The following is a 57,373-nucleotide window of genomic DNA, read 5'->3' as shown; positions in this document are numbered from 1 at the left end:
CGTTGTACAGCTTTCCCGTCCGTATCCAACTCGCCGCGGCGAAGTACGCGTTCAGCAGCCGCTCGCTTCCAGCCCCCGGTCCGCCGCCGGCCAGCTCTCGCTCCGCCCGCACCGCGAACTCTTCGACCAGCTCCAGAAGCCCTTCCGGAACCTGCTTCGAGACAAGCGTTTCGCCGCCGGTCTGCTTTCTCAACGAAACAAACCATTTGTTAACGGCTTTCGCCGCCGCGTGAAGCGAGGGGCTGACCCCCTTGAACTCCCGTTCCAGCTCCAGAAACTCCCGTTTCTCCAGCGCCGCCGAGTAAATCTCCCGCGCGCGGTCGACCAGATTGTGCGCCTCGTCCACGAGCAGAACGGACCGTTTTTTCTGCTCTCCCGTCAGCCTCTTCAAAGAAACGCGCGGATCGAAAATATAGTTGTAGTCGCAGATGACCGCATCCGCTCCGTACGCTGCATCAAGCGACATTTCAAACGGACATACGACGTGCTTGCGCGCATATTGCTCGATCGTCTCCCGGCGGATCAGCGTTTCGCCGCCGAGCAGGTCGAGGATCGCCTCGTTGATTCGGTCGTAATAACCGTTCGCGTAAGGACAACGCTCGGGGCGGCAGTCCACTTCGTCCTGGAAGCAAATCTTCTCCTTCGCCGTAATCGTCACGGAGCGCATCCCGAGCCCCCTCTCCGCCATGAGCGCCAGCGTATCCTCCGCAGCCGTTCGAGTAATCGTCCTGGCGGTGAGATAGAACAACTGCTCCAGCTTGCCTGCTCCGATCGCCTTGATCGCGGGGAACAACGTCGAGACCGTCTTCCCGATGCCGGTCGGAGCCCGGGCGAACAGCTTCCGTCCTTCGCCGATCGTTTTGTAGACGGCCCCGGCCAGCTTCCTCTGTCCTTCGCGGTAAGCTGCGAACGGGAATTCCAGTCCTGCTATGCTCTCGTCCCTGAGCCGCCTATTATCGGCCAGCATGCGCGCGTACGGGGCATACGCCTCCAGCACGTCCCTAACGTATGCCTCCAACTCGGCCTTCGTCGTTTCCCGTTCGAACCTCCGGATTTCTTCCGTGTTCGTCTGGACATAGGTCAATCGGACGCGCACCCGATCGGCGCCATTTTCCGCCGCATACATATACGCGTAAAAATGCGCCTGCGCCCAATGAACCTCCGGCGTCTCGCTTTCCGTCATCGAGGCGAAGTCTCTGGCCGTCGATTTGATCTCTTCGATCGTCGCCTCTCCGTTTTCGCCGATCAGCAAGCCGTCGCATCGTCCGTCCACCGCGAACAAGAGATCCCCGCAAGCGATCTCCGCGCTCAAGTACACCTCCTTGCGATCGCGCTCCCCGTACTTCGCCTGCAGCTTCTGATGCGCCCTCGTTCCCTCGGCCATCGCGCTTGCCGCCCGGAAGCCGGAATCGAGACTGCCGCTTCGAAACACATGCTCCACAAGCCCCCTGACGGTCAGGGATATCGTATCGGTCATGCTGCGCTCCCCCACTACAGAACATTTGTTCTATTGTACCACAGATGGGAGACTATACGCGTTGATCTTGGACTCATTTGGGGATTACCCGCCGATTCACAGGTTGACACGTCATTTTCTCGTCCTGCTGCTGCCGATTGATGCACAGCATCAAGGCGGCCGAAGGCCTCAGGAAAACCAATTACTCGAAGCTGGACGACGACGCGGGGGCGGCCAACGCCTTCGGCATTCGCAAAGGAATCGACAAGCGACGGCTGGAGAAGGAGGAAGAGGACGGCTCCGACACGGATTAAAGCCGCGCTTCGCCCGGACGCAGGCGCATCTCGATGTTCAAAAAAGGAAAAAGCGGCAGGCAAGCTTCCGGCTTGCGCTGCCGCCCCCCCCTGCTAGAAATCAAAGTTGTCCGGGTCGGGTCCGATTCTGTAATTTTGATTCAGGTTATCGATCGCCGTCATATCCTCGTCGGTCAACTCGAAGTCGAAGATGTCCGCATTCTCGCGTATGCGCGCTTCCTTGACCGATTTGGGAATCGTAACGATGCCGCTTTGCACGTCCCACCGCAAAATTATCTGAGACGGCGTCTTCCCGTACTTGGCCGCCAGCCGCAAGAGGGTTTGATCGTCCAGCAGCTGACCCTTCATGAGCGGGCTCCAAGCCTCCACCCGTATGCCGTGCTCGCTGCAGAACTGCCTCAGCTCCCGCTGCGACAGCCGGGGATGCAGCTCCACCTGATTCACGGCGGGCACGACTGCGCTCCCCTCCATCAAATGCCGCAAGTGATGAATTTGAAAGTTGCTGACGCCGATGGCGCGAATCCGCCCCTCCTCGTACAGCTTCTCCATCGCCCGCCAGCTCTCCCGATATTTCCCCGCTACCGGCCAATGGATCAAATAGAGATCGATATAATCCATCCGCAGCTTGCGGCAGCTGGCCTCGAACGCCCGCATTGCGCTATCGTAGCCTTGATCCGGATTCGCCAGCTTGGTCGTTATGAACAGCTCCTCCCGGGCGACGCCGCTTAGCCGAACGGCCTCCCCGACCCCTTGCTCATTGTCGTACGCAGCCGCCGTATCGATGCTTCGGTAACCGGCCTTGATCGCGGTCAGAACCGCTTTCTTGACCTCCTCCCCTTCATTCGCCTGAAATACCCCAAGCCCAAACCAGGGCATCCGTACGCCATTGTTCAGCACGACGGCGTCGCTTAGTCCCCGAATCTCCGCCGCGCGACCGCCCTTCTCCCAGTTCATCGCCGTACCCTCCTTTATTCCGGTCAAGCCTTCAGCTCTTCGAGCAAAGCGTCGATCCGCCGTTCCTCTTCCGGCAGAAGAGGTTCAACGGGCACGGACGCTTTGGAGCCGCCCAGATTCATTTTCTGCATCGTATATTTCATCCCGGTCAGCCAGGAGCTGCCGATGCCGCATATTCTCTTGATGTCGTTGATTCTCTGCTGCAGCGCTTTCGTGCGAGCGACGTCCCCTCGCCGGCCGGCCTCGTAGATTTCCACGAAAACTTCAGGAAACAAATTCGCCAGCCCCGCAATGCTTCCGTGCGTTCCGAACAAGAGACTCGTTCCGCACAGCTCCTCGCCGCCGCAAAATATCCGCAAAGCCGTTCCCTCAAGCAAGGTCAGCGTCTTGAAATGCTGGTCCCAGCTGCCGCAAGTATCCTTGTATCCGATCACGCGATCGATCTTGGCCAGCTCCAGCACCGTTTCCGGCAGGATGTTCACCTGGGTCAGGGCGGGAATGTTATACACCATAATCCGGGCGGCCGTCTGCCGGCTGATCGTCTCGAAATGCCGGACCACTTCGGCTTGGCACGAAGTATTCATGTAGAAGTGCGGCGTGACCACCACATACTCCGCCCCGTGCTGCTCCACCTTCTTAATGCCCTCGATTACGCGCGGGGTGGAGACGTCGATCACGCCGCAATAGACGGGGACCTTGCCTCCGGCTTCCTGCAGGCATAGCGCATTCGCCCGCTCCCACACCGCTCTGCTTACATTGGTGCCTTCCCCGGCGGACCCCATCGGGAACAAGCCGTGGACCCCGCCGTCCAGACAATGGCGGATCAGCTTCACGAAGCTGGCTTCGTCCAAGCTTTCATCCTCGTTCAGCGGGGTGAATAAAGGCGGAACGATTCCTCTTAAATCCCGATCGGCGAATGTCATGGCTGCAGCTCCTTCTCCAGTATCGTCCGAAGCTTCTCGTACTCCGTATCCGACAGCGTGCCGAGCGGTTCCCGGCAGCGTCTGGAGCCGTATCCGGCCATTTCCGCTCCGGCCTTCATTCTGCGAATATCTCCGGCAAACCATTGCGCGTATTGATGCAGCTCCTTCTGGCACTTCAGCGCCGCGGCGATATCGCCGGCGTTCACCGCCCGCCGCAGCGCGACGAACACCTCCGGCACGACATTGATCATTCCGGATATAATGCCGTCCGCGCCATGGGACAGCGCGTAAAGCGCCGTCGTATCCGAGCCGGTGAAGAACGACGTATTCGGCATCGTCGAATACGTCAGAGTGCGCAGCATATCGTCCTGGCTGTTCTTCAGTCCGACGATGTTGTCATGCTCCCGGATCAGGCGCTGCACAAGCTCCGGCTTCAGATCGTTGCCCGTATGCGGCATATTGTACAGATAGAGCGGCGTATCCTCGGCCCGCTTCGCTATAGCTCCGAAAAAGTCTGCCAACGACTCGTCGTCATGCTTCCAGAACCAGGGAGATACGGCGACCAGAGCGTCTGCGCCGAACGAGCGCGCATGATCCGCAAGCCTTAAACTATCGCGAAGATTCGCGGCCGTTACATGTACCAGGAAGGGAGCCCTGCCCGCCGTCGCCTTCATGAGCCTCTCCGTTATGCGCTCCCGTTCCTCCACGTCCAGCGCGATGAACTCTCCCGCCGATCCGCCGACGAAGATCGCATCCACCCCGGCGCGAATCAGCGCCTCCAGGTGGGCTTCCATAGCCTCCAGGTCGACCTCGCCCTGCGCGTTGAATTGGGTGAAGATCGGAACGACGATTCCACTCAGCTGTCTATTCATTTTCGCTGACCTCTTTTCCTAATCCGCTTACTTAATGTCCGCATCCCAATGCTTCACGATGTCCTGGTAAGCCTGTTCGGGAGTAATCCGATCGAAGACAACCTCTGCGCCCACCTTGTTGAAATCGACAATAAAATTGCCGAACCCTTTAGGCCCGACCGCGAACGGGTTGGCGTCAGTCTTGGTCGCATCGATAAGTCCTTGCTGGGCTTTGGCCGCATCGTCCAGCTTCGGCTGCAAATAATCCATAATCTGAGACGAGACGGGAATGCCTCGGGTAACGCCGAGAATGTCCGCAGCTTCCTTGTCGTTGATAAAGAAATCGATAAACTTCTTGGCCTGCTCGATATGCTCCGACTCTGCGCTGATCGCCCAATACATAGCCGGTTTAATATATCCTCCGGCTTGCTCGCTCCGAGGCGCCTTCACCAGGCCGAACACGCCGGGCTGCACACTGTCCCATGCCGGGTAATCCGAAGCGTAGCTCTGCTTGATCAATACCGTTCCGTTCAGCAGCAGATCGAGCTGCGGATCGTACTTTTTCTCCGATACGGAAATCTCGGCCGGAGGCACGACGCCCTCCTCCCTCAGCTGGGCGAACAGGGCGCACCACTCCAACCAGGTTTGCTCGTCGAAGTTAAGCTTGCCGTCCGGAGTAGAGAGCGGGCCTTTGCCCTTGCTGAGCTGGAACATTTCGTACACTTCGCCGTCGACGGTGAAATCGCGCAGCGCGTATTTCCCTTTCTCCAGCTTCGGTTGAATATCGCGAGCCAACTGGAACAGCTCGTCCCATGTCCAATTGTCGCCCGGTCCGCTGATGCCCATCTTCTCGATCGCCGTCTTGTTGTAGACGATGCCAAACGGGTTGCTGCCGATCGGAATCGCGAACAGCTTGTCCTGGTATTTGCCGGCGCTGAGCAGATTGGGATCCACATCGCTCACGTTGACTCCCTCGGACAGATCGGCCAACTGGTTGCGGCCGGCATACTCGTTGAAATATTGGGCGTCCATCTGGATAATATCCGGCGCGTTCCTGGCCGCAGACTGGGTCGCAAGCTTGTCCCAATAGCTGTCGAAGCCGGAGAAGTCCGGCTCGAACGTAATGCCCGGATGGTTCTTGGAATACAAATCGAGCACCTGCTTCGTCGCGTCGTGCCTCGCCTGCGAGCCCCACCATACGATGCGAAGCTTGGCCGCTTCGGCGGATTCCGCTCCCCCGGCCGAAGGCGAAGAGGCGGACGGAGCTTCCTTATTCGTACCGCAGGCGGCCAATACGAACAGCAAACAAATGGCAACCGACATGGACACGCTTCTCGATAATTTTTTCAACTTCTTGTCCCCCTTGTGAAAAGTATGGGCTTGCAGACTTAACTATAAAGCGTTTACACGCCGGCCTAAATACGAAGGATACACAAAAACTTTCGAGAATTAATAAACAATGCGGCGCTAAATTATTTCAACAGATCCGTCGGATTGAGGCCTGTATGCTTTTTGAACAGCGTGCTGAAATAAGGCACGTTTTTGAAGCCTACCTTCTCCGCAATTTCATAGATCAGCAGCTTTCCTTCCAGAATCATCGCCCTGGCCTTGGCGATCCGGACCTTGGTCAAATAATGGTTAAAGGAATCGCCGGTCGCTTTTTTAAAAATCTGGCCGAGATAGTATCTGGAAATATACAATTCGTTGGACAACGACTGGATCGTAATATTCTCGGCGTAATGCTCATGGATATACCGGATCATAAAATCGACGGCCTGCTTATGCTTCAGATTCTCGTCCCCCTGCTGGCTCTTGCAGATCTGCTCCGCCTTCTGCGCCAGCCAGTCCATTAACTGGTCCGACGTCGTCACCGAAATAAGCTGCTGCTTCAGATCCAGCTCCGGGAACAGCTCGTCGAGGAAGATCCCGACGTCATGCAGAGAATAAGCGAGAATCGCCCATATCTCCGTGCCCAGCATCATGACGTCCGACGGCGTGAGAGCGATGTCGCCGAGCTTGGCCCGATAAGCGTGAATGGCGGTCCGCACCTGCTCCAGCTGCGAACGCTGCAGCCCTTCGCAGATTTGCTGGCAAAACTTGATATGCCCGATCGATTTCCGCGCGCCTGCCGCAGCCGTCGGACGGCTCGCAACGGCCGGATATTCCACCATTCGACTGTCGTTGGACGGCAGCGAATAATCCGCAGCGATCGCGAAGAACGCCTCTTCCGCCGAGTCGGCAATCTCCTGCCAGTCCTGCCTTAAAGAGCCTGCGCCTATTCGAACGCTATACTCGGGAAAATCCGCCGCGCTGCGTATCATTCGCTCTCCCGTCTCGCGGACGGCCCTCATCGCCTCTTCCGCGGAAACCTCCCGGTCGAAATGAACGATAACGGCTTTGTGATGACTGTGCAGCTCGACAAATTCGCAATCGAGCCGACTTTCGAACCATGCGGCGTTCAAAGCCTGAACGAGCTGAACCGCTTCCGCTTCGCTGTCGCCGGCAGCCGTCAGCGGCCTGCGGTCGGACCGGAACAGCTGCAGCCCCAGCACGATATGCATCTGCTTCTCCCACTTCGCGCGCAGCGCGTCCGCTTCCTTTAACAGAGCCAGCTCGGGGGTCGTCGTCCCCGTCAGCACGGACTTAATCCACTCCTTCATGACGAAGGGCTCGTACAAGACGAGCTGATCCTCGAGCCGCTTCTTCTCCGCCATCCTGAGCCGGTCCTCTTCCAGCCGCGAGATCACTTTGCCGAGAACGCCTCTAATCGTCTGCAGGGTGACGGGCTTGGACAAATAATCGTCCACGTTAAGCCGCAGCGCCTGCCTCGCATGCTGGAAGTCCGAGTATCCGCTTAGAATTACGATTTTCCCTTCGTATCGCTCGGAGCGAAGCCGTTCGATCATTTCAATCCCGTTCATCACCGGCATATAAATATCCGTCAGCACGATATGCGGCTGCGCTCTGCGGATCAATTCCAGACCCTGCTCGCCGTCCGTGCTTTCTCCGACCCACTCCGCTCCCAGTTCTCTCCACGGGATCGAGTTCTTCATGCCTTGTAGAACCCGCGGATCGTCGTCAATAATGACTACCTTCCACATCTTGACCTCCTTCTGAAACCGGCTTCTCCTTGATGACGGGAACCCTGATCGAGATCATGGTTCCCGTATTCGGATTGCTGCGGATTCCGATGTCATAGGCAGGGCCATAATAGGCGATCAGCCGTTCCCTTACGTTGCGTATGCCGTATCCTCCCGTATTTCTCGCCTTCTGTTGCTGCCAATTGTCGGGAATGCCCACTCCGTTGTCGCTAATTTCAAAGTGCACATCTCCTTGAGACAACGCCGCAGAGATGACGATCAGTCCCGTCTCCCGTCCGTGAAATCCGTGAATAATCGCATTCTCGACGAACGGCTGAAGCGTCAGCTTCGGCAGATATAGGGCTTTAATAGCAGCCTCCGGCACATCGATCGCATAGCCGAGCTTCTCCCCCCAGCGAATCTGCTGAATTTGCAAATAACATTCCAGATGCGTGAGCTCCCTTTCGACCGTGATCATGCTTTCTCCGTTGGACAGACCGATCCGGAACATTCGTCCCATCAGCTCCAGCACCCGGCTCATCTTCTCCTCTCCTGCCTCGATCGCCATCCAGTTCAGCTGATCTAACGTGTTATACAGGAAATGGGGATTAATCATCGCCTGCAGAGCCTGGATTTCCGCTTCCTTCTGCTTTCGGTATTGCTGCTCAAGAGAAGCGTACAGCTCCGTTGTCCGGTCCACCAGAACGGAATAGCCCTTGAACAGGGCGCCGAACTCGTTATGATAATCTTCGACAATCGGCTTGTCCTTGTGCCCGAGGGAGAAGCTGTTCATGCTCTTCAGCAGGAGAATGATCGGCTTGGTAAACTGCTTGGACAGAATCAGCGTCATGATCAGCGCTATGACGATTGCGGCAATTCCGATGGAAAACATGACGGCAGCCGTTCTGACGCTGCCCTTGGTCATTTCCGACCAAGGCGTGACTTCCATCAGAATCCACTCGGAGCTGAACAGCTTGGACCAGACGACAAGGGAATCGTGATAGCGAAGAGTGCCTTTGTCATTTAGATTCGCGTTGTCGTGACGAATCAGGTCTTGAGCGGTTTCCCGGTATTGCTCGGCGGAAATATCGCCCGTGGAGGCGACGGCCCGCAGCCCCAGATCGAGCAGCACCCGGTTGGCGTCGGGCTCCTCCCCCTGGATCAGCTTGATGATGTCGGAAGCCTTGATGTCCAGCACGACCAACGCTTTATATTCGTAGCCGGGCGTATAGATTTTCCTGGCGAAGCTGATGACGGGCAAATCGCCTTTGTTCGTAGAGATGAGATGCTGGCCGATCCACGAAAAATCGGAGTTGTCCACCGTCTCGGACCACGGCTCCTCATGAAGCTCCTGAAGCTTCACAAACTTGACCGGTCCCTGGTAATCCGACACGGGCGGGTCTTCGATATAGACGCGGATCGATTGAATGATGGGCATGCTGAAGGCGATATTCGACAAGTCGAAGGTAATCCGCGAAGCGATCGCGAACCGGGTATACGAATCCGCTCCTTCGGCTTCGCTCAAGTATTCCTGCAGATTGCTGTTGCGCGATATCGCCAAGGAGATATTCTCGATCTCCGTCATCTGAATATTCAGCTGCTTGTCGAGCTGGATCAGATTGTTCTGTTGATAAAAAGAAGTGCTTTTCACGATTTCCCGTACGGAAAATTGGTAACTGACGCCGATGACGACGATCAGCACGACCGTAATCAGTCCGGCGAAGCTGCCGAAAAATACGTGGCCGATCTGAAAGTTCTTGAACGGATGGAGAAATCGGATAGGCCATTCCCTCCCACCAAGCGGGTCGCTCGTTGTATTGGAGCATTTTAGCCTTTAAGACCGCTTGTTGCAACACCTTCTACAATATGACGCTGCGCGAGGAAAAAAATAAGCACGGAAGGCAGGACGGATACGAGAGACATCGCGAACAGCTGTCCCCACGGCGCGGTCGAGCTCGTATCGATCATCATTCTGAGCGCCAGTCCGACGGTATACTTATCTACGGCGTTGATGTAGATCAGGTGGCCGAGGAAATCGTCCCAGTTCCACAGGAAGCAGTAGATCGCCACCGTAACCAGAGGCGGCTTCAACAGCGGCATAATGATGCGAAAATAAATTCCGAACCAGGAGCAGCCGTCCATCTTGGCCGCTTCGTCCAGCTCCGAAGGAATCCCGCGGATGAATTGGACGAGCAGGAAGATGAAGAAGGAGCCGCCTATTCCGCCCGCCAGACTGTGCGGCACGATAAACGGAAGATACGTATTGACCCAGCCGAACGAGTTGAACATCGCGTATTGGGGAACCAGAGTAATCTGATTGGGCAGCATCACCGTCAACAGCACGATCGAGAACCAGAACGAGCGAAGCGGAAAGTCCAGCCTGGAGAATCCGAAAGCGACCAGACTGCAGGAAATCAATGTCGTGAACAGCACTCCCGCAATGAGCAGAAAGGTGTTGGAGTAAAAATGCGTGAACGTGTAGCCCGGAACCGCGCTCCAGCCTTCGATGAAGTTCAGGATCGTAGCCTTGGCCGGGATCAGATTCGGAGAGCTCATCTCCTCATTCCGCTTAAACGCAGCGCTGATCCACCATAACACCGGATACATCATCACCAGGCTAAGCGCAAGGAATAGCCCGTGGCGCCGCAAGCTTGCGCTTTTCTTTCCGTTCATTTAGATTTCCCCCCATCGGTTGCATAGAATACCCAGTACCTCGACGAAAAGAAGATCAACGCCGTTACGGCGCCAATGATGAGCAGCAGAATCCAGGCGAGAGCGGACGCATAGCCCATCTCCAATCTCCCGAACGCCTTCTCATACAGATAAAGCGCGTACATGTAAGTGGAATTGATCGGTCCGCCCTTCGTGATGACGAACGCTTGCGTAAACATTTGAAACGCCGAAATCGTCTGCAGCACTAGATTAAAGAGAATAACCGGCGAGAGCAGCGGAATGGTGATCGAGACAAATTGCCTAACCTTGGAGGCGCCGTCTACGGAAGCCGCTTCATACAGCTCTCCCGAAATCTGCTTCAACCCGGCCAGGAAAATGACCATGGACGCGCCGAACTGCCACATCGCCAGCAGAATCAAGGTTCCAAGCGCCGTATCCGGGCTTCCGATCCAGCTTTTGCCCTCGATCCCGACGTACGAGAGGAGCCTGTTGACGAATCCGTCGGCCCCCAGCATATTGCTCCACAGAATCGCGATCGCTACGCTGGTTCCGACGAGAGACGGGAAGTAGATCAGAGTACGGTAAATATGCATGCCCCTCAGCTTCCGGTTCAACATGACGGCGACCAGCAAAGCGGTTAGCAGCTTCAACGGGACGGAGAGGAATACGAACCAGAGCGTCACTCCCAGCGATTGATAGAACAGCCGGTCTTCGTTGATGATCTTGTCGAAGTTGTGGAGTCCGATCCATTGCGGAGGCTCCAGCAAAGAATATTCCGTAAAAGAAAAATACGCGGACTGAATCATCGGCCAGAAGGTAAACAGAAAAAAGCCCAGCAGCCACGGCGAAATAAACAAATACCCCGCCACCGGACTCTCCCATCTTCCTCCGAACCATTTTTTCTTGCTGCGAACACGGACGGGCCCATGATTCGCCGCCGATCTGTAAGCGCTGTTAATTCGCTCGCCCATGGCGGTTTCACTCCTTGCTGAATTGGTCGATGTACCTCAAGAATACCGGGATAAATCGCTTTCATAAATAAGAGCAATCCCTAAACTCTTTCACTTTTTAATAAACTTGAAGCGCACGCCGGAGCCAAGCATATACGGCTTACACCGTCCTTGGGACCGGCGGGATAACGTTTATGTCGGAGGGGATTCAGATAAGGATAACGAATTTTATACTTTTTGAATCACAAAAAAAGACGCATGCCGCTCCCCTCCGCGACAACGGCGGAAAGGAGCGGCATGCGCCTCCGGAGGCTCTCCCGCGATCCCCTTCGCGAGAGCCTTGATCGATTACCGGAAAAACTGCGGCAAATACGGTTTGTTCTTCTCGAGCATTTCATTCAGCAGCGTCTTCGCGACTTGAACGGACGGAACGAGGGGGTGCGCGGCCATCGCCTGAAGCGCAACCTCCCGGTCGCCCGTGATCGCGGCCTGAATCGTTAATCTCTCGTACGATTTGACGGCGTGAATCAGCCCTTTGGCCTGCTCCGGCACCTTGGCGACAGGGAGCGGAATCGGGCCTTGGCCGGTCACGACGCAGTTGACCTCGATGGCGGCGTCCTCCGGCAGGAAGTCGAGCGTCCTGCCGTTCGCGACGTTCAGCGTCTGGATGTCCCGCCTGTCGTTGTGCAGCGAGACCATCAGATTGACCGCCGCCTCGGAGTAGTACGCTCCGCCGCGCTGTTCAAGCTGCTTCGGCTTTTCCTGAAGGTTCGGATCCTTGTACAGCTCGAACAGCTCGTCTTCGACCCGCTTCACGACTTCCGCTCGCGTCCCCTTCTCCTTGAGCGATTCGAGCTGTTCCTTCAGCATGGCGTCGGTCAAATAATAATATTTTAAATAGTACGAGGGGAAACCGCCCAAGCCGCGCAGAAAGTCGGGATCCCACTCCGTTGCGGGGACGTTCTGGCCGGAATATTGTTCGCGGTTGTCCAGCAGCTCCGCCAGCTTGTCTTCGCCGTTCACTTCGATTCGCGTCACCCAGTGCAGATGATTCAGGCCGACGAATTCGGTGTACAGCCGATCCGGGGTCGTCTCGTACTTGCTGCTCAGCCACTTGTGCAAGCCGATCGGCGCATTGCACAGCCCGATGCTCTTCACCCTGGAATGGCGCGAGATCGCCTCGGTGACCATACCGGCCGGATTCGTAAAATTCAGCAGCCAAGCGTCCGGCGCCAGCTCCTCGATGTCCCTGCAGATGTCGAGCAGCACCGGGATCGTGCGGAGCGCCTTCATCATCCCGCCGGGACCGGTCGTCTCCTGCCCGATCACGCCGTGCTTATTCGGGAGATGCTCGTCCCACTTCCGCGCTTCCAGCAAGCCCACTCGCATCTGCGTCGAGACGAAGTCCGCCCCTTCGATCGCTTGGCGGCGGTCGAGCGTCAGATGAACGCTCATCGGCAGACCGGATTTGGCCACCATCCTCTTCGCCAGCTCGCCGACGATCTCCAGCTTATGCCGGCCTTCCTCGATATCGACCAGCCACAGCTCGCGGACGGGCAGCTGCTCGTAGCGGCGGATGAAGCCTTCCACAATCTCCGGCGTATACGACGAGCCCCCGCCGATCACCGCAATCTTTAATCCTTGTTGTTCCGCCATGCGTTCCCTCTCCTCGCGCGAATTTTTAATGATCCAGAGGCTGTCTCGGCATCCGCTTAGGCAAGGCTGAAGTCCGATACCGAACGCAGCCGCTCGTAGATGGCCGGAGGCAGCTTGATGCCGGTCGCTTCCACGGCCAGCCATACGGCGCCGACGACCGGCTCGACCTCGAGCGTCACGACGCGAGCGCCCGGCGCGGCTTCCTTCACAGCCTCCCGAATCGCGTCGCGGACGAACTCCCCTTCGCCCCGGGTCACGATGCTGCCCGCCAGAACGACGTCGAATGCCAGACTTTCCATCGCGAGCCGCCGAATGACGGCCCGGGCCGACTTGCCGAGCTCGGCGCCCTGCCTGGCCAGCACTTCCCGCGCCACCTCGTCCCCTTCCTGCGCCGCCGTGAACAGCAGCTTGGCCAGACGGAGCGGGGGCGTCCTGCCGTGGTCGAGATAATCGTCGAACATTTCCTGCACATCGCTGTAGCCCAGATCGTCAAGCACCAGGCGCGTGAGCAGCGTCGGCCGCTCGCGGCCGTCCCAGGCGCGGATGACGGAGCGGAACGCCTCGACGCACAGCGAGCCGCCGCCCCCGAAGTCGCCGAGCAAATACGTAAAGCCTCCGCACTGGTAAAACTGCCCCTCCGGGCTGACGCCCGCGCCGTTGACTCCCGTCCCGCAGATCAGCACGACCCCGTAAGGCCGATCGGTGCCGGCCCGCAGCGCGATCATCGTGTCGCAGCTGATCTCGTGCCGCGGAAAGCCCAGCTCCGCAATCATCGGGCGCAAAATCCGGTAATCGGCCTCCCTGTCCGCCCCGGCCAGGCCGAAGTACGCGAACTCGATCTGCTCCCGGGTCAGCCCCGCCTGCTGCAGCGCCGCCTCGACCGCCTCTCGTATGTTGAGCTTCGCCGCCTCGCGGTCGATCTGATGGTTGCCGTTGCCGCTGCGTCCCTTGCCCGCAACGTTGCCCTGCCCGTCGACGATCAGCGCATACGTCTTGCTGCCGCCGCCGTCGACTCCCAAATAATAGTTCACTGCCCTTCCTCCCCGCTTCGTATGCCTGTTTGAAACCCGTGAGCAGAGAAAGCTCACCTCCGAAAGACGTTGGCCCTGCTCCCGGCCTAGGTCGGTTTACGGGCCGTCGACTCCCGTACGATGAGCGTCGGTCCGATTCTCACCGTTTTTTTGCGCTTCGCCGGATCGGCCATCGTCTCCAGCAGCAGCTCCACGGCGGCCGCTCCGATCTTGTCCGCCGGCTGCCGGACGGTCGTCAGCAGCGGACGGAACTCGGAGGCAAGCTTCTGATCGTCGAATCCGACGATGGACAGCCGCTCCGGAATTCGAATGCCGCGATTCAAGCAGGCGTCGACGACCCCCAGCGCGATGTAGTCGTCCGCCGCGAACAGAGCCGACGGAAGGGTGTCCGAATCGATCCAGCGCGTCGCGATCTCGTACCCCGACGACAGCTCGAACGTCCCCCGCTCCACGCGGTACGGCTGAAGCCCGGCTTCCCCCAGCGCGGCCAGAAAGCCCCGCTCCCTCTCCCGGCTGCTGAGGAACGGATCGGGACCCGAGATATGGGCGATCTCGGTATGCCCGAGCTCGATCAGATGCTTCGCCGCTTCGTACCCTCCCTTAAAGTTGTCCACGATGACCGAGGAGGCGGAGGGGTGATTTTTCGAATTATCGATCAGGACGTGCGGAATTTTGTTGTTCTTCAGTTCCAGCAGGTAATCGTCCTCCTCCGTGGGTGACAGCAGAATGACCCCGTCCACCCGATCCTCCTGAAACAAGGAGCGGCGAAAGGCGTCCCCGGAGCTCCGCGAGATCGACAGCGCCAGCAGATAGCCCTGCTCCCTCAACCGCTCGTTCGTCTCCTTCACAACTCCGTCGAAGAACGAATCGCCCAGGTTGGACAGAGAGAGGCCGACGATCCCCGTCTTGCCGCGAGCCAGACTGCGGGCCGAAGCGTTAGGCTGGTAATTGAGCTCCTCCATCGCTTTCAGCACTTTTTCCTTGTTCTTCTGCCGCACGGTGCTCGACTGATTCAGCACCCTCGATACGGTAACCACCGATAACCCCGATCTCTTGGCGACATCGAAAATGTTGACTTTCATCCTTCCGACTCTCCTGTGCGATAAAAAATATAAACGCGAGCCTTCTCCTAAGTTATTGCGCTTTAACTTTTGGCGCAGTCGGCAGCACAAAGAAACGATTCAATAGCTGTCGATTGTCGTCCATTCTCGTTTGTCATAAAATTAAAGCGATTAAACTTTTGACCTTATTATAGCGCAGCGGAAAGACGGCGGCAAGCGAAGATCGCCAGCAGCTCGTCCTTCGTTTATTGTCGTTTGTCTTCATTTGGCTTACAATCGATAGCGAACAAGGAACGAACCGCTGGGAGGAGCTTCACCATGACATTGCACGCTATCGACGGCTTGATCATCGACCTGGACGGAACGATCTACCTCGGATCCGAAGCGATAGAAGGAGCCAGGGAAGCGATGGCGCTCGTGCGGGCTTCAGGCAAAAGGGTCGTGTTTCTGAGCAACCGCGGCAACTACTCCCGGAGAATGTGCCGGGAGAAGCTTCAGGCGATGGGCATTCCGGCGGCGGCCGAGGAGATCGTGCTCACCTCCACCGTGACCGCCTCCTATTTGTTGGAGCACGCACCCGGCAGCAAGGCGTGGCTGTTCGGGGACGAAGGGCTGCACGAGGAGATGAGAAGCCATGGCGTTAAGCTGGCCACGAAGCCGGAGGAAGCCGACTGGCTCGTCATCACGCTCCACGAGACACTGACCTACGCGGAGCTGAATGCCGCCTTCCGGGCGGCGCGCAGCGGCGCCAAGCTGATCGTGACCAACGAGGACAAGACGTTCCCGGGAGACGGAGGCGAGTGCATCGACGTGGGAGCCACGATCGCGGCGATCGTCCATACGACGGGAGCGCAGGTGTCCGTTGTCGTCGGCAAGCCTTCGGCGTATATGTCCGATGCGGCGCTTCGCGCGCTGCAGCTGCCGCCCGAACGCTGTCTGGTCATCGGGGACAGCCTCCATTCGGACGTCGCTTTGGGCAAGCGCGCGGGCATCCGCACGGCGCTTGTGCTGACCGGATCGACCTCCCGCGAACGGGCGGAGGCCGCCGAGGAACGTCCGGACCTGATCTGGAATTCGATCCTGGATATTCGCGAACTGCTGCAGCTTAAGGAGGAATAAGCGATGATATGGAACGGACCGGTACGCATCGAAGCCGGCGCGCTTCGGGAGGTAGCCCCGTACTTGCGGGAGCAGGGCTACCGCCGGGTCGCGCTCGCGGTCGACGAGCGTACGTACGAGGTCGCGGGAGCCCGGCTCGAACAGGAGATTGGCGAGACGGGCATTCGGACGACAACCGTCAAAATCGAGCCTGACCGGCAAGGAGACGTCATTGCGGACGAGGCGTCCCTCGTTCAGCTCCTTCTGGCGCTTCGTCAGAACACGGAGGAGGCGGTCGTTGCCGTCGGTTCGGGAACGCTGCACGACATCGCCCGCTTCTCGGCTTACGCCGTAGGCATCCCCTTCGTATCGGTGCCGACCGCCCCTTCCGTCGACGGATTTAACTCCGTCGGAGCGCCGGTCATTCTGCGCGGCGAGAAGAAGACGATCGGCGCGATCGGCCCTTCGGCCCTCTTCGCCGACTTGGACATTCTGACGAAGGCGCCCGCAGAGCTGATCGCCGCAGGCTTCGGCGACATGCTGGGCAAATCCACCTCCTTGTTCGACTGGAAATACGGCAGTCTGGCCGGAGGAGAGCCCTTCTCCGAAGAGGTGTACGAGCGAACGGAGCGCGCCCTTCGGCTATGCGTCGCCCACAGCGAAGAGATCGGACGCAGAACGCCGCTCGGCGTGGAGACGCTGATGCGGGCGCTCGTCGAATCCGGCTTCGCCATGCTGCAGTTCGGCCAATCCCACCCGGCCTCGGGAGCCGAGCATCACCTCTCCCACTACTGGGAGATGGAGCTGCTGCGGCGGGGACGCAAGCAGGTGCTGCACGGCGCGAAGGTCGGCATCGCCTGCGCGATCGTCTCGGATCTGTATCGCAGACTGGCGGAGGAGAAGCCGGCCCTGTTCCCCGAGCAGCATCGCCAGGCTCTGACGGCAGCGATCGCTCGCATACCCGGCGGCGAGGAAATTCGCAAGCTGCTGGCGCTGGCGGGGGGACCGACGCTTCCCGAGCAGCTCGGCCTCGACCGGGAGCTGACGGAGCGAAGCCTGCGCGAAGCTCACCGGGTTCGCCCCAACCGCCGCACTCTGCTCAGCGCGTACAACGAACGGACCGAGTAACGCAGAAGGCCGTCCCCCCAAGCCGATAGGCTTGAACGGGACGGCCTCTTTTTCTTTTCGGCTGTCAGCCGGCTTGCAGTCGACGAATTCTCTCGTCCAGATCCGGGTGCGTGGAGAACAGTCCGCTTCTTTTCTTACCGCTGATCTGGAGCGTCGAGACGGCCGTTTGCTGGCTGTCTCTCATGCGATCCTGGTAGGCTTTAAGCCCGCGCAGCGCGTGGATCATTTTGTCGCGGCCTGCCAGATGGGCGCCGCCCGCGTCGGCGTGGAACTCGCGGTACCGGGAGTAGGCCAGCACGACCAGGCTTCCCAGAATGGAGAAGGCGATCTGGAAGACGATGACGGCGATAAAATGAACGATCGGCGCGATCTCTTCCTTGACGAATCGGGATACCGCCCAGGCAGCGATGCGGGACAGGAAGACGACGAACGTGTTCACGACGCCCTGCAGCAGCGTCATCGTGACCATGTCTCCGTTGGCGACGTGCGCGACCTCATGGGCGATGATCGCTTCCACCGCGTCCTCGTCCAGCTCGTTCAGCAGCCCGGTCGATACGGCGACGAGCGAACGCTTCTTCGAAGGACCGGTCGCGAATGCGTTCACTTCATGGGATTCGTAGATGCCGACCTCCGGCATATGCGTCAAGCCTGCCGCTCTGGACAGCCGGTGCACCATGTCGACGATCTGCTGCTCGCCCGAAGACAACGGATCTTCAGGCTTCAGCACGCGAACTCCCATCATCATTTTGGCCATCCAGCGGGACATCGCCAGCGAGATGAACGCGCCCGTAAAGCCGACGATGGCGCTGAATACGAGCAGCGCGCTAAAATCGATGCCGCCCGACTCGTTCAAATACGAGCCGACTCCGAAGACGGACAAAATGATGCCGATCGTCACCATGACGAGCAGGTTGGTCAAAATAAACAATAGAATGCGCTTCATAAGCTCCTCCTCTGTTCCTGATCAGAACGTAAAAATCTCGTTACTCATTATGTACGGATGGAAATGCGCTGCGTTTCATAAACTCGGAGCCTGCTGCGCGCCCCCCGGCGCGAAGAGGCGCGCCTCGCGCGCTTGTTCGTCTTCGGCGGACCTGAAGGCGGCTTAAGCTCTGACAAAGCCTTCTTCCGCCAAATATTCGGCCGCTTCTTCGTAAGATTCGAACGCCATCTCCAGATTCAAGCCGGCAAACAGATACCACATGTCGTCCTCGAACTGCAGCGTCAGCTCGCTCCCGTCCGCATTCCGCCAGCGCTCCTCGGCCGCTTGCCCTTCCGCGCGCCCCGCTCCGGCTGCCGCAGCCCCGCCGAGCGACCGAATCGACCGCTGGACGAGCTCCCGAAGCTCCCGCTCGCCGTAATCGCGAACGTTGACGAAGCCTTTGCCGTCGGTTTCCACTCCTTCCAGCCCTGCGGCGTAGACGTATCCGTTGCCGTTCGGATGAAAGTGATACCCGACGTTCTTCTTGTCGCTGGCGCTTCCGGAGTAATGGAAGTTGACTCTGCCCAGAGACACGTCCCTGCGCTCCAGCTCCGGGAAGGTTTCCATAATCTCGATCTTCTTTTCAAAACTCAGCATTCTCGCACCTCCTGCTTCCCCGTAATGGGACCGCTCGTCCGGCATCAGACGCCCCTCCCGCCTTCGCAGCCTAGCTTCCGCCGCCCCGATCCCCAAGCCTCACCGCCGCGCCGCTAGGAGCTGATCCGCTCGGGAGCGGCCTCCCGCTCCTCCTCGCCGGCCCTCGCGAACCGCCGCTCGATTCGCTTGCTGAGCCACAGGGAGCCGCCCACGAACAGCACGACGTAGACCAGCTCGACCGGCCGCTCGACGAACCGCATGAAGTCATGTCCGATTATCGACACCGACAGCACCATGATCGCTTTGCCGAACAGAATCGCGATGAAGAACGACCTGAGCCTCATCTGCGCGATCGCCGCGGCGATGTTGATGACGACGAACGGACCGACCGGAAACAGACTGAGCAGGAACACGTAGCTGAACGCGTTGCGCCGAATCCACGTCAAGCTCTTCTTCACGTTGGGCTTGCGGGCGAAACGCATAAAGTAAGAATGCCCCGCTGCGTATCTAGCGACGAGAAAGGTGACGAGGCATCCGCTTACGATACCGATCCAGGAGTAGAGGAAGCCTGCCCACAAACCGTAAACGGCCGCATTCACCCCGACGATCAGAATCGTGGGCAAAGGCGGCACGAACGACTTGAGAAACGTTAAAGCGATCCCCGGCAGCGGACCGAAAGCGCGGTAGCGCTCCAGCAAATCCGTCAAACCGTCTTCATTCAAGTTGGAAAGTAGCTCCGAGACGACACTCATGTCAGTAGCCCCTGCTGCCGCTGTGCGGTAATTGCCTCCTATTATACCATTTATGGCAAGCCGGCGCTTCCCCCGATCGGATCGCCGCCGCTCGCCGCCTCGGCCATGGCGGCCATCGCGGCGCACGCCATGACGAAGGCGCCTACGCCGTGCAGGTCGTTGCCGCTCTTCGGCCGGCCGGCATAGTGAGCATAGTCTCCCGCCGACGTGCCGATGCAAATATCCGGAAGCACGACGACCCGTCCGTCGGTCCGAAGCGTCCGGACAAGCCCGCGGAAGCCCTTGCCGGCTGCGGCCCGGCACGCGTCCGAGACGGGCAGACCCCGTCCGGCAGCGCGGGCCAGCGTGTAGACGAACAGAGAGGAGCAGGACGTCTCGAGCCAGTTGTCCGCCCTTTCTCCCTTATCGACGATCTGATACCACAGCCCGCTCTCCTCGTCCTGGTACCGAACGACGGCGTTGGCGAACGCCGCCAGCTCCTGCTCCAGCTCTCCTCTTCCTGCATGCTCCTGAGGCAGCAGCTCCAGAAACTCCGCCAGCGCAAGCCCGTACCATCCGAGGGACCGGCCCCACAGCTCCGGGGAGCAGCCGGTCTCCGGATCGGCCCACGGCATTCGCTTCTTCTCGTCCCATGCATGGAACAGCAGCCCCGTCCGGGCGTCCCGCATATGGCGGCGCATCAGCCGCTCCTGCTCCAGCGCCAGATCGACCAGCCGGTCGTCTCCGTATTCCGCGGCGTACTTCAGCGCATAGACGCCGCCCATGTAGAGGCCGTCCAGCCACATCTGGCCGGGGTACTTGTCCTTGTGCCAGAAGCCGCCCTCGGCCGTTCGGTTCAACGTGCCGTACAGCGCTCGCAGCCTGTTTGCGGCGATCCGGTAACGGCGGTCCCCGGTGCGCCGGTCGAGCCGGAACAGCAGCAGCCCGGCTTGAATCGAATCCAGCTCGTCTCTGGCGAACAGGAAGTTCCCCTCCGGGTCGATCAGGGCGTCGGCATATCCCCGGATATAGCTTTCATACGAGGATCCGCCCGCGCCAAGCTCCAGCAGCTTCTCCATCCCGCTAAGAAACACGCCTTGATGGTAATGCCATCTTCCCGCCGGCGGAAGCTCCTCCGGCGCGTAAGCGGCCATGATCGTATCGCAGATCGCCGTCCCCCATTCGACCGGCGAACGCGGAGTCCCGCCCGAATGCTCCCGCTCCATCCTCATCCCCTCTTCCCTTGGTTTGTCGCTTATCCTTTAATCGAGCCCAGCAGAGCTCCCTTGGCGAAATGCTTCTGCAGAAGCGGGTACACGAGCAGAATCGGCAGCGTCGCCACGACGATAACGGCCATCTTCACCGTCTGATCCGGCGGCGGCACGGCCCCGTCCAGGTTGGAGCCGTACTCGATGCCGCTGGCCAGTACGACAATCTGCCGAAGCAGCACCTGGATCGGCCACTTGTCGCTGCTGTCCAGATACAGAATGGCGTTCAGATAGGTGTTCCAGTAAGTGACCGCATAGAACAGAGAAATCGTCGCCAGCACCGGCATCGACAGAGGCAGCACGATGCGGAAGAAGATGCCGAAGTCGCTGCAGCCGTCGATCCTCGCCGACTCCTCCAGCCCGTCGGGAATGTTCTGGAAGAAGTTTTTTAGAATGATCAGATTAAACGCGCTGATCGCGATCGGCAGCACGAGCGCCGCGTACGTGTCGATCAGGCCCAGCTCCTTCACGACGAGAAAGGTCGGAATCAGGCCGCCGTTAAACAGCATCGTGAAGACGACCGCGAACAGGATCGGCTTCCTGCCGTCCAGATCTCTGCGCGACAGGCCGTAGGCCATCATCGAAGTGATCAGCATGCTGAACAGGGTGCCCAGCAGCGTGACGGCCGCCGATACGGCCATCGCCCGGAAAATCGTGCTCGTGGAGAAGATAAACCGGTAAGCCTCGATGCTCCACACCTTTGGAATGAGGACGAACTTGCTGGCGGCCAGCTCCGCGTTCGTCGTGAACGAGCCGGCAATGACGTGGACGAAAGGCAGGAACGAGACCAGCGCTATCGTCGCCAGCAGCGCATAATTCAACACCGAGAAGATTCTGCCGCTTACCGTCCGATCCTCAATCATATCCCATTCCTCCGCTTGCGTTAGTAAACACCGTCTTCCCCCATTTTCCGCGCCAGCCGGTTCGCTAGCATAACGAGAAGAAGCCCGATGAACGATTTGAAAAATCCGATGGCCGCGCTGTAGCTGAACTGCTGCTGACGCAGCCCCGCCGTATACACATAGGTGTCGATAATTTCCGCCACTCGGCGATTCATCGAGTTCAGCAGCAGATAGACGTGCTCGAAGCCGAGCTCCAGAACGTCGCCGATCTTCAGAATGAGCAGCACGACGATCACGCCGCGAATCGCGGGCAGCGTAATGTGCCAGATTTGCCGGAAGCGGGCCGCCCCGTCCATTCTGGCCGCCTCGTATTGCTCGACGTCGACCGAGGCGATGGCCGCCATGTAGATAATCGTTCCCCAGCCCGCCTCTCTCCAGATCACCTGCAAAATGTACATCGGCCTGAACCATTCCGGACTCAGCAGAAAGTTGATCTTCCGGAAGCCGAGATGGGCGATCAGCTCGTTCACGATTCCGCCGTCCATCGTCAGCATGACGTAGCTGATCGAAGCGATGATCACCCACGACATAAAGTGGGGAATGTAGATCAGCGTCTGCACCGTCCGCTTGAACAACGACACGCGAACCTCGTTGAGCAGCAGCGCGAGGATGATCGGAATCGGGAAAAAGAACAGCAGATTCATGCCGAACAGAATAAGCGTATTGCCCAAAATCTGAAGAAAATCCGGCTCCGTGAACAAGCGCTCGAAATGCTTGAAGCCAACCCAGGGACTGCCCGCGATCCCCTTGTACGGTTTGAAGTCCTGAAAGGAAATGACCAAGCCGTACATCGGCGCATACTTGAAGATCAAGAAATAAAGCATGCCGGGCAGCATCATCACATACAGCCATTTGTTCCGCTTGATCCTGCGCCACCGCTCCCCGCCGGCTTGCCCCTTCCCGGGGCGGCCGAGCGCCGGCGCTCCTTCGGCCGTTATCGCATGCTGCATGTCGCGCCTTCCTTTCTCCGGTGTTCGGAGCGGCCCCGCGAGAACCGGGGCCGCCTGCGGCAATTATTGGGCTCTGGCCGCATTGAACTCCTCGATGATTTTGTCGCCGCCCCGCTTGCTCCAATCGTCGACCATCGCCTGGAAGCCCGCCGCGTCGATGCTGCCGTAGATATACTTGTACGTCGCGTCCTTAATCAGCTCTTGCAATTGAAGGCCCTCTGCGGCGTAAGTCGGAGAATCGAGCGCCGCAGTCGGATCGTGGATCGCGATTTTCTCGTTCTCGACGATCAGCTCCTCCGCATGAATCCGCGCCGCGAGCGTATGGTATGCTTCCAGCTGGCCGTTGGTCTCCGGCTCCCCGATCAGGCTGTCCTTGTAGCCCTTGACCTCGCGCTCGATCAGCTCCTTGTCGTCCAGCTCCTTCGCTTTGCCGTCCACCTTCTCGTAATGCTTTCCTTCCAGCCCCCAGAACATCGTCGTCGCCGCTTCCGGCGTCATCAGCCGGTCGAAGAACGCCAAAATCTTTTTCAGCTCCGCTTCGTCCTTAACGGCCGATTTAGGGAACAGCACGACGTTGTTATAGCCGGGAATCGACCATGTCGTCGCCTGTCCGCTCGGCCCTTTGACCAACGCGTGCGTATCCACGACCGCATCCGGCACGTTCTTGACCAGATCCTTCTCCAGCGCGTTGACGTCCTGCATGCTCCCGATATAGATGCCGGCCTTGCCGCTGGTGAACAGATTCGTCTGGTCGGTTTTGCTCGTCGCGGCGAAGTCCTGGTTCATGTAGCCGCCGTCGCGCAGCTTTTTCATAAAATCCATCGTGTCCTTATATTCCGGGAACATGAATTCGGGCAGCAGCCTGCTGTCCTTCTCTCCCCAGTTGTTAGGCGTTGCGAACCAGGAAGCGATCGTCTTGAACGCTCCGTAGATCAGATCGTTGCGGTCGGTCAGTCCGATCGTATCCGGCTTGCCGTTCCCGTCCGGGTCGTCCTCCGTGAACCGCTTCGCCATCTCGTACAGCTCGTCGATCGTCTCCGGCGCCTTCAGGCCAAGCTTGTCCGCCCAGTCCTTGCGGTAGATCATCCCTTGCCGTGCAAGCGGCCTTCCGACATACAGCGAATACAGCTTGCCGTCCACCCTCGTATTGTCCAGAATCGCCGGCTTCAGCTTGCTCAGGCTCTCGAACTCGCTCAGATAGGGGCCGATTTCCCAAAACTGTCCTTCGCGGATGGCGTCCTTCATCATTAGGAAGGTGGACTGATTTTTCAAGTACGTCACCTGCGGCAAGGAGCCCGTCGCGAACGAAGCGTTCAGCTTCTCCTCGTATGTGTCTGCAGGGAAAAACTGGTAGGTCAGCTCCGTGTTCGTGAGCCGCTCGATCTCCTTTTTGACCGTATCCGGCGGCGTCTCCGCAATGTTCAGGGGAAGCATGATCGTAATCTTCGTCGGTTCCTCCTTCTCCGGCGCCGCCGAAGCCGACGGCGAAGGGTCCGCTCCCGCTGACGAGCCCGGCGAAGGGGCGACCGCCTCCTTCCCTCCGTCTCCCGAGCAAGCCGCGAGCGCCGGAACGCATGCCAGCGCCAGACAGAGCACGAACGCAGCTCTTCTTTTCCTCATTGCTTCATGACCTCCAAAATTTGATAATGGCGTTGCAGCCTTAAATGTAAGGGCACGGTCCGATTACGTATATAATCATCCTCTCGGATCGGCTGCTTCCGGGCGCGAAGCGCTCCAAGGATTATTCCGCGGCCTGCGGACACCTCCCGAAGAGCGCAAAAAAAGCGGGGTCACTCACCCCGCGTCCTCGCCGCCGAAATAGTCCTGCGTATATTCCCGTATAATGTCCCGGCCGCCCCCGTTCTTCCAGCGCTCCACCTCCCGCCGGAAGCCTTCCTCGTCCAGATGTCCCAGTATATAATTATACGTTGCGTCGGATATCGTCTTGTAGAGCTCCGCGCCCTTCTCGTCGAACGTGTCCGATTTCAGACCGACGGTCGGATCTCTGACGATGAACTTCTCGTTATCTTCGCTGAGCCGTTCCGCCAGAGCGGTCAGCTCGTCCTGCCTGCCCACCTTCATAATATTCGGATTGCTCAGATCAGCGATCATCAGCGTGTAGATGACGCTCACCTCGCTGTTTCTCAGCTCCTGGCTTTCCTGCGGCAGATGGACCGTATCCCCTTCCACCCGATAGTGCCGGCCCTCGAAGCCGTACTTCATCAGGTTCGCCACGTCGCCCTCCATCGACCGGTCGAAGAAGCGCAGCGCCTCGAGCAGCGCCTCCTCGGTCTTGATCGCCTTCTTCGAGAACAAATACAGACCGTTAAAATTCGGAATCGACCAGATTCGGAAGCCTTCCGGCCCTTCGATCCGGTTGACCAGCGTGAAGCGCGCCTCCGGATTGAAGCGGACGGCCGCATCGGCCAGCCGCTGCGCGTCGAGCATGCTCCCGATATACATGCCGGCTTCGCCGCGGATGAACAGATTGCGCTGCACCTCTTTGCTGGTGACGGCGAAGTCGGAGTTGATCAGCCCCTCCTCGTACAGTCTGCGCATGAAGTTCATCGTATCCATGTACTCCGGGGCCTCGAACTCCGGCACGAGCGCCTTCCCCCGCACCGCCCAGCCGTTGGGCGTTCCGAAATAGGAGCCAAGCGTCTTGAACACGCCGAAGATCAGATCGTTGCGATCGGCCGCCCCGATCGTGTCGTCGAGGCCGTTGCCGTCCGGGTCCTCGTAAGTGAACGCCCTCATCGTCTCGTACAGCTCGTCGATCGTCGCCGGCTTCTTCAAGCCGAGCCGCTCCAGCCAGTCCTGACGGATGATGATTCCCTGCCGGGAGGACAGCCTTTCCGTGTACAGGCCGTAGATTTTGCCGTCGAGCGACGACTGCTCCAGAATGTCGCGGTTCAGCCGCCGGAGGTTCGGAAACCGGTCCAAATACGGGCCGATCTCCCAGAACGCTCCCGACCGGGCGGCGTTCTTCACGAATGCGTAATCCGTATACTTGACGAACGTCGCCATCTTCAGCGAATTCGTCATCAGCGACGTATTCATCTTGTCCGTATAGATGCCGTCGGGAACCCACTCGATGTCGAGCCTCGTACCCGTCAGCCGCTCGATCTCTCCGATAATCGAAGAGTCCGGCGCATGCGGAAAGTGGAGCGGCGCCATAATGGTAATTACGGCGTCCGCTCCGGCCTCCTCGCCCACGCCGGCCTCCTGACCGCAGGATGCGAGCAGCAACACGGCCAGCAGCCCTAGCATCGGCCGGCGTCTTCTCCTCCGGCAGCCGTCCTGAACCCTCGCCTTCATCGCGTTCCCCCTCCCCGTCCTACGATGTGACCTGATGATTATGGACGCTTCAGATGATTATTGTCCTGAAAAAGTCCAGTCGGTACAATAAAGCTATGTCGAGATCAAGTTAGGGTGTGGATCCTGTTGCGCTCATTCAGCTTCCTGACCAAGTTGACCCTGTTCGGGCTTCTGCTCAGCACGCTTCCGGTTCTTATGATCGGAATTTTCTCTTACGCTACCTCATCCAACGAAATCCAAAAATATGTAAATGAAGGAAAAATACAGCTTCTAAAGCAAATCAATGCAAATGTAGAACAAATTTTAACGACTGTCAACCACACTTTGAACCAGACGATCAACTCGACGGCGCTGAAGAAGGCCGTCTCCGCCCCGCTAACTGTAAACGATTTCATGACGTATGACAACATCCGCAACGAATTGCGGCACATGCAATCGTTCGATACGCTCGTGGAGGATGTCGTCCTCGTCAACGTGCGCCAAAACTGGATGGTCAAAAACTCCGGCCTGTACCCGTTCGACCGGTACGAGCAGCACGAAGCTCTGCTCGGGCTCATGAACGGCGGAGTCAAGGAGAGCTGGGAGCTGTATCCGAGCCGTTGGTTCTACAGCGAAGAAAGCGCCTCGAGCATCGGCTGCCCCTACACGCTCAGTCTGACCAAGAAGCTGCCCGTCAACGGGCTGGAAACCCACGGCTTCGCGATGGCCAACATTCCCGCCTGCAGCCTGCAGGCTCTGCTCAGCGGAGAGAATCCGGCGGATACGACGCTTGTTCTCGACGAGAGCTACCGCATTCTTGCGCATCCCGATCCTTCGCTGATCGGCCGTTCCGTCGCTGCGACCGGTTTCGACCGGACCGACCAGATGCACGGGCAGTCCGGGCAGATTCAGGCGGATCTGGGCGGAGGGAATTACTCGGTCGCCTATTACCGCTCTCCCTATAACGGCTGGACCTACGTTTCTTTCGTCTCGATATCCAGTCTCACGAGAGAGTCGAACAAGATCGGCTTCTACACGCTGTTCATCTGCCTCCTCCTGCTGCTTGCGGCGATTCTGTTCGTCTGGCTGGGCTCGAGAAAAATCTATTCTCCGATTCAGAAGCTGCTTCTGCAGCTTGACGACGGCCTGACCGGAACGGATAAGCGAAGGAAGGACGAATTCGGACTGATCGGCGAGCAATTAAGCCATCTGTTTCAATCCAAATCGCGTCTGGAGAAGGAGGTTCGCCAGCATCTCGGGCAGGTGAGAGCCTACTTTCTGATCAAGGCGGTCCAAGGCAACCTCATGCCCGGCGAGCTGGCGGAGCAGCTCCGCCGCTTCGGCTTCGAGGCGCAGCTGTCGGGCTGGCGGAGACTTGTCGTCCTGACGCTGCAGATCGACGCCCTGGAGGAGACCCGATACGGCAAGGAGGATTCGGAGCTGCTGCTGTTCGCTGTTCAGAACATCGTAGAGGAGATGATCCCGTTCTCCCGAAGGCTGACTCCGGTCACGGTCGACGGCACGGCGGTCGTCGTGCTGGGCAGCCCCGATCCGGAAGCCGAAGGGTTTAACTCCGCCCTGCTCGAAATCGCGGAGCAGCTGCAGACGAACGTCCACCGCTATCTCGGACTGCAGATCAGCATCGGAATGAGCCTGCCGTTCGATTCCTTCTCCCGGCTGGAGGCCGGCTACCGCGAAGGACTGGATGCCCTGAAGCATCGGCTGAAGCTGGGGAAGGGCATCATTATTCAGTACGGCAACCTGAACTCCGGTCATCCGTTCCTTAATCTGAACTATCCGACGCTCGTCGAGAACGAGCTGATCGACGCGATCAAGCTGGCGGAGCAGGACAAAGCCCGCGAGCTGCTGAAGCAGTTTCTCCAGCCCGTATTCCGGGCGGAGCTGTCTCCGCAGGAATGCCAGCTTGCGTTGGTCCGACTGCTTAACAATCTGCTGATCGTCGCTCAGGAGTCGGGCATTCAGCTGCCCCGGGCGGGCGGCTCCCTGTTCGAGCAGCTTCTCGCTCTGAACACCGTTCCCGAAATCGAGGATTGGTTCGCCGCCTCCGTCGTCTTCCCGATGATCGCCGCCTTCCGCGACCGTCAGGAGGCGCAGTACCAGAACATTTCCGAGCAGATCATCGACCTCGTCCAGCGCTGCTACGACACCGACCTGACGCTGGAGGAATGCGCTTCGCGCCTTCACTACAACGCGAACTACTTGAGCAGCGTATTCCGCAAGGAAACCCAGGTCTCCTTCAGCGAATATCTGTCGGCCTATCGCTTCGGCATGGCCAAGAAGTGGCTGACGGAAACCGACCTGCCGATCAAGGAGATCGCCGCCAAGCTCCGGTACAACAACCCGCAAAACTTCATCCGCTCCTTCCGCAAGCAGGAAGGGATGACGCCCGGACAGTACCGGGAGCGGAAGCTGCGGGCTTGAGCCTTCACGGGCCGGTTCCGGGCGCGACGCAGGCGGCGTTCTTCCGGCTCCGCGCCCGGTCTTGGCCGCGGCGGCGATCCGGATCGGATTCGCCCCCTACCGAGCGGCGAGAAACAAAGAACGGCCCGTTCCATCTCGCCGTGAGAATGGAACGGGCCGCTTTGCTCTATCGTCATTGCGGCGCTCTGTCCGGCAGCTGCTTCACGTAGCTGTCCGACAAGTTAAGCAGCTCCAGCGCGCGATCGTATTCGTCCCGGGCGGCTCCGCTCCCTTCCGGCAGCTCGGCGCCGTCGAACGGATAGTTCGTGCCGTCTTCGTAGTCGTTGCCGGGAATGAACACTCCGGTATCGGTCACGATGGAGCCGGTCGGCAGGAAGTGCCTCATCGGCAGCACGTTGGAGCCCGAGTTCAGCAAATCCTGTCCGAAGTGAAGCCGATCGTCGAGAGAGACGCCGAGCAGGTTGGCGATCGTCGGCAAAATATCGATCTGCCCGCCGGTACGCTCGATGAGCGCCGGATAGGTGACGCCGGGAACGTGCATAATGAACGGTACGTTAAACATATCGGCATAACCGTACTCGTGGCCGACCAGCTCCCGCATCAGCTCGCGCTCGTCGCTCTTCATCGAGTACACGGGCAGACCTTGGTGATCGCCGTAGATCATGACGATGCTGTCGTCCCAGAGGCCGCTGCTCTTCAGCTCCTCGAGGAAGGCGCCCAATGCGTAGTCTGCATAATTCTGCGCGAGAATGTACCGCCCGATCATCGAGCCTTCCATCTCCTCGGGAAGAGTCATCCGGCGCTTCGATTCCGGCAGATTGTAGGGATGATGAGCGCTCATGCTCAGCACATGGGCGTAGAACGGCCGATCGCTTTCATCCATCTTTTTCAGCTCTTCGATCGTTTTGGCGTACAGCACCTCGTCGGACGATCCGTAGGCGATATGATCCGTGTCCCCGTAGAAGCTTTTGTCGTAATAACGATCGAAGCCGAGAGCCGGATAAAGCTCCGTACGGTTCCAGAACTGAACGTCGTTCGTATGGAACGTCGCCGTGTCGTAGCCCTGGGCCTTCAGCAGCTTGGGCAGACTCGGCAGCTCCTTCTTCACGTTGTTCTTGGTGGCCGGCTCGTGCTTGGGCACATATAACGACGTGTTCACGACGTACTCGGCATCCGACGTCGTTCCCTGCCCGGCCATCGCGTAGAAATGATTAAAGCGGAATTGCTCCTGGGCCAGCCGGGTCAAATTCGGCATGACCTCCTGGCCGTCCACCTGAAGACCGATCATGAAGTCCTGCAGCGACTCCATCTGAATGAGGATGACGTTCTTCCCCCGAGCCTCTCCTTCATACAGAGGCTGCTCCACGAACGTTTTGCCTTTCAGACGGTCGATTCGCTCCTGGTTGATTTCCTTCATGTCCACGATCTCCGCATCGACCTTGTCGTCCGCGAAAATCGTGTAGAACTCGTAATTCAGAATGCCCATCTCTTCCGCTTGCTTGTTCTCGTTCATGCTCGCGCGATTCGGCCAGATGCTCAGAAAGCAGAGCATGACGGACGCCAGGAACAGCGCCGACAGCGCTTTGCGGCTGATCGGTCTCAAGTGCAGCTGGATGCCCTTGGCGCGGCTTTTCAGCCACAACGGAATGGCCAGAAGCACGAGGACGTCGACGAAAATGAGCAGGTAATAAGGATCCATCAGCGAGTACGTGCTGTCGCCGACCTGGGTGACTTTGTCCGCCTGGTTGAGGGCGTGATAAGTGACGATGACGCCGTAATACTTGTAATACATCAGCACCGTAAAATAGAGCAGCGTAAACAATAGGTTCGCGATCGTGTAGTAGAGCAGCTTGCGCTTGGTCGCGAACCATTCGATCAGACAGAAAACGACCCAGAAAAACGGAATTTCCGTAAGCATCGTCGTGACCGAGGGACCGTTCTCGAAGACGACGAACCAGGCCAGACAGCATTTCAACAGCAAAATGAAAGTGAACAGGACGAATCTTCGATTGCCCAGCTTGATCAACAGATTCATTTCCGCCTCATCCCCCTTACGAAACTGCGGAGAATCTTTTTCTATTATTCTATCGTATTCTCCAGCCAACGGTTTCTTAAAGTTTCTTAAGATTCATACCCCTGATGGGCGCAAAATTGCAGTCCGTTCCAAAAAACCCGCCCTCTTGCATGCAGGCTGGCTGGATAAAGAAATCGGATCGAGCGATGACGTATTGATTTATTATAAGGCAGCCCTACTTCGTTGTTAAGCGGAAATAAGCGGCCATTAAAGCCGTATCCCGGGAAAACGGCACAAAAAAAGCGAAGATCCCCCGAAGAGATCCTCGCCTCTTGTTTTTTCACCGTTTCCGCGTCAATTGCTCCTGCGCCAGCCGAATCATCTCCCGCACCATCGGCCCGCCGATTCTGCCGCCGACTTGCCCGGCCTCCTCGGTCGTCAGCTTCCCGTTGTCTCCTTGCTGCAGCGGCACGCCGATTTCCTTGGCCACCTCGTACTTCACCTCGTCCGGCCGCTGCGGATCGACCGGGTAGCCCTCCTTGCGCATTACGTCCGCCTTAAGCGCGCGTACGCCGTCCACCGCGTCCGGCACGGCCAGGCGCCTTCTTCTTCTCGCCATCGGTTCGATCGCCTCCGTCTGTCTCGACTTGTCGATGCTAGCGTTCCCGGATGCCGGCCGATTATTCCCCGCATTCCATTCGTCGCCCGCTTACGTCGATCCCGTCGACGGCGCGCGTACTCCGAGCCCTCCGGTTCGCCGTCCCGCGGCGAAGCGGCCATGGCGCCGAGCGTCCGGATCAGCTGTCCGACTCGACATAACGTTTCAGCGCGTCGAGCTTGTTCTCCCAGAAGCGTTCGTAGAAAGCGAGCCAGCTCTTCAACTCGCGGAGCGGAGCGGCGTCAAGACGGTACCGCGTTTCCCGTCCGACCTTGCGCTCCTTGACCAGCCCCGCCTCGGACAGGATGCGCAGATGCTTGGAGACGGCGGTTCGAGTCATCGGAAAGTGGCTGCTGATCTCGTTAACCGGCATTTCCCGGTCGGTCAGCAGACGGAGCACCCCCCGTCTGGTCGGGTCGGCGATCGCCTGGAACACATCGTGCTTCTGCGCCGCCGACGACGAGTCAGACTTGAACATATTCGCCCAGCTTCTTCACCAGCCCGACCCAGCCGCCGTTCATCCGGTCGCGAACGACGTCGTGAGGCTCGCCGAACTCCGTCGCGCCCTCCGCGGACCAGCCGCCGTGAATCAGAGTGAATTCGGTTTGATCGCCCCTGGCGGACAGCTCGAACGTAATGACCCAGTCCCTGCCCCAGTGAAAGGACAGACGGTTCGGCGGATCGACCTCGGTCACCTTGCAAGGCGACTTGCCGTAAGGACCGGAGTCGAGGTGAAATTCGTGGCCGACGACCGGTTCGAAGTCGTTCGGCATAAACCAGGCCGAGATTCCTTCCGCGGTGGCGACGGCCGCCCACACTTTCTCAATGGGCGCATTGAACAGTTGAACCTGCCGGATATCCGGCAGCTTGTCGCGGGTCTGCGTCATCGATCGTTCTCCTCCCCGAAAGGAAACCTTATGGTTTCCTATTCCCGCTCATTATAGGACACCTTTTGGTTCCATGTCAACCGTCTCGTCCGGCTCGTCCTCCGTCGCAAACACCTTCCGCATGAACAACCAGCTCAGCAGAGGCGAGCTGCCGACCGCCAGCAGCAGCCATTTCATCGCCTGCGGCGTTTTGCTGACGGAGATTACGCCCATAAAAATCGCCATACCCGCGATGCGGCCGACGTTAAGCGCCAGTTCCCGGGCCACGACATACTCCACCCGCCTCCCGGCGCTTTCCTCGTTCCGTCCGATCAGATCGAAGACGACCGCCGTCATCGGCATAATATAAAGCGGGAAGAACAAGGCCGCGCCCAGTCCGAAAGCCAGCAGAGTCGCGTAGCTAAAGCCCGCGAACATCGGAAGGATGACCGCAATGAGGGCAATCGCCCCGACCTGCATCGCCCTGTACCGCCACTTGGGCTTGAGCCATTTTCCCGTACAGAGAAAGCTTGCGAACCCGACCGCAGACGTCAGCAGCATGAAGTTGCCCAGCTTCATCTCGCTCCCTGTCTGAACATAGATCAGGATGCCGATGATGACTCCGAATACGCTCTCCCGGACGCCTTGGGCGGCCAGCGCGCCCATGACCGAAGGCCAGTCGGAATCGCTTTCCCGCATCAGCCGGTACGGCCAGCGCCATGTATAGCTTCCGGACGTCCTGCGGTTGCGGATGAAGAAGCTGGTGACGATCGCCGCCACGAACACGCAGGCCGAAGCAATGAAGATCGCGCGGTACCCGGCTTCTCCGCCGAGTCGGGAGATCAGCCACCCGGAGGTCCACGGGACGACGATCCCGATCAGAGAGCCGGTCGTTCCGGCCCAGCCGTTGAACTTGTCGCGGTTGTCCGGCTCGGTCGCCTCGAAGTAGACAACGTTGTAAGCCAGCCAGAACAACCCCGTCGCCAATCCCTGCACGAGGCCGAGCAGCCAAATATAGTGAACGGCGCTGCCCTTTAGCAGAAGAACGAGGGCGTAGAACAGGGCGGAAAAGCCGACGCCCACCCTCATGATAGCCATTTTATTGCCTTCCTTGGCCGCGTTGCCGGCAATCCAGAACGTCAGCCCCATGCAGAGGTGGGTAAGCAGCGTAAACCAGCCCAGCTTGAAATAGTCGTTGCTGGCTTTCCAGATATAAACTCCGAAATAAGTGCCGGATAAAGCGGTCGCCAGGGCAAAGAGGCCGTTCACCGCGAGCAGGAGCAGCGTCTGGTTGTCCAGCCGCCCGTAGGGGCGATGTCGTCTCGTGTCCATGAATCTCTCCTTCGGATAGCGCCAATATGAGATGCACCGTACTAACCTTCCCAAAAACCGTCCCCGGAAAACAAAAAAACAGACAGCGGGCATCCGCTGCCTGATTTCGCGCCTATGCTGCATCGGCCGTTCGATCGGGAACCGGTCCCCGGCTTCGGGTAAGAGCTGCCGGCAAACCGGCTCGGCGAGGTGGAAGCCGCTCATTCCCGCTCGGCTCCCCCGAAGCGTCTTGCGAACCAATCCGCCGCCGCAGCGGCTTCGCTCGCCGTCAAGCGATGCCCCGCCTTCTCCCAGTGCAGCTCGACCTCGGCTCCAGCCTTCTCCAGCATCTGCTGCAGCTCCCCGGTCTCCTGCGGCGCGCAGATCGGATCGTTCGTCCCCGCCCCGATGAATACCGCCACGCCGGCGAGGTCCGGAAGCTGCCGATCCCGACGCGGCACCATCGGGTGATGGAGCGCGGCTCCCCGAAGGGAGTCCGAATAGGAGAACAACAGGCTGCCGGCGATATTGGCCCCGTTGGAGTAGCCTACCGCCACCAGATTGCCGCGGTCGAAGCCGTACTGCCCGGCCGCTTCGTCGAGGAAGGCGTGCAGCTCTCTCGTGCGGAATTCAAGATCCTCCAGATCGAACACCCCTTCCGCCACCCTGCGAAAAAACCTCGGCATGCCGTTCTCCAGCACGCTGCCTCGGACGCTCAGCACCGAGGAGCCGGGAGAGATCGATTCGGCCAGCGGCAGCAAGTCGCGCTCCGTCCCCCCGGTTCCGTGCAGAAGCAGAAGCGTCGGCGCGCCCGGATCGGCGCCTTGCCGGTAAAGATGCTTCATGGACGATCCTCCTCCAATACGCGAACTTCGATCGGCTGCAGGCCCTGCTCGATCTGGGCCCGGTGTGGCTCGAACCAATCGGGCAGCATCAGCTTCTCTCCCATCGTCTCCGCCGGCTCGTCCCGGGCGAAGCCCGGCGGATCCGTCGCGATTTCGAACAGTATGCCGCCTTCTTCGCGGAAGTAAATGGCATTGAAGTACTGCCGATCGATGAACGGGGTCGGTTGATAGCCGTTCTCCCCGACCCATCTTCTCCAGCGCGCATGATCCTCGTCGTCGGCCGCTCTCCAGGCGATGTGGTGCACCGTTCCCGCGCCTCCGGCGCCCGGGGCGACCGGCGCGACGTTCACGTCGATGAGATTGCCGAGCTCTCCGGCCGCCTGGAAGCGCGCGTAGCCGTCTTCCTGCGCGATCCTGCGAAGGCCCATAACCCGTTCCAACGCCTCGGCCGTCCGCTCGGGAGCCATGCTGAGCAGCACCGCTCCCCCGAAGCCCTTGATCGCCTTGTCGGCGGACACGCCACCGAACGACCAACGGCTTGACGGCCCGGCCTCGCGTTCCACCAGCTCGATTCTCAGGCCGTCCGGATCTTCCAGCTGCAACACCCGCTCGCCGAACCGGCTCGCCTCCGCCGCAGCCACGCCGAGCTTCTCCAACCGCGCCTGCCAGAAGTCAAGCGCGCCGGGCGGAACGGCGTACGAGGTCGTCCCGACCTGCCCGCCTCCGATGCGCCCCTTGCGCGAGGTCGGCCACGGGAAGAACGTGATCACCGTCCCCGGACGGCCCTCCTCGTTGCCGAAGTACAGGTGGTACACCTCCGGAGCGTCGAAGTTAACCGTTTTTTTCACCAGCCTTAAGCCCAGCACACCCGAGTAAAAATCGACCGTAGCCTGCGCCTGTCTGACAAAAGCCGTGACATGGTGAATCCCTGAAGTTCGCTGTTTCATGATGCGCCTCTCCTCCGCTCGTTTCGATTCAAAATGTGTCGTAGCTGACGAACTCGCCGACGGGCTTGCGATATCCGCGGGGTCTCTGGCTCGAGGAGTCCTCTTTGCCGATCGTGATCATCAAGGCCGGTACGTATGTTTCGGGGAGCTTTAACGCCGCCGCGACGGCTCCGGGATCGAAGCCGATCATCGGGCAAGTGTCCCAGCCTCTGTCCTTGGCGATCAGCATAAACAGCATCGCCGACAGGCTTGCGTTGCGGATGGCCTCCTCGCGCTGGAATGCTTCTCCCCGTTCCCGGTAGAAGGAGAGAACGGATTCGACCGTCATGTCGTACTCCTGCTTGCTCATAACGCCCAGGTTCAGAAGCCCTTCATGGATCGCCCCGACGTCCTCGTAAGCTTTAGTATGGCCCAGCACAATCAGAACTGCAGAGGAGGTGAGCACCTTGAACTGCTTGTTGGCGGCCTCGTGCAGCTTGTTTTTGATTTCCGGATCTTGAACGACGACGTAGTGCGTATGCTGGAGATTAAACGCCGACGGCGCGAATTTCGCCAAACTGAACATGTCGCTAAGCTCCTGCTCCGTAATATCCGCGCCTGGCACGAATTTCATCGCCGACCTGCGGCTCTTGACTACATCTTCGAAGTTTCCCATCGCTGATCCCGCCTTTGGTTAGATTTATTTTAAGAATCTTTAATTAAAGATATAAGTCCAAAAGAGAAAGAGAGTCGACGTTCCGCCCTCTATCGAAATCCCTCTTCGGCCGCCTTACCCAGCTTCTTGAGCAGCGCGCTGGCCGTTCTCTTCTCTTCCTCCCCCAGTCCGCTCACTGCCTGGCGAATGATTTCCGCATGTCTGGGAAAGACGTCGTCGATTAATTTCCGGCCGGCTTCGGTCATGTCCGCGTAGATCAGCCGCCGATCCTCCGTGCAGTCTCTTCGTCGGACCAGCCCTTTCTGCTCCAGCTTATCCACGACGTACGTAATGTTGCCGCTGCTCATAAGCACCTTGCCTCCGATCTGCTGAAGCGGCTGAGAGCCTTTATGGTACAGCAGCTCCAGCACGCCGAACTCCGTCCGGTTTAAGCCGCAGCGCTTAATATCCCGGTCGACATGCGCGTTCACCCACTGGCTTGCCCGGCTCAGAGCAATAAACAGATCGAGCGACGCATCCCGCTCGTTCCCGGTCATCGCTTCCTCCTCCTTTCGGTTGGCTTATCATTTATCTCGAATTTATTTATCTTAAATTTAAGATATTACAAAATGATCAGACTGTCAACCTGTTTTTTTCGACCTCTGCCGTTTGCGTCCTTCAAGCCTCCACCTCAAATACTGCCATCTTCCGAGGCACAGTTTATATCATAAAAAGGTGCAGTTCATCTCGATGTAACTGCACCGATCCAAGTACATATTTCAACAGCCTCGCCAGCAAGTCCAACCCGCGACTAGGCGGTCGTCAGATCAGGCTCGCGATGGTGTGTTTGCGCAAATACTCTATCGCCTGACGGTCCAGCTCGTTCATAATCTCGCTTAACGCCCGGTCGAGCTGTTCGTTGCGGTCGAGTTCGCCGTAAGCGGCCCCCGCTTTCTCTCCGCAGCCGTCCCGTTCGGCGTCCTCCGCTCCCTCCCACCGGATCGCCGTGTATACGTCAGCGAGCGTGATCTGGCTGGCCGGCAGCTTCAGGCTGTAGCCCCCGTCCCGGCCTTCGCGGGCTTCGACGAGTCCGGCATGGGCCAGCCGCGCCAAAATTCTGCGCATGAAGGTGGCGTGGGAATGAACCTGACCCGCGATCGTCGTGCTCGACAGATTGCAGCCGCTGCGCGCCAGCTCGACCAGAATATGAACGGATACCGCAAAACGCGGAGGACCGATCGGACGAACAGAAGAGACCATGATGCTCACCTCCTATCCGTCTATTGTAATTCGGCCCTTCGCGCTTCGCAACCGAACTTCGGACTTAGCGTCCGGCGAACGCGTTCAGCATCCAGGCGTGCTTCTCCAGACCGGTTTTCATCCCGAGCAGCAGATCCGCCGTATCCTCATCGTCGTTGGCTTCGGCGACTTGAATGCCCTGGCGCAGCTCTCCCGCCAACTGGGCGTAATCCGCCGCCACCGTCTGCGCCATCCACTCGGCCGATTCGTCCCCGCCCGCTTCTCGAACGGTAGACAGGCGCAAGCTGTCGGCCAGCGTCGCAACGGGGCGGCCTCCGATGGCCAGCAGCCTTTCCGCCAGGACGTCGATATGAGCCGCAGCCTCGGTGTACAGCTCCTCGAACTTCGCATGCAGCGTAAAAAATTGCGGTCCGTTCACATACCAGTGATAGTGGTGAAGCTTCATATGGAGAACGGTCCAGTTGGCGATTTGCCGGTTCAAAACAGCGCTCACGGTCAGAGGGGTCGTCATATTCGTGTTCATCAAAAAGCCTCCTTGTAATTTATACTTAATCTAAATATAAATTAATTCTAGCATAGGAGTCTCGCTTTAACATGAAGTTCAGATGAAGGTTTCATGAAGATGAAATGAAGACGACTGCGACTCCTTCTCCGCCTTGCGCAAAGCGCGGCGATGACAGGGAGAGGCCTAGCGCTACTTCTTCCGGAGGCCGCGGCGCTCGGGCGGAGTCGCGGGCGGGGGGAGTCGCGGGCGGAGGGAGTCGCGGGCGGAGAGAGTCGCGGGCGGGGGGAGTCGCGGGCGGACGGAATTGGCCGGCTATGTTGTCAGGTTAAGCCGTTGTCGAATGCGCTTGACGGCGCGGATCCTGCCTTCAGCGTCTAACGGTTGCAGTGGCGCTTAATCAATCGTTTTCTCGAAAAAGAATAAGCTAACGGTTGCCATCGCGCTTATTTAGGGGTTATCGAGCGAAACGACACGTTTTCAGCTGAAATAGCCGCTGCTGCAACCGTTACAATCTCCATATTGCGAAAACGGCACGATTAGCGGCTCTGGCAACCGTTACGTTAGAGAGATGGCGTGTGTTGGCGCGAGTGGGAGTGTGTTTGCGTAGGTTGGTGGGCTGGAGTGGGTTGGTGGGCAGCGTAGGATGGTGGGTTAGCTGGTGGGTTAGCTGGTGGGTTAGCTGGTGGGTAAGCGAAGGTTGGTGAATTGGTGTAGGTTGGTGGGCTAGCGGGGGTTGGTGGGTTGGCGCAAGTTGGCCTGGCTTGGACTGTCAGGGGTTGGCCCGAGCTCGCGCGAGTTGGCCTTTGTTCGCGATGACCGTCAGAACACCTCTCGCATGAACATTTCCCGAAACTTGTCCAACTCCAGTGGCGTTGATCAACTGGGACGATTCCTGCCAGGCTGCTTTTTGACCGATTGCTTAACCTCACAACATGGAGTCAGCCGGCCCGTTAAGCCGGGCCGGCTTTCACTTAAAACTCCAATTCGTGAATCGTGCCGATCGGGCTGCACAGCAGCTCGCTGCCGCCCTCCCGAATGACGGCCCCCTTCTCCCAACGGATGCCAAACGTGTCCGTCGTCACGAACGTGTCGATCTGGAACGTCATGTTCGGCTCCAATAGGTAGTCCGACGAGGTCTCCATCCACGGCGCCTCGACCTCGATCATGCCCGTACCGTGGCACGGCCCGTACAGATAGTTTTTCTCGTACCCGTTGTCCCTGAAGAACTGCAGGAAACCTTTCGCCACATCGCTTGCCAGAATGCCCGCCTTCAGGTTCGCCTGCGTCCATTCGTGCGCCTTCAGCCCGAATTCGATCACCGCGCGGCGCTCCGGCGTCAGCTTGCCCAGGCTGATCGGCATGCCGATGCTCGGAGAGTAGCCGTCCACCTTGGCCGACAGGTTCAACTGTACAATATCGCCCTTCTCGATGATTCGGTGCGACGATCGGGAAATCGCGTGCCGGGTCGACTTCTCGCTGAAGATATACATCGGAAGCCCTTCGTACTCGGCCCCGTTCTCGTAGATGACCCTCTGCGCCACCCCGACCATTTGCGTCTCGGTAACGCCGGGACGGATCGTGCGAATAACTTCCTGTGTCGCCAGCTCGGTAATGCGGAAGCCTTCGCGCATGCAGGCCAGCTCGTTCTCGGACTTGATGCGGCGCAAGGACACCATGATCTCGTCTGCACCGACGATCTCCGCTTCCGGGAAGTTGCTTCTCAGCCCTTCCATCATCACGACGCTCGTATCGAGCAGGCTGGCGACGCCGATTCTCAGCTTCGAGCCGACCACGCCGAGCGCCTTGAACACATCGCGGTAAGTATCCGGCTTCAGCTCGGGATAGCTCGGGTTCGCAGATTCCCGATATTCCATCAGCGTAAAGATTTTGTCGATCTTGCCGAAGTCGCTCGCATAGATCGTGCTCTCCGGTCCGACGAGCAGAGCCGCGTCCCCCGCAGGCGTAATCGCCACGCCCGCTCTCTCGAACAGCGGCCAGAAGCCGCTGAAATACCGCACGTTGGCGTAGTCCGCCTCATTGGAATTGACGATCAGCACATCCAGCCCCTGCTGCTCAATCAGCTTCGCCGCTCGCTGAATTCTCTCTTGATATTCGTAGTCCGGTATACATACTCTAGCTGCCATGGCGCATATCTCCTTTAATCTTTTTTGGTTTTGGCATCGATCAGAACGACGGCCGCAAGAATAAGTCCTTTAATGATCCATTGCCAGTACGAGCCGATGCCAAGAAGCACCATCGCGTTATCGATAATCCCGAGGATGAGAGCCGCGATCACGACGCCGACGACCTTGCCCCGGCCGCCCGACAGCGACGTTCCGCCCAGCACGACTACCGTGATGACGTCGAACAGCATATTTTCTCCGAGCGTCGGCTGGCCGGCCATCGTTCTCGACGTGATCAGAATCGCTCCGATCGCCGTCAGGAGACTCCCCAGTATGAAGGCGATCATCTTGATCTTGTTCGTGTTGATGCCCGAGAGACGGCTCGCCTCCTCGTTGCCGCCCACTGCATAGATGCTTCTGCCCGTCGCGGTGTGCATCGTGAAGACGTAGCAGGCGACCGCGATGACCGCCAGAATGACGATCGGCGTCGGAATCGGCCCGATATAGCCCGCTCCGAGATTTTTGAACCCGGCCGGCAGACCGGAGATCGGAATGCTGTTGCTGTAGAGATAGTTTACACCCTTGAGCACGATCATCGTGACCAGCGTGGCGATGAAGGCGGGAATCTTGCCGTATACCGCCATCAGCCCGTTCACGAATCCGACGACGACGGAGGCCAGCAGAACGATAAGGATCGCCGGGGCGATCGGCACGTTCTCCCAATGCACGAGCCCGGCCAGCAGGACGCTGGTGAAGCCGATCGACGAGGAAGCCGACATGTCGATGCCGCCGATTAGAATGACGAAAAACTGCCCCAGGGCGATAATCGCGAGAAACGAGATTTGACGGACGATGTTCAAGATGTTGTTGCCGTTGAAAAATCCGTCCACGAAGATCGAACAGGCTGCGAACAGCCCGACGAAGATGAACAGAATGGCCCACTCTTTGAAAAACGAGGTGAATGCCGCCCCCGGCACTAGACTCCTCTGTTGTTGACTTGTCGCTTCCACGGTCACACCCCCAGCAGCTTGCTAATGATATGGCTTTGCGTTTTCTGCTCGCCGGATACGCAAGTCTGGAACTCGCCCTCGAACATGACGTAGATGCGGTGGCACGTTCCGATCAGTTCCTCCAGCTCCGGCGACACAATAATGACGGACTTGCCCTTCGCGGTCAGCTCGGCGATCAGCTTGTAGATCTCCGCCTTCGCCCCGACGTCGATTCCCCGGGTCGGCTCGTCGAACAGGAACAGCTCAGAGTCCGCCAGCACCCATTTGGAGATGACGATTTTCTGCTGGTTGCCTCCGCTGAGCTTCACGACCGATTGCTGGGACGTCGCCTTGACGCGCATGAGCTGAGCCACCCGATTGGCTTGCTCCCGTTCCTTCCTGTGCTGCATCGTCACTCTCTTGAAACGCTTCAGCGAAGGAAGCGTAATATTGTGGACGACGTTGAAGTTCATCACAAGCCCAAGCTGCTTGCGCTCGTCGGGCACGAGGCCGATTCCCTTGCGAATGGCCGCCTCGGGCTTCCTGAACTTCACCCGCTCTCCCTTCCAGTACATCTCTCCGCCCGTCGTCTTGTAATTGCCGAAGATCGCGTTCAGCAGCTCCGTCTTGCCGGCGCCGACCAGCCCGGCGATGCCGACGACTTCCCCGGCTCGCACGGTCAGGTCGATGCCGCGAAACGCCTTGTCCGAGCTGAAGCCCTTCAGCTCCAGCATCGGTTCTCCGAATTTCTCGTTCAACGGGGGAAAAATCTGCGTCATCTCCCGGCCGATAATCATCTCGATCAGCCGATCCTTGTCCACGTCCGCCACGTCGCCCGAATGAATCATTCGGCCGTCGCACAGCACCGTATAGGTGTCGCACACCTCGAAGATTTCGTCCAGCCTGTGAGAGATATAAATGACGCCCATGCCCCGCTGCTTTAGCACGCGGATAATGCGGTAGATGTTCTCGATCTCTTTCTCCTGCAGCACAGCCGTCAGTTCGTCCATGATGATCATCTTCGCCTGCATCGACACCGCCTTGGCGAGCTGGATGATCTGCTTCTCCGCCATGCGCAGCTCCTTAACCGGCACCGTCAGATCGACGCTCGTTCCGAGGAAGTCCATGATCTCTTCGGCCTTGCGCTTCATCGCCTTCCGGTTAACTAGCCCGAACCGCTTCTCATAGCTGCCGATAAACAGATTTTCCAGACCGTTCATTTCGGGAATAAGCTGCAGCTCCTGATGCACGACCGCAATCCCCATCGCCTGCGAGCTGCGGACGTTGTAGCCGCCTCTCTCGGTGACGTTCGTCCCCCCGACGTATACCGCGCCCTCGGAAGGCGTATAGTGGCCGATGATGATTTTCGCCAAAGTCGACTTGCCCGCCCCGTTCTCCCCGACCAGCGCGCGGCACTCGCCGGGGCGCAGGCTGAACGAAACGCCGTCCAGCGCGCGAACTCCGGGGAACGACTTGGAGACGTTGCGCAGCTCGATAACCGATTGCTCCGCAGGCCCGCTCATCCGACTCCCGCCTTCCCGGAACGGCTCCACAGGGCGGCGAAATCGTCCGCGCGGTGGAACGTCGAGCCTCTATCCTTCAACCTGTCGATCAGGATCGAGAATTCCTTCATCGCCTTCTCCCCGCATCCGAGCGTCAGGAATCGGTCCGGCGTTACCGTCGCCTCGCCATAGTGATAGCTCTCCCGGATCGGAATGAACTCCCACGGATGGAAGTAGAAGCAGAGCACGACGGGCAGACGGCGATCCTGCAAAAACTTTACGAATCCGTCGACTCGCTTCATCAGCTCGTCCGCGCTTTTCGTCCGGAACAGCGGCCACTGATCGCGATCCCGCTCCAGCCCCGGGTCGTTGCTCTGCATGACCATATCGGCGAAGTTCGGAATCTCGACGATGTTCATGTCGCCTTCCTTCGTCCAGTCGTCCTTGCTCGGGTGGTACGGTACGAATCTCTCCCGGTAGAAATACATCGGGTAAGACGCGTCGGATACGTAGTTCAGCCGCTCCAACGCATTAAGCAGCGGCGTCGAGCCCCAGAGACGGGGAGCGCGGAACGACACCGGCTGGCTTCCCAGCACCTGCTGCACCCATTCCGTCGCCTTCTCGATGCGAAGCGGCACCTCTTCCGGCAGAAGCGGCACGACGCCCGGAATCGGGAACAGCTCATCCCCGACCGTCTCGTGAAACAGCGAGTGGCAGCCGACCTCGTTGCCGCTCGCCTTGACGAGCTCGACGCTCTGCGGATTGCGGCGGGCGGCGTCGCCTGTATAATAGAACGTTCCTTTAATCCCTTTCTTGTCGAATAGCTCGACGAGCGGGCCGGTCGCATTCTTCACGCCATCGTAGTATGGCGTGAAGCTGCCGACATCCGTCTCCATATCGAAGCCGAAGATCACGTGAATGCCGTCTTTCATTCGCTTGCTCCCCTTCCTATAGCCACAGCCAGCCGAACGCTTCGACGCCCAGGAAAATCTGCCTGTCGTTCCGGTTGCCGGGGTCCAGTTCGTTGCGAATGACCCTCTTCAGCTCGTGGTACGGATACATACATGAGGGCATCCCCGTTTCGTCGACCGGATTGACGTCGAAATACATCTTCTTCACCCAGTCGAAATCCAACTCGTTCAACCGGTCCATCTCCAGCAGGAATGTCCGCTTGTCCTCCGTCGTGGCGGCTTGGTCGTATTTGATCGATGCCAGAGCCAGATCGTAGATGATGCGGTTGCGCTCGTGGGCGTTCTCGATCTTGTCGAAATGCTTGACATAGATCTTCAGCCGCTCGTTGCCGGCGACTGCGTTCTTTATTCGGCGAATTCTCGACCCGATTTCCGGCCAATCCCGAATCGCTTCCTGAATGACCGGGATATCCTCGGCTTTCACCTTGTTGCGCAGGAACGGAAACTCCGTCGGAAACAGATTGAACTGGCTTTCATGAATCGTCAGCATGTTGCGCAGCACGTACAGAATGTCGTCGACCAGTTCCGGGCCGAAGACCGCCTCCACGGAATAGCGGTAGAACATCTCGTGATCCTTCGTCGAGCCCCAGCCGTAGTAGGCGTGGGCGTACAGATTCAGGAAGTACCCGTACCATTCGAACATGTATCCGTTAATGCCCTTGACCCCGTACTTGACGGAATCGATGTGCATGTCGATATCCTTCTCGATATACTGGTGGTTCGTCTCCTCGTCGGCGCGAATGACATTCGTCTTGAAGATGCGCATCAGCCTTCCCATCGTCGAGGCGACCGCGTTCGCCTCCGTATCCCGGGCCCAGATCCGTTCCTTGCCGAACACGTCGACCCACTTCGGGAACTCGTCGTCGGAGACGTACAATCCCGGCGCCCAGAACAGAACGACATCCTCCGGGATGCTCCGCTTGCAATCTTCCAGATACGCCCGATCCTTCTCCAGCGGCGGCTCGCGCCAGGCGCGCACGCCAACGACGCAATCCGGGTTCTCGTCCTTGATCTCCTCGTAGAGCGTGTTCAGCAGCCAGAAGTTGGCCTTGTGCTTCGCTTCCGCCGGCGTCCGGTTTTTCATGAACGTTTCGGCACAGGCGTCGCAATTGCAGAACCAGTAGGATTCCTCGCTCTCCTCGAAATCGATGCCGTCGAAGCCGAGCTGCACGACGCGCCGAACGGCAGCCTTCAAATAAGCGATGTTCTCCGGCTTGCTTAGGCAGAGCGTATCGAAATCGTTTACGAACTTTCCGTCTTTGGGCAAAACCATCCGCTTGTCCTTGTAGATGCTCGGATACCCGCCGTTATAGCTGTTCAGACCGATGTAGGCGAAGAAATCAATGCCAAGCTTGCGGCCGTACGCGAACAATCGCGGCAGAAATTCGTCGGAGATGTTCGGATGCGTATAGGCGATCTCGATCCAGTTGCGGCTCTCTTCGTTCCATACTTTCATCTTGTAGCCCTGAAGCGTCGTTTCCGGATATTCGTCGAACCGGAACGGCCAATAGCCGTACATGCACATGTTAAACTGGTTGATTTTCAGATCGGAGCAGACGTTCAGGTATTCGACCCATTCGTCGTAGCCCCAAAGCTGCATGTCGAATCCGATCCGGCCGTAGCCGGCATACCAGGCGAACGTGTTGGACACGGAACGTTTCTCGATCGAAGGCCAGTCGAGAATGTCCGCTTCCGGCAGCGTATAGCCGCCTTCTCCGTGCTTGACGAGCAGCTGCTTCAGCGTAGACAGGGCGTTCACGTAGCCGTCCCGGCGGGCGAAGCCGATCTCGACCGAACCGTCTCTCACCCGGAGGACAAACCCTTGTTTCTCGTACAGGTCCGGACGATCGATTCCGCTATCGTCTTGCGGCAGCCAATCGCTCAGCCGAACGCCGATATACAGAGGATCGGCGGCGTTGACCCGAACCGCCAGGTCCGGGTAGTTCCACAGCTTCATCTCCGCGATTTCCTTCGCGTCGAAATCGGCAGACCCGATGTCCGACACGATCAGATTCCAGCCGACGAATCGGCCGGTCGTTCCTTTTCCGAAGACCGCCTTTTTCGGTTCCGGCAGCAGAAGTGCGCGCATCGCTTCTTCCTCCTCGTTGTCTCGTCTATTCGCGTCTCTCTCGGCGGGGGAGAAGGAACCGCATGCGCAGCTCCCTCCCGCTCGTTCCGTTTAATTCCCCAGCCAGGACCAGCTTTGCCAATCGTAATCGTTAATGTTGTCCGGCGTGATCGTCTCGGGCTTCGGCAGCGGCGTCGTCTCTTCAAGATCGTTGCCGTCAAGGGCGGCCATCAGCGCCTCCAGCGCTACTTCGCCCAACACGACCGGATCCTGCAGCACTTCTCCGATCCAGGCCGGATTGCCGTCCTGAATATACTGCAGCACCTCCTTGTCCCCGGCGAGCCCGATGAACTTCACTTCCTTGTCCCGGTTCGCGCTGACCGCGGCATTGTAGGCTCCGAGAACCAGAGCGTCGTTGTGGCCGCTGACGACGTCAATCGATTTGTTCCTCTGAAGAACGTTCTCGAACAGCGTCTGAGCGGAGTTGCGATCCCCTTTCGGATCTCCTTCTTCGATCACGACGGCATTCGGGAACGCCTCCTTGATCACGCTCGAGAACCCCTCGAAGCGGTCGACGGACGCTTGTCCGGAAGCAGGAACGGACAAATAGACGACGTTCGGGTTGTCTTTATTCAGAGTATTCAAATAATTTACGGCAACCTCGCCCGCAGCTTTACCCATTTCCTTAAAGTCGTGGCCGACGAATGTCTCCCAAACCGCGTCTTCCGGATTATCCGGGGATTGCGGGTAATCGCCCACAACGATCTTGACGCCTTGCTCGTGCAGCTTCACCATCGTAGGGATGATCGCTTTGCCGTCGACCGGGAAGACGACGATTCCTTTGGCGCCCAGCTGTGCCATGTTCTCCAGTTGGGTGATCTGGGTGTTGATGTCGAACTTGCCGTCCTCGAATTGCAGCTTCAGATTTTTGCCCGACTTCGCCGAATAGTTGTTCATCCCGTCGATCGCGCCCTGATACCAAGGCCAGCCAAGGTTCATGATCGCTCCGCCGATGACGATTTGATCGCCTTCCGCCGACGGACTGCCGCTCGCCGCGCCTCCGGTCCCATCGTTATCCTTGCCGGAATTCGAACAGCCAACCAACACAAGCGCCAGCGCCATTACTGCGGAGAACGACTTAACCCAACCCTTTGTCATAGATGTTGCCTCCTTGTATGTTGTTGCGGGCCGCGGAGAGTCCGCTGGCCCGTATTGCCGATTCGAAAGTCGGCAGCCCCGGCGTCCCCGAAGCGGGGAATCGCGCCTGGTCCGCCCTCCGTCAGACGCTTAATCCCATCGTCGTATAGAAAGCCATATTCGTCTGTCGGGTATCCAATCTTCCATACTGGGCCACGACCGGAACGTCGCTGATCAGCTTGACCGCATACTGGGTTTCCTTCGGCACGGCGTAGCCCCCGAGATCCTCCGGACGGTCCATCCGGAAGCAGCGGACACGCCGGCCCTCCACCTCGGCCGAGATGCCTTCCACCGGCTCGCGGTCTGAGAAGTATAAAGTAAAGCGGACTGTCGCCTGGCCTTCGTTCATGTTCAAGACGATAATCGATTCATGCCCCTCGAGCGGATGCTCGCCGGGCGGCGGCAGCTCGCAATCGGGAAATACCCATTGCTTCTTCCCCTGGCTGTCGTTCATGTCGTCATCCCCCGATACGCTTTTGACTGGATTCGTTGATGATTAATTTCGGTTCGAGCACGATCTTCTCGAACACCGGCCTGTTCTTGTTCTTCTCCTTTCTCAGAATGATTTCTCCCGCGATCGTTCCGATCAAATCCGCCGGCTGGATCACCGAAGTAATCTGCGGCCGGATCAGCCCGGTCTCGTCGTTAGCGTCGAAGCACACCGCCGCGATATCTTGCGGAATGCTCAGCCCCTTCTCCAGAATCGCCTTGATCGCTCCGTAGAGCAGGAAATCGTTGGCGGCGAAGATCGCCGTCGGAAGCTCGTCCCGCTTCAGCCACTCGTTCATGATCTTGTAGCCGCTCTCCCGGCGAAACTCCCCGACGCCGACCCATTCGTCGCGTACGGACAGCCCGTTCTCCTCCAGACACTTGCGGAATCCCTGCAGACGCTCGGCGGCGGACGACTGATGCTGCGGACCGGTCAGAATCGCCAGTTTCTCGTGGCCCTGCTCCACCAGATGCTTCGCCAGCTCGTAGCCCGCCTTGACGTTGTCAATCGTGACGATATCGAAGTTCTCCTCCGTATTCGGCAGGTTATCGAAAAAGACGAAAGGAATGCCGGAGCTCTTGTACTGCTCGAACAGCTGCGGATCTCCGCCCACAGTGGCGATGACCAACCCGGCCACCTGCTTCTGCAGCATAAGCTGGACGTACTCCTCCTCCTTCTGGATATCTTCGTCGCTGTTGCAGACGATCACGGAATGCTCGCCTTCCCGGGCCACCTTCTCCACGCCCTTGATCACGCTGGCGTAGAAGCTGTTGGAGATGTCCGGCACGATGACGCCGATCGTATTGGCGCTCTTTCGCTTCAAGCTGCGAGCGACTTCGTTCGGCTGGTACCCCATTTCCTTAATCGTCTTGAGAATCAGCTCTCGCGTGTCTTTATTGACTCTGCCCGTACCGTTAATGACTCTGGATACAGTCGAGATCGAAATATTAAGACGCTTGGCGATATCCTTCAATTGCACAGCCAACTGTTCATCCCTCCAAAAAATTGCGAGAACGTTCTCGCAAGTGAGTCAAAAAAATGTCGGGAATCCGATCGTGAAATTTGACCCCTTTTCACCACCAACCTTAATGATTGCGTTTTCATTGGTCATCTTAACGCAAAAATCATCCCATTTCAATCCCTATTCGAAAATAATTCTCCGTTCGAGAAGCTCACTCGCTCTCTTTCGAGAGTTTCCTGGGAAATTTTTGAGCAAACGTTCTCTCAAATACAGAATACCCGCTTTGCTCGACAATGTCAACTAATATGACGTATCTTTTGCTTTTTTGTAGTTATCTGCAGACGGGCCTGCTTTTATGTCATGTTTTTTGACAATTAAGACACCGTGATCCCTTTCTTCTCCCAGACATGAGCGAGCGGTAACGCTCATAATCTCTAACATAAGTCTGCGCGGTTGGCTTGCGACGCCAATACGGCGCGCATTCAAGGAGGAGTTCCATGGAAAGAACAGAACGGCGCCCGGGCTGGAGCGGCGCGATCCCGCAGCCGATACGCAGGGACGGGGCCGGCGCCACCGACACCGGTCCGCGCGACGTCTTGCGAGATCTGGAGAACCCGGACATGCTGGTGCCGCCCGATACCGATTCGGGAACGCTGCCCAACATGAAGTTCTCCTTCTCGGATACGCACATGCAGTTGAATCACGGGGGCTGGTCGCGAGAGGTGACCGTGCGCGAGCTGCCGATCGCCACGACGCTCGCGGGAGTCAACATGAGGCTGACCCCCGGCGGCGTCCGGGAGATGCACTGGCATCAGCAGGCGGAATGGTCGTTCATGATCTCGGGGCGGGCCCGAATTACCGCCGTCGATCAGGACGGGAGAAACTTCATCGGAGACATCGGTCCTGGGGACCTCTGGTACTTCCCTCCCGGCATCCCCCATTCGATTCAAGGCTTGGAGGAGGGCTGCGAATTTCTTCTCGTCTTCGACGACGGCAGCTTTTCCGACATCAATACCTTGTCGCTGTCCGATTGGTTCGCGCATACGCCGAAGGACGTGCTGTCCGCCAACTTCGGCGTGCCCGAGAGCGCGTTCGCTTCGATTCCGCGTCGCCAAAGGTATATTTACCAGGATCGGGTCCCCGGCCCTATCGCCACCCAAGCGGTCGAAGATCCGCAAGGGAAAATTCCGATGAACCTGACTTACCGGCTGCTTGCGCAAGAGCCGATCGTCACCCCGGGAGGCACCGTCCGAATCGCGGATTCCAGAAACTTCCCCGTCGCCCGGGCAATCGCCGCCGCCCTCGTCGAAATCAAGCCCGGCGGCATGCGGGAGCTGCACTGGCATCCCAACAACGACGAGTGGCAGTACTACTTGTCCGGAACGGCGCGGATGACCGTGTTCTCCGGGCAGGGCACGGCGCGCACCTTTAATTGCCGGGCGGGCGACGTCGGCTACGTCCCGTTCGCCTTCGGCCATTACATTCAGAACACCGGCGATACGAGCGTCTGGTTTCTGGAGATGTTCAAGAGCGACCGATTCGCGGACGTCTCGCTAAACCAGTGGATGGCGCTTACGCCCGCTCCGCTTGTCGCGAACAACCTTCATGTCGGACCGCCCTTGATGAACGCGCTTCGCAAGGAGAAATGGCCGGTCGTGAAATATCCGCCGCCGGCGCCTTCGCGCTAGTCGTCCTCCTCCCGCTTCCAGGGAGGATCTCCGTAGCGGCGGAACGTCCGGTTAATCCTGTAGACGACCCAGGGAACGATTCCCGCCAGCAAAGCGTTCACGATCACCGTCGTCCCGGGCAGCCGATCCGACAAAGCCTGAAGCAGCGAGCGCATGCCTATCCCTCCCCTGGCTGAACCTGTTCGATGGCGCCTATGTTTCTAAGCCTGACCCCGACCCGGACGATAACTTTGCTTTGGGAGAACAGATTCTCCCCGCGATCCCAATCTCTCATGATCTTGTCCCATACGCGATGGTGATCTTCGTTCAAGCATTCGCTGAAGCCGATGACATCGGCTTTATATTGTTTCTGCAGCTTCTCCAGCACGGCGTACATGTTCGATTCGATCCGCTCGGCGGCGCGCTTCTCGATCTCCCGGACGATCTGCGGATCGAGCAGATCGACTGAAGCGTGCGACTCGCCGATGTTGCCCTCCACTTTCACATGGACGGTGAACACTGGGGATTTCGGATCGACAACGTTCGCTCTGACCTTCCTGGTCGCTCTCTTCACCTCGAATTCGAGAAGCTGGCCGCCCATCTCGATCTTAATCGCATCTGTCAAGATCGCCCCGCTGAAGTAATTTCTGCCCGACGTTTCGTCTCCTTCCAGAAAGCCTCTCAGCCGATTATCGCTTCCGAATACAGCCGCCCCGCTAAGCGAAACCCGATTGCCGACTTTCGTAATTCTCGGAATGGCGTAGCTGTGCTCCTCCAGCAGGAAGCGATGCACTTTGCCGATCGTTACCGTAGGCACGATGGACTCGCTCTTATTCGGGTTTTCCGAGGTGGAATTAATGTACTGAACGGGTAACGCCTCGATATTCGGCTTAATGTCCAGCACCTTCTTCGCCTTGCCGACGGAAATCATCACCTTCGCCGCTCTTCTCATCTCCGGGTCACGCACGAACAAGTCCAGTACCTCCGGAAGCTTTCCCGCCCGAGCCAGCTGCTCCGACACGATGATGATCTTGTTATGCTCCAGATAGGGAGACCGGCTGACCTCGTTGGACATTTTGCGGGCAGCCTTAAACAGCGTCTCCCCTGAGGCCGAGATGTTCTGAAACGGCTTGGCCGACGTTTGCCCCGAGCCGGTGGACTTGCCCTGTACCGCCCTGGGCACAATATACTGAAAGGTAAGCTCGTACGTTCCGTCCTCCGCAAGGTCGACCGCCGAGCCGACCACGAAGCCCCGCTCTTCGATCTCCACCCGGTCCCAGCAGCCGGCGCTGACGGCCAGCGCGATCAGGACGGCTATTCCTTTAAGAAACGCCTTCATTCCCTTTAATCCCCCGCATCTTGGCGGCTCCCAGCAGCATCGCCGGAAAAGCCCATCCGATCACGATTCCCGCATAGCTGATCCATTCTCCGAAGAGATCGATTTCCCTTACGCCCTGCGGCTGCATAGCGACCAGGTAGATGAACGGACAAAGCGCAATGACCCATGTCATTCGCTTGGGTCCGGGGAACAGAGCCCTTAGGGCGAGAATCGTCACATCGAAGGCCATGGCCCCGGTATTGAATAACGTGACGACCCAGATCGTAAAGAAAATGGACTCGAACCTCTCGAAGAAGCCGCCCGGAATTTCCACCTGCTTGGCCAGCTCGGCAGTCGGATAGAGCGTGAATTTCGTCACCTCGCAGCCAAAAATTCCGATGACGAATAAGAACACGATCATGTAGACCAGGAACGGAATCGCCAGGCCGGTAAGCACCGCCTTCTTCATCGCCTTGGGCCGATTGACAAACACGTTGTAGAACAGAAAAATTTCCAGCCCGAGAAAAGAAAACAGCGTGCCCTTCGTCGCCTTCAGCACGTCCTGCCAATTCGTCACGAATGCGGGCTTGAGATTGTGATAATCGAAGAACGGGATATTCATCGCCAGTACGACGAATACGATCAACAGAACGAGGGGCAGGAAAACGAGATTCAGACGCAGCAGAGCCGCGCTCGACCCGGCCGCCCCGTAAGCCAGCACGAGCAGGAAGAACAGGCAGATCGCGTCCTCCGGGGTTCGGTCGAACAGGTACTGCTTGGAGATGTTGGCCAGTCCTCTCGTCTCGTATCCGGCGAACAAAAACGTATACATCGCAAACAAAAGGACGACGACGTTGGCGACCGCTCCGTTCGCGACCGCCTTCGTCATTTCCTTCAGTCCCATCTTCGGAAACCTCTGGCATAGAGCAGCGATCAGCCAGCCGAACACCAGCGCAATTCCGCCCCCGAGCACCAACGACATCCAGCCGTCCGAGGACTCCGTCATAGCGGCAAGCGAGCGCGGAAGCGTCAGCACGCCGAAGCCGATCACGACGTTGCTTACTCCGTAAGCCACTTCGGTCGCTCCAATCTCTCGGTCTCCGTACTCGAACGATTTCATGTCCGCTTTCCTCTCCCGCTCGCGCGGTTCACATTCTTCGTCTGCATGAAATCGGGTCTCCTCGTCAGAAAAGTGACCGGAGAACGGATGACCAGATCCCTCCAGTCCTTCATAAACATCGGCGCGAACGGCGTAGCATACGGCATGCCAAAGCTTTTCAGCCGGACGAGGTGCGTCGAGATCATGATGAACGACAAAATAATGCCGAACAGCCCCAGCACGCCGGCCGCGAGCATCGTGGCAAATCTCAGCATCCGAAAGGCGATTCCGGCGCTGTACGAAGGGGTGGCGAACGAGGAGATCGCCGTCACGGCGACGACGATGACCATGATCGGGCTGACGACACCCGCCTGTACCGCCGCTTCCCCGATCACGAGGCCGCCGACGATGCCGATCGTCTGCCCGATCGGCTTCGGAAGACGAATACCGGCTTCGCGCAGAAGCTCCAGGGTGCCCTCCATCAGCAGCGCTTCGATCACCGCCGGAAAAGGAACCCCTTCCCGCGAGGCGGCAATGGAGAACGCCAGCTTAAACGGAATCATCCCTTGATGGAACGATACGAGCGCGATATAGATCGCGGGCAGGAAGAGCGAAATAAATACGGCCAGATAGCGCAGCAGCCGGATCAGCGAGCCGATCAGCCAACGCTCGTAATAGTCTTCCGGCGACTGGATCAGCGATACGAATGTCGTCGGCAGAATCAGCGCGAACGGGGTGCCCTCCAGCATAATCGCGACTTTCCCCTGCAAGAGCGACGCCCTGACTTTGTCCGGTCTCTCCGTATGCAGCAATTGCGGAAAAGGCGATAGAAAGCTGTCTTCGATCCACTGCTCGATAAATCCCGACTCGGGGGCGTCGTCGATGTCGATCGTGTCCAGTCTTCTGCGCACCTCCTCCACGATGCCCGGATGGATAATACCCTGAATGTAAGCCATCACCAGCGTTTTGCGGGAACGCCTCCCGATGCTGTAGGAGACCAAGCGAAGATTCACATCGCGAATGCCTCTGCGGATCAAAGCCACGTTCGTCTCAATTTTCTCGGTAAAGCCTTCCCTCGGCCCCCGAACGAGCGCTTCCGTAGGCGGCTCCTCTACGTTCCGGTCCTTCCAGTCCCCGGTGCCGACCAGCAGCGCCTGATCAGCCCCCTCGAGGAACAGAACGGTGTCTCCGTAGAGAATTCCTCTGAGGACGTCGTTCCAGTGACGAATCTCGATGACCTTGGATACCGCCATCGTCTCCCGGCGCAGGTCGTCGAGCAGGTCGGAAGCCTTCGCTTCCGAGTCTTCGTCCCCGAAGCGGTCCGCCAGCAGAATCTGCCGGACGATCAGCTCGTCTACGACCTTCTTGTCCGACAGCCCCGTTAGAAACACGAGCGTGCAGTCCCTTCGTCCTCCGCCGACCGTTATGCTTCGGACAACCAGGTCTGCCGGGTCGCCGAGCATGCTGCGGACATGATTGATATTGTCCTGCATGCTCGGGGATATGCAGGCGTCGTCGCGCTGCCGTTCTTCGGTTGCGTGCTTGTTCATGACCCACTCCTCCTGGAGCCCGATGTTCAGTCCGTTTTCTCTTTAAGGTGTCCAATATCGTCCGGATTAACCGCAATCTTCCACCCGCTCGAAAGTTCTGCGAACGGGGGATTCCGGCGCAAGGCGACCCGGCTCCGCCGGAGCCGGGCGTCTGTCGGCGGATCCCTCTCGAGGCTCTAGCCAAGGCGGAAGGACGGCGGTATACTCAGAGAAACGGCGAGCCCTGAGGCTTGCGCTTGCGATTTAGATCTGCCAATCTGCATAGGGGATGAAGAAATGAGCAGCTTGAACAGCGGAGCGAAGGAAAACTTGGCCGCCAAGGCCGAGCCTGTCGTCCTGGAGTATCGAGGGGGCTTTCTGGAGAACGTCCACTACGGGCACGTATGCGCGGTGAACGATCGGGGCGGCATCGCCTGGCAGTACGGCGATCCCGGCGCGGTCACGTTCATGCGCTCGGCGGCGAAGCCGATTCAGGCGCTGCCTTTTTTCCTGGGGGGCTTCGACGAGAAGTTCGGATTCACGCCGGAGGAGCAGGCGATCATGATGGCGTCGCACCGCGCTCTTCCTTATCATGTAAAGGCGTTGGAGGGGATGCTCGCCAAGCTGGGGCTAGACGAGCGCGCCCTCGTCTGCAAGCCGACCTACCCTCTGGACGCGGACGCCCGCGACGCGCTGGTCGCCGAACGCCTGCCGCAGCGTCGAATCTACCATAACTGCTCCGGCAAGCATCTCGGGGTGCTCGCCGCCTGCATCGGATTAGGCGAAACGCTGGATAACTACGATTCTCCCGATCACCCGGTCCAGCGGCGCATCGCCGCCCTGGCCGCCGAGCTGGCCGAATGCCCGCCGGAGAGCATCCGGATCGGCACCGACGGCTGCGGCTTCCCCGTATTCGGCATGCCGCTGCGGAACATGGCGACGGCATTTCTCAAGCTCGCCTGCCCCGATCTGATCGCCGATCCGGCGCTCCGCGAGGCGGTCGGCAAGGCGACCCGGCTGATGAACGCCTTCCCCCGCATGATTTCGGCCGAATACCTGATCTGCCCGAACCTGCTGATGGACGACAATATCGTCGCCAAGGGAGGGGCCAAGGGCATTTACTGCTTCGCATTGAGGAAAGAGCGGCTCGGCTTCGCGCTGAAGATCGTCGACGGCTCGGAGGACGAATGGCCGATCGCGGTCGCTTCAATACTGGAGCAAATCGGCTACGGCAACCGGGAGACGATCGCCCGCATGCACCGAATCGGCTCGGCGAATATTTGGAATGACAACGGGCGGGTGATCGGCGAAAATCGCTGTGTCATCCAGCTCCGGAAGGAGTGAGCATTCTCTATGCGCATCGACTGGATGGAAGAGGCGCGGAGACGGCAGAACTCGCTGCTGCGCGATTTGTCGTCCCTCCTTGCGATTCCGAGCGTGAAGAATGAAGCCGCCGTCGGTCCCGGCGCCCCGCTGGGCGTCGAATCCGCAAGGGCGCTGAAGCGGATGCTGGGGTTGGCCGAACGGGAAGGGCTCCGCATCGCCAATATCGAAGGCATCGTCGGCTACGCCGATTACGACGGCCGCCGCTCGGCTGCGGAAGAGACGGTCGGGGCGGATCGGCCGGACGACTATATCGCGGTGCTCAGCCACGTCGACGTCGTCCCCGCCAGCGGCGAGTGGACTACGCCTCCCTTCGAGGCGGCCGTCCGCAACGGGAGGCTGTACGCTCGCGGCGCTCTCGACGATAAGGGGCCGACCATGGCCGCCTTCTACGGGCTGCTTATCGTGAAGGAGCTCGGCCTCCCGCTTCGACACCGGGTTCGGCTGATCTTCGGCACCGACGAGGAGACCGGCATGAGCTGCATGGACGCATACAACCGTCTTGAGCGTCCGCCGCTGGCCGGATTTACTCCTGACGCCGATTTCCCGATCGTTCATGCGGAGAAGGGTCAGGTGAACACCCGCATGACGCTTAAGCTGTCGGGCAGCGGCTCTGAAGACCGGGTGCGCCTGCGCGGCTTCCGCTCCGGCACCGCCGCGAATATGGTTCCGGACTCCGCCGAAGCGTTCGTCGGCGGCTCGCCGGACGAGCTCGCGTCGGTCGCGGCGGCTTACCGCTCCTACTGCGCGGAGCGCGGGCTGAGCGGCTCCGCCGCGGCCGATCCGCAGAGGCCGGAAGGCGCGACGATGCTGCTGCGGATGGAAGGCAAATCCGCGCATGGCATGGCGCCCGAGACCGGCGTCAATGCGGGGCTGCTGCTGCTCCAATTTCTCGATACGCAGCCGCTGGGCGGAGATGACGAGCGCTTTGTCCACGCCGCCGTCGAGCTGCTCGCCGCGGAGTCCTCCGGCGAAGCGCTCGGCATCGCTTGCCGGGACGATACGACGGGAGCGCTCACCGTCAACGTCGGCTTGCTCCGCTATGCGCCCGGCGAGAACGAGGCGTTCTTCCACCTCAATATCCGGTTTCCGGCCTGCGCGGACGGAGACCGCCTGCTGGCGACGCTGGACGTAAAGCTTCGGCCTTACGGCTTCCATCTTGCCGAGACGGTCGTCAAGCCGCCGCACGAGGTGCCGGCCTCCCATCCGATGATCGGGGCGCTGCAGCGCGTCTATACGGAGCAGACCGGGCAGCCGGCTGACCTGCTCTCGACCGGAGGCGGCACTTACGCCTGCAAGCTGCCGGGCTGCGTCGCCTTCGGCCCGCTGTTCCCTGGCGAGGAGGACACGGCGCATCAGCCGGACGAATCGATCTCCGTCGACAGTCTGCTGCGGGCAACCGCCCTGTACGCCCAGGCGATCTACGAGCTGGCCAACGTCGATTACGAGAAAGGAGGCGTTTCGGATGAGAGTGGACATCGTTGAGAGACCCGAGGAGCTTGCCGCGAGTTCGGGCTCGGATCCGGGCCCGTCGGAGGTCGTACTTCATCTTGCGTTCGAGGATCGGCCGGACGTTCCCGGACTGAGCGTCGCGCCGACTCCGTCCGCGGGCGCTCACGGCCGGATCAGCTTGCTGTACGGAGCGCCCGGAGAACGGCATGCGGCAATCGTCGGACTTGGCGGGGCTCTTCGCCTCGATGCGGAACGATTGCGGCGGGCAGCCGGCTGCGCCGCTCGGGCGGTCGGCCGCGAAGGCTACGCGGCCGCGGCGGTCGATCTCGGCGCAGCCGAGGACAGGCTTGACGCGGAAGCCTGCGTCCAGGCTTGGGTAGAGGGCTGGCTGCTCGGCAGCTATGCCTTCAACCGGTACAAGAAGGAAGCCGAACCCGGCGCGGTCTCTTCGCTTCGGCTTCGAATCGGAGGCGCAGACGGCCAGACGGCCGCCCGGTATGCGGAGAAGGCGCAGCTGCGCGCGGAAAGCACGATGCTGGCCCGGGACTGGTGCAACGAGCCCGCCAACGTCATGACGCCCGAACGGCTCGTCGAGGAGATCGAGCGGCGCTTCGCGGACTATCCGGATGTCAGCGTGCGAGTCTATCGCGGGGACGATCTGGCCGCATTCGGCATGAACGGGCTGCTGGCCGTCGGCCAGGGCAGCCGCCATGCTCCCGCGCTTGTGGAGCTGATCTATGCCCCCGATCCGACTCTGCCCTTGACCGCGCTCGTCGGCAAAGGGATGACGTTCGATATGGGCGGCATGAACGTGAAGACGGGACGGGATTTAAGCGAGGCTCGCTTCGACATGGGGGGCGCCTGCGCCGTCGCCGGGGCGCTCGATCTGCTGGCGCGCGGCGGGGCCGCAGCCCGCGTCGCCGCTCTCATCGCCGTGGCGGACAACGTGCCGGGGTCGGGCGCTATGCTCCCCTCCTCCATCGTCCGCTATCCCAACGGCCTGACCGTTCAGGTCGGCAACACGGACGCCGAAGGCCGGCTGATCTTGGCCGACGCTCTGCTGCACGCCCAACGGCTCGGCGCTTCCGAGATCGTCGACATCGCCACGCTGACGGGCAGCGTCGGACAGGCGCTCGGCCTGCGGGTCTCCGGCGTATGGGGAGATGCGGCCGTGACGGAGGCTCTGCGGACATGCGGCGAATCGTGCGGAGACCGGGTGTGGCCGATGCCTCTCGTCGAC

51 protein-coding genes (2 of these 51 running past the window's edge) are annotated in these 57,373 nt (G+C 59.1%); 8 read left to right on the top strand and 43 right to left on the bottom strand.

The annotated features are described in order from the left end of the window. Positions 1-1,477, bottom strand: the 5' portion of a protein-coding gene (locus ACFO3S_RS08825; RefSeq protein WP_378094489.1) for a helicase C-terminal domain-containing protein. The gene continues 809 nt to the left of window position 1, outside the view; 1,477 of the gene's 2,286 nt are visible here — the first part of the coding sequence; the start codon lies at positions 1,475-1,477; the stop codon falls past the left edge of the window. A gap of 140 nt (positions 1,478-1,617) precedes the next feature. Between ACFO3S_RS08825 and ACFO3S_RS08820 the strand changes: the two genes are divergently transcribed. Then, positions 1,618-1,770 carry a hypothetical protein gene (locus tag ACFO3S_RS08820; protein WP_378094487.1) on the top strand — a complete coding sequence of 51 codons (153 nt, stop codon included), beginning with the start codon at positions 1,618-1,620 and terminating at the stop codon, positions 1,768-1,770. Between the two features lie 93 nt (positions 1,771-1,863). Here ACFO3S_RS08820 and ACFO3S_RS08815 read toward each other — a convergent pair whose 3' ends face one another. From ACFO3S_RS08815 to ACFO3S_RS08765, 11 genes are all read right to left on the bottom strand, one after another. Further along, positions 1,864-2,724, bottom strand: a complete 861-nt coding sequence (locus ACFO3S_RS08815; RefSeq protein ID WP_378094485.1) for an aldo/keto reductase — start codon at positions 2,722-2,724, stop codon at positions 1,864-1,866. Between the two features lie 23 nt (positions 2,725-2,747). After that, positions 2,748-3,647 (bottom strand): dihydrodipicolinate synthase family protein, encoded by a 900-nt coding sequence (locus ACFO3S_RS08810; RefSeq protein ID WP_378094483.1) that lies wholly within the window; start codon positions 3,645-3,647, stop codon positions 2,748-2,750. Further along, entirely contained in the window at positions 3,644-4,519 is an 876-nt protein-coding gene (locus ACFO3S_RS08805) for a dihydrodipicolinate synthase family protein (RefSeq protein ID WP_378094481.1), read from the bottom strand. The genes ACFO3S_RS08810 and ACFO3S_RS08805 overlap by 4 nt, the downstream gene beginning before the upstream one ends. Before the next feature lie 27 nt (positions 4,520-4,546). Continuing rightward, entirely contained in the window at positions 4,547-5,848 is a 1,302-nt protein-coding gene (locus ACFO3S_RS08800) for an ABC transporter substrate-binding protein (RefSeq protein WP_378094479.1), read from the bottom strand. 122 nt (positions 5,849-5,970) lie between these two features. Beyond that, positions 5,971-7,599, bottom strand: coding sequence for a response regulator (locus ACFO3S_RS08795; RefSeq protein WP_378094476.1), 1,629 nt, complete (start codon positions 7,597-7,599; stop codon positions 5,971-5,973). Next, positions 7,577-9,280 (bottom strand): sensor histidine kinase, encoded by a 1,704-nt coding sequence (locus ACFO3S_RS08790; protein WP_378094474.1) that lies wholly within the window; start codon positions 9,278-9,280, stop codon positions 7,577-7,579. Before ACFO3S_RS08790 ends, ACFO3S_RS08795 begins: the two co-directional genes overlap by 23 nt. Before the next feature lie 125 nt (positions 9,281-9,405). Beyond that, positions 9,406-10,251 (bottom strand): carbohydrate ABC transporter permease, encoded by an 846-nt coding sequence (locus ACFO3S_RS08785; RefSeq protein ID WP_378094472.1) that lies wholly within the window; start codon positions 10,249-10,251, stop codon positions 9,406-9,408. After that, positions 10,248-11,222, bottom strand: coding sequence for a carbohydrate ABC transporter permease (locus ACFO3S_RS08780; RefSeq protein ID WP_378094470.1), 975 nt, complete (start codon positions 11,220-11,222; stop codon positions 10,248-10,250). Before ACFO3S_RS08780 ends, ACFO3S_RS08785 begins: the two co-directional genes overlap by 4 nt. Before the next feature lie 327 nt (positions 11,223-11,549). Further along, on the bottom strand, positions 11,550-12,857 hold the full coding sequence (locus tag ACFO3S_RS08775) for a 6-phospho-beta-glucosidase (protein WP_378094468.1): 1,308 nt from the start codon (positions 12,855-12,857) through the stop codon (positions 11,550-11,552). Between the two features lie 56 nt (positions 12,858-12,913). Next, positions 12,914-13,888, bottom strand: coding sequence for an N-acetylglucosamine kinase (locus ACFO3S_RS08770; protein ID WP_378094466.1), 975 nt, complete (start codon positions 13,886-13,888; stop codon positions 12,914-12,916). Positions 13,889-13,974: 86 nt separating this feature from the next. Continuing rightward, positions 13,975-14,970, bottom strand: a complete 996-nt coding sequence (locus ACFO3S_RS08765; protein ID WP_378094464.1) for a LacI family DNA-binding transcriptional regulator — start codon at positions 14,968-14,970, stop codon at positions 13,975-13,977. A 297-nt stretch (positions 14,971-15,267) separates the two neighbouring features. Here ACFO3S_RS08765 and ACFO3S_RS08760 point away from each other — a divergent pair, with 297 nt between their 5' ends. After that, positions 15,268-16,068, top strand: a complete 801-nt coding sequence (locus tag ACFO3S_RS08760) for an HAD-IIA family hydrolase (protein ID WP_378094462.1) — start codon at positions 15,268-15,270, stop codon at positions 16,066-16,068. 3 nt (positions 16,069-16,071) lie between these two features. Beyond that, positions 16,072-17,175 carry a sn-glycerol-1-phosphate dehydrogenase gene (locus ACFO3S_RS08755; RefSeq protein WP_378094460.1) on the top strand — a complete coding sequence of 368 codons (1,104 nt, stop codon included), beginning with the start codon at positions 16,072-16,074 and terminating at the stop codon, positions 17,173-17,175. Positions 17,176-17,239: 64 nt separating this feature from the next. Here ACFO3S_RS08755 and htpX read toward each other — a convergent pair whose 3' ends face one another. From htpX to ACFO3S_RS08715, 8 genes are all read right to left on the bottom strand, one after another. Next, positions 17,240-18,118 carry a protease HtpX gene (gene htpX / locus ACFO3S_RS08750; protein WP_378094458.1) on the bottom strand — a complete coding sequence of 293 codons (879 nt, stop codon included), beginning with the start codon at positions 18,116-18,118 and terminating at the stop codon, positions 17,240-17,242. A gap of 162 nt (positions 18,119-18,280) precedes the next feature. Next, positions 18,281-18,754, bottom strand: coding sequence for a hypothetical protein (locus ACFO3S_RS08745; RefSeq protein WP_378094456.1), 474 nt, complete (start codon positions 18,752-18,754; stop codon positions 18,281-18,283). Between the two features lie 113 nt (positions 18,755-18,867). Beyond that, positions 18,868-19,506, bottom strand: coding sequence for a TVP38/TMEM64 family protein (locus ACFO3S_RS08740; protein ID WP_378094454.1), 639 nt, complete (start codon positions 19,504-19,506; stop codon positions 18,868-18,870). A gap of 50 nt (positions 19,507-19,556) precedes the next feature. Next, positions 19,557-20,711 carry a glycoside hydrolase family 88/105 protein gene (locus ACFO3S_RS08735; protein WP_378094452.1) on the bottom strand — a complete coding sequence of 385 codons (1,155 nt, stop codon included), beginning with the start codon at positions 20,709-20,711 and terminating at the stop codon, positions 19,557-19,559. A gap of 29 nt (positions 20,712-20,740) precedes the next feature. Then, positions 20,741-21,616 (bottom strand): carbohydrate ABC transporter permease, encoded by an 876-nt coding sequence (locus ACFO3S_RS08730; RefSeq protein WP_378094450.1) that lies wholly within the window; start codon positions 21,614-21,616, stop codon positions 20,741-20,743. 20 nt (positions 21,617-21,636) lie between these two features. After that, on the bottom strand, positions 21,637-22,605 hold the full coding sequence (locus tag ACFO3S_RS08725; protein ID WP_378094448.1) for an ABC transporter permease: 969 nt from the start codon (positions 22,603-22,605) through the stop codon (positions 21,637-21,639). Between the two features lie 63 nt (positions 22,606-22,668). Then, on the bottom strand, positions 22,669-24,225 hold the full coding sequence (locus ACFO3S_RS08720; protein ID WP_378094446.1) for an extracellular solute-binding protein: 1,557 nt from the start codon (positions 24,223-24,225) through the stop codon (positions 22,669-22,671). 174 nt (positions 24,226-24,399) lie between these two features. After that, positions 24,400-25,923, bottom strand: coding sequence for an extracellular solute-binding protein (locus tag ACFO3S_RS08715; RefSeq protein ID WP_378094444.1), 1,524 nt, complete (start codon positions 25,921-25,923; stop codon positions 24,400-24,402). A gap of 126 nt (positions 25,924-26,049) precedes the next feature. Here ACFO3S_RS08715 and ACFO3S_RS08710 point away from each other — a divergent pair, with 126 nt between their 5' ends. Then, positions 26,050-28,344 (top strand): helix-turn-helix domain-containing protein, encoded by a 2,295-nt coding sequence (locus ACFO3S_RS08710; protein WP_378094442.1) that lies wholly within the window; start codon positions 26,050-26,052, stop codon positions 28,342-28,344. 172 nt (positions 28,345-28,516) lie between these two features. Here the strand turns inward: ACFO3S_RS08710 and ACFO3S_RS08705 are convergent, their stop codons facing one another. The 19 genes from ACFO3S_RS08705 to ACFO3S_RS08615 all read right to left on the bottom strand — a co-directional run bounded on the left by ACFO3S_RS08705 (position 28,517) and on the right by ACFO3S_RS08615 (position 47,703). After that, complete coding sequence (locus ACFO3S_RS08705; protein ID WP_378094440.1) at positions 28,517-30,379, bottom strand: LTA synthase family protein; 1,863 nt, start codon at positions 30,377-30,379, stop codon at positions 28,517-28,519. 319 nt (positions 30,380-30,698) lie between these two features. Beyond that, on the bottom strand, positions 30,699-30,977 hold the full coding sequence (locus tag ACFO3S_RS08700; RefSeq protein ID WP_378094438.1) for an alpha/beta-type small acid-soluble spore protein: 279 nt from the start codon (positions 30,975-30,977) through the stop codon (positions 30,699-30,701). A 178-nt stretch (positions 30,978-31,155) separates the two neighbouring features. Further along, positions 31,156-31,494 (bottom strand): ArsR/SmtB family transcription factor, encoded by a 339-nt coding sequence (locus ACFO3S_RS08695; RefSeq protein ID WP_378094436.1) that lies wholly within the window; start codon positions 31,492-31,494, stop codon positions 31,156-31,158. Continuing rightward, positions 31,481-31,903 carry an SRPBCC family protein gene (locus ACFO3S_RS08690; protein WP_378094434.1) on the bottom strand — a complete coding sequence of 141 codons (423 nt, stop codon included), beginning with the start codon at positions 31,901-31,903 and terminating at the stop codon, positions 31,481-31,483. Before ACFO3S_RS08690 ends, ACFO3S_RS08695 begins: the two co-directional genes overlap by 14 nt. 51 nt (positions 31,904-31,954) lie before the next feature. Further along, complete coding sequence (locus tag ACFO3S_RS08685; protein WP_378094432.1) at positions 31,955-33,214, bottom strand: MFS transporter; 1,260 nt, start codon at positions 33,212-33,214, stop codon at positions 31,955-31,957. Between the two features lie 200 nt (positions 33,215-33,414). Beyond that, positions 33,415-34,038, bottom strand: coding sequence for an alpha/beta hydrolase (locus ACFO3S_RS08680; protein ID WP_378094430.1), 624 nt, complete (start codon positions 34,036-34,038; stop codon positions 33,415-33,417). Next, positions 34,035-34,985, bottom strand: a complete 951-nt coding sequence (locus tag ACFO3S_RS08675; protein WP_378094428.1) for a ring-cleaving dioxygenase — start codon at positions 34,983-34,985, stop codon at positions 34,035-34,037. The genes ACFO3S_RS08680 and ACFO3S_RS08675 overlap by 4 nt, the downstream gene beginning before the upstream one ends. 28 nt (positions 34,986-35,013) lie before the next feature. Next, a complete protein-coding gene (locus ACFO3S_RS08670; RefSeq protein ID WP_378094426.1) occupies positions 35,014-35,640 on the bottom strand; it encodes a nitroreductase family protein in 627 nt (208 codons plus the stop codon). 89 nt (positions 35,641-35,729) lie between these two features. Next, the gene (locus tag ACFO3S_RS08665; protein ID WP_378094424.1) at positions 35,730-36,176 is read right to left on the bottom strand and encodes a MarR family winged helix-turn-helix transcriptional regulator; all 447 of its coding nucleotides are present in this window, start codon (positions 36,174-36,176) and stop codon (positions 35,730-35,732) included. A 265-nt stretch (positions 36,177-36,441) separates the two neighbouring features. After that, on the bottom strand, positions 36,442-36,879 hold the full coding sequence (locus ACFO3S_RS08660) for an RrF2 family transcriptional regulator (RefSeq protein WP_378094422.1): 438 nt from the start codon (positions 36,877-36,879) through the stop codon (positions 36,442-36,444). 64 nt (positions 36,880-36,943) lie between these two features. Then, on the bottom strand, positions 36,944-37,402 hold the full coding sequence (locus tag ACFO3S_RS08655; protein WP_378094420.1) for a Dps family protein: 459 nt from the start codon (positions 37,400-37,402) through the stop codon (positions 36,944-36,946). A 953-nt stretch (positions 37,403-38,355) separates the two neighbouring features. Further along, positions 38,356-39,528 carry a M24 family metallopeptidase gene (locus ACFO3S_RS08650; RefSeq protein WP_378094418.1) on the bottom strand — a complete coding sequence of 391 codons (1,173 nt, stop codon included), beginning with the start codon at positions 39,526-39,528 and terminating at the stop codon, positions 38,356-38,358. A 14-nt stretch (positions 39,529-39,542) separates the two neighbouring features. Further along, positions 39,543-40,517 carry an ABC transporter permease gene (locus ACFO3S_RS08645; protein WP_378094416.1) on the bottom strand — a complete coding sequence of 325 codons (975 nt, stop codon included), beginning with the start codon at positions 40,515-40,517 and terminating at the stop codon, positions 39,543-39,545. Positions 40,518-40,519: 2 nt separating this feature from the next. Beyond that, positions 40,520-42,019, bottom strand: a complete 1,500-nt coding sequence (locus tag ACFO3S_RS08640) for a sugar ABC transporter ATP-binding protein (RefSeq protein WP_378094414.1) — start codon at positions 42,017-42,019, stop codon at positions 40,520-40,522. Beyond that, a complete protein-coding gene (locus tag ACFO3S_RS08635; protein WP_378094411.1) occupies positions 42,016-42,930 on the bottom strand; it encodes a polysaccharide deacetylase family protein in 915 nt (304 codons plus the stop codon). Before ACFO3S_RS08635 ends, ACFO3S_RS08640 begins: the two co-directional genes overlap by 4 nt. 16 nt (positions 42,931-42,946) lie before the next feature. Next, entirely contained in the window at positions 42,947-45,058 is a 2,112-nt protein-coding gene (locus ACFO3S_RS08630; protein ID WP_378094409.1) for a glycoside hydrolase family 20 zincin-like fold domain-containing protein, read from the bottom strand. Between the two features lie 90 nt (positions 45,059-45,148). Then, positions 45,149-46,195, bottom strand: coding sequence for a sugar ABC transporter substrate-binding protein (locus ACFO3S_RS08625; RefSeq protein ID WP_378094407.1), 1,047 nt, complete (start codon positions 46,193-46,195; stop codon positions 45,149-45,151). 121 nt (positions 46,196-46,316) lie between these two features. Beyond that, positions 46,317-46,688 (bottom strand): sensory rhodopsin transducer, encoded by a 372-nt coding sequence (locus ACFO3S_RS08620; protein WP_378094405.1) that lies wholly within the window; start codon positions 46,686-46,688, stop codon positions 46,317-46,319. A gap of 4 nt (positions 46,689-46,692) precedes the next feature. Then, positions 46,693-47,703 (bottom strand): LacI family DNA-binding transcriptional regulator, encoded by a 1,011-nt coding sequence (locus ACFO3S_RS08615; RefSeq protein WP_378094536.1) that lies wholly within the window; start codon positions 47,701-47,703, stop codon positions 46,693-46,695. Between the two features lie 479 nt (positions 47,704-48,182). Between ACFO3S_RS08615 and ACFO3S_RS08610 the strand changes: the two genes are divergently transcribed. Next, positions 48,183-49,373 (top strand): oxalate decarboxylase family bicupin, encoded by a 1,191-nt coding sequence (locus ACFO3S_RS08610; protein ID WP_378094403.1) that lies wholly within the window; start codon positions 48,183-48,185, stop codon positions 49,371-49,373. Here ACFO3S_RS08610 and ACFO3S_RS08605 read toward each other — a convergent pair. From ACFO3S_RS08605 to ACFO3S_RS08590, 4 genes are read right to left on the bottom strand one after another with little or no spacing between them, the layout of a single operon-like run. Then, a complete protein-coding gene (locus ACFO3S_RS08605) occupies positions 49,370-49,528 on the bottom strand; it encodes a hypothetical protein (RefSeq protein WP_378094401.1) in 159 nt (52 codons plus the stop codon). The genes ACFO3S_RS08610 and ACFO3S_RS08605 overlap by 4 nt on opposite strands. Positions 49,529-49,530: 2 nt before the next feature. Further along, positions 49,531-50,691 carry a Ger(x)C family spore germination protein gene (locus tag ACFO3S_RS08600; protein WP_378094399.1) on the bottom strand — a complete coding sequence of 387 codons (1,161 nt, stop codon included), beginning with the start codon at positions 50,689-50,691 and terminating at the stop codon, positions 49,531-49,533. Beyond that, positions 50,675-51,790, bottom strand: coding sequence for a GerAB/ArcD/ProY family transporter (locus ACFO3S_RS08595; protein WP_378094397.1), 1,116 nt, complete (start codon positions 51,788-51,790; stop codon positions 50,675-50,677). Before ACFO3S_RS08595 ends, ACFO3S_RS08600 begins: the two co-directional genes overlap by 17 nt. Further along, positions 51,787-53,319 (bottom strand): spore germination protein, encoded by a 1,533-nt coding sequence (locus ACFO3S_RS08590; RefSeq protein WP_378094395.1) that lies wholly within the window; start codon positions 53,317-53,319, stop codon positions 51,787-51,789. The genes ACFO3S_RS08595 and ACFO3S_RS08590 overlap by 4 nt, the downstream gene beginning before the upstream one ends. A 276-nt stretch (positions 53,320-53,595) precedes the next feature. Between ACFO3S_RS08590 and ACFO3S_RS08585 the strand changes: the two genes are divergently transcribed. The 3 genes in view from ACFO3S_RS08585 to ACFO3S_RS08575 are tightly spaced (at most 9 nt apart) and all read left to right on the top strand, a layout consistent with a single transcriptional unit that may run on beyond the window. Next, the gene (locus ACFO3S_RS08585) at positions 53,596-54,642 is read left to right on the top strand and encodes an asparaginase (RefSeq protein WP_378094393.1); all 1,047 of its coding nucleotides are present in this window, start codon (positions 53,596-53,598) and stop codon (positions 54,640-54,642) included. 9 nt (positions 54,643-54,651) lie between these two features. Then, positions 54,652-56,166: a dipeptidase PepV gene (gene pepV, locus ACFO3S_RS08580; RefSeq protein WP_378094391.1), complete on the top strand. Its 1,515-nt coding sequence runs from the start codon at positions 54,652-54,654 to the stop codon at positions 56,164-56,166. Beyond that, on the top strand, positions 56,147-57,373 hold the 5' portion of the coding sequence (locus tag ACFO3S_RS08575; protein WP_378094389.1) for a M17 family metallopeptidase. The gene runs 273 nt beyond the window's last position; 1,227 of the gene's 1,500 nt are visible here — the first part of the coding sequence; it begins with the start codon at positions 56,147-56,149; its stop codon lies off the right edge, out of view. Before pepV ends, ACFO3S_RS08575 begins: the two co-directional genes overlap by 20 nt.

It is taken from the genome of Cohnella hongkongensis, assembly GCF_042654645.1.
GTDB lineage: Bacteria > Bacillota > Bacilli > Paenibacillales > Paenibacillaceae > Cohnella > Cohnella hongkongensis.
The sequence above is the reverse complement of the archived record's forward strand: the minus strand, read 5'-3'. Positions and strand labels throughout refer to the sequence as shown.

What these genes read in the sequence shown, in the direction of transcription:
- htpX (WP_378094458.1), bottom strand. Translation starts at nt 18,118, where the DNA reads ATGAAGCGCATTCTATTGTTTATTTTGACCAACCTGCTCGTCATGGTG.
- ACFO3S_RS08640 (WP_378094414.1), bottom strand. Translation starts at nt 42,019, where the DNA reads ATGAGCGGGCCTGCGGAGCAATCGGTTATCGAGCTGCGCAACGTCTCC.
- ACFO3S_RS08675 (WP_378094428.1), bottom strand. Translation starts at nt 34,985, where the DNA reads ATGAAACAGCGAACTTCAGGGATTCACCATGTCACGGCTTTTGTCAGA.
- ACFO3S_RS08635 (WP_378094411.1), bottom strand. Translation starts at nt 42,930, where the DNA reads ATGAAAGACGGCATTCACGTGATCTTCGGCTTCGATATGGAGACGGAT.
- ACFO3S_RS08600 (WP_378094399.1), bottom strand. Translation starts at nt 50,691, where the DNA reads ATGAAGGCGTTTCTTAAAGGAATAGCCGTCCTGATCGCGCTGGCCGTC.
- ACFO3S_RS08590 (WP_378094395.1), bottom strand. Translation starts at nt 53,319, where the DNA reads ATGAACAAGCACGCAACCGAAGAACGGCAGCGCGACGACGCCTGCATA.
- ACFO3S_RS08725 (WP_378094448.1), bottom strand. Translation starts at nt 22,605, where the DNA reads ATGCAGCATGCGATAACGGCCGAAGGAGCGCCGGCGCTCGGCCGCCCC.
- ACFO3S_RS08730 (WP_378094450.1), bottom strand. Translation starts at nt 21,616, where the DNA reads ATGATTGAGGATCGGACGGTAAGCGGCAGAATCTTCTCGGTGTTGAAT.
- ACFO3S_RS08745 (WP_378094456.1), bottom strand. Translation starts at nt 18,754, where the DNA reads ATGCTGAGTTTTGAAAAGAAGATCGAGATTATGGAAACCTTCCCGGAG.
- ACFO3S_RS08685 (WP_378094432.1), bottom strand. Translation starts at nt 33,214, where the DNA reads ATGGACACGAGACGACATCGCCCCTACGGGCGGCTGGACAACCAGACG.
- ACFO3S_RS08695 (WP_378094436.1), bottom strand. Translation starts at nt 31,494, where the DNA reads ATGTTCAAGTCTGACTCGTCGTCGGCGGCGCAGAAGCACGATGTGTTC.
- ACFO3S_RS08755 (WP_378094460.1), top strand. Translation starts at nt 16,072, where the DNA reads ATGATATGGAACGGACCGGTACGCATCGAAGCCGGCGCGCTTCGGGAG.
- ACFO3S_RS08585 (WP_378094393.1), top strand. Translation starts at nt 53,596, where the DNA reads ATGAGCAGCTTGAACAGCGGAGCGAAGGAAAACTTGGCCGCCAAGGCC.
- ACFO3S_RS08715 (WP_378094444.1), bottom strand. Translation starts at nt 25,923, where the DNA reads ATGAAGGCGAGGGTTCAGGACGGCTGCCGGAGGAGAAGACGCCGGCCG.
- ACFO3S_RS08815 (WP_378094485.1), bottom strand. Translation starts at nt 2,724, where the DNA reads ATGAACTGGGAGAAGGGCGGTCGCGCGGCGGAGATTCGGGGACTAAGC.
- ACFO3S_RS08760 (WP_378094462.1), top strand. Translation starts at nt 15,268, where the DNA reads ATGACATTGCACGCTATCGACGGCTTGATCATCGACCTGGACGGAACG.
- ACFO3S_RS08785 (WP_378094472.1), bottom strand. Translation starts at nt 10,251, where the DNA reads ATGAACGGAAAGAAAAGCGCAAGCTTGCGGCGCCACGGGCTATTCCTT.
- ACFO3S_RS08735 (WP_378094452.1), bottom strand. Translation starts at nt 20,711, where the DNA reads ATGGAGCGGGAGCATTCGGGCGGGACTCCGCGTTCGCCGGTCGAATGG.
- ACFO3S_RS08700 (WP_378094438.1), bottom strand. Translation starts at nt 30,977, where the DNA reads ATGGCGAGAAGAAGAAGGCGCCTGGCCGTGCCGGACGCGGTGGACGGC.
- ACFO3S_RS08630 (WP_378094409.1), bottom strand. Translation starts at nt 45,058, where the DNA reads ATGCGCGCACTTCTGCTGCCGGAACCGAAAAAGGCGGTCTTCGGAAAA.
- ACFO3S_RS08705 (WP_378094440.1), bottom strand. Translation starts at nt 30,379, where the DNA reads ATGAATCTGTTGATCAAGCTGGGCAATCGAAGATTCGTCCTGTTCACT.
- ACFO3S_RS08670 (WP_378094426.1), bottom strand. Translation starts at nt 35,640, where the DNA reads ATGGGAAACTTCGAAGATGTAGTCAAGAGCCGCAGGTCGGCGATGAAA.
- ACFO3S_RS08780 (WP_378094470.1), bottom strand. Translation starts at nt 11,222, where the DNA reads ATGGGCGAGCGAATTAACAGCGCTTACAGATCGGCGGCGAATCATGGG.
- ACFO3S_RS08665 (WP_378094424.1), bottom strand. Translation starts at nt 36,176, where the DNA reads ATGACCGGGAACGAGCGGGATGCGTCGCTCGATCTGTTTATTGCTCTG.
- ACFO3S_RS08660 (WP_378094422.1), bottom strand. Translation starts at nt 36,879, where the DNA reads ATGGTCTCTTCTGTTCGTCCGATCGGTCCTCCGCGTTTTGCGGTATCC.
- ACFO3S_RS08655 (WP_378094420.1), bottom strand. Translation starts at nt 37,402, where the DNA reads ATGAACACGAATATGACGACCCCTCTGACCGTGAGCGCTGTTTTGAAC.
- ACFO3S_RS08650 (WP_378094418.1), bottom strand. Translation starts at nt 39,528, where the DNA reads ATGGCAGCTAGAGTATGTATACCGGACTACGAATATCAAGAGAGAATT.
- ACFO3S_RS08610 (WP_378094403.1), top strand. Translation starts at nt 48,183, where the DNA reads ATGGAAAGAACAGAACGGCGCCCGGGCTGGAGCGGCGCGATCCCGCAG.
- ACFO3S_RS08810 (WP_378094483.1), bottom strand. Translation starts at nt 3,647, where the DNA reads ATGACATTCGCCGATCGGGATTTAAGAGGAATCGTTCCGCCTTTATTC.
- ACFO3S_RS08595 (WP_378094397.1), bottom strand. Translation starts at nt 51,790, where the DNA reads ATGAAATCGTTCGAGTACGGAGACCGAGAGATTGGAGCGACCGAAGTG.
- ACFO3S_RS08690 (WP_378094434.1), bottom strand. Translation starts at nt 31,903, where the DNA reads ATGACGCAGACCCGCGACAAGCTGCCGGATATCCGGCAGGTTCAACTG.
- ACFO3S_RS08775 (WP_378094468.1), bottom strand. Translation starts at nt 12,857, where the DNA reads ATGGCGGAACAACAAGGATTAAAGATTGCGGTGATCGGCGGGGGCTCG.
- ACFO3S_RS08820 (WP_378094487.1), top strand. Translation starts at nt 1,618, where the DNA reads ATGCACAGCATCAAGGCGGCCGAAGGCCTCAGGAAAACCAATTACTCG.
- ACFO3S_RS08740 (WP_378094454.1), bottom strand. Translation starts at nt 19,506, where the DNA reads ATGAGTGTCGTCTCGGAGCTACTTTCCAACTTGAATGAAGACGGTTTG.
- ACFO3S_RS08620 (WP_378094405.1), bottom strand. Translation starts at nt 46,688, where the DNA reads ATGAACGACAGCCAGGGGAAGAAGCAATGGGTATTTCCCGATTGCGAG.
- ACFO3S_RS08805 (WP_378094481.1), bottom strand. Translation starts at nt 4,519, where the DNA reads ATGAATAGACAGCTGAGTGGAATCGTCGTTCCGATCTTCACCCAATTC.
- ACFO3S_RS08680 (WP_378094430.1), bottom strand. Translation starts at nt 34,038, where the DNA reads ATGAAGCATCTTTACCGGCAAGGCGCCGATCCGGGCGCGCCGACGCTT.
- ACFO3S_RS08765 (WP_378094464.1), bottom strand. Translation starts at nt 14,970, where the DNA reads ATGAAAGTCAACATTTTCGATGTCGCCAAGAGATCGGGGTTATCGGTG.
- pepV (WP_378094391.1), top strand. Translation starts at nt 54,652, where the DNA reads ATGCGCATCGACTGGATGGAAGAGGCGCGGAGACGGCAGAACTCGCTG.
- ACFO3S_RS08720 (WP_378094446.1), bottom strand. Translation starts at nt 24,225, where the DNA reads ATGAGGAAAAGAAGAGCTGCGTTCGTGCTCTGTCTGGCGCTGGCATGC.
- ACFO3S_RS08605 (WP_378094401.1), bottom strand. Translation starts at nt 49,528, where the DNA reads ATGCGCTCGCTGCTTCAGGCTTTGTCGGATCGGCTGCCCGGGACGACG.
- ACFO3S_RS08795 (WP_378094476.1), bottom strand. Translation starts at nt 7,599, where the DNA reads ATGTGGAAGGTAGTCATTATTGACGACGATCCGCGGGTTCTACAAGGC.
- ACFO3S_RS08625 (WP_378094407.1), bottom strand. Translation starts at nt 46,195, where the DNA reads ATGACAAAGGGTTGGGTTAAGTCGTTCTCCGCAGTAATGGCGCTGGCG.